We start from the raw sequence: 44,101 nt of genomic DNA, 5'->3' as shown, positions 1-44,101 counted from the left end.
CAAGTAAAAAAGTTTATGTGTCAGCTACAGAAATCGAAAAATATATTGCTTGGCTTTTTTAAAGATAAGAATTTGGAGTACATAGCAGATGCCGCTTAATGTTGGCTAAGCTATGTACTCCTTAGTAGCATCAGCATGACTACCTGAAATCATAGCATGCGCATCACAACGAGAAGAGGGCCTAGGATCGCCAGAACGTGCCATGTATCTGGCTAAACGACTAGAAGAATGTACTTCATTTTGAAGTTCTCCTGGTGTCATATTTTTGGCTTTAGCCCTGTATTTATCTAGATAATCTCCAACTTGAGCACGAACACGAAAAGCCATGAAATCAGCAATGGTCGGTTTCTTAATGTTGGAAAATTCAACAAGCAATCGTTCTATGTGAGTAAAAGGAGGCTTGATATTTGGAAACATAAATCGGGTAAACCCCTTTGTCTGAATAATTTTCAGGTGTTAAGAAGCATATTCTAACGAAAAACCTTATTTATAAAGTGATTTCAAGTGCACACTGATGAAAAATAAACGTCAACTTTTGCAAAGAAGTGGCGCAATATGATTTTTTGACACCCCTTTGCAAATTGACAGGGCAGGTGGCACTGCAAAAAAACATTGAAAATATAAAGGGGTTAGCAAGAGGGTTTAATCGAGAGTATTCAAATTTCTATGCCATGTCTTTCATAAACTGGTTGCAACCAGAGGAGATGACACATACCCAAATCAGACCTTCCCTTCGATCTTGAAGAGGCGATTGCCCATATCAAAGCCGGAAAGCCTTTCATTTGGGAAAAAACGTATAGGCGACGTATCGTCGCCGGGTATTTAGGTGTATTTATTCGGATTCCGACCATTGCGGTCTACACAGGCTTACTCACCTGATACAACAATTCTTCCTTGCCTTTCTTCACATGAAAGACTGCAATAAATGCAGACAACGATGTTAAACACCAAGTCATCAACTTCAAAGGTGGAAAGAGATACCAAATAATAAGGCTGTTCACACCCACATTCCTTAACAAAGCTTCTAGGAAAGATAGCGAGTTAACGGTAATAGAAACCAAGTAAACCAAAATGATAAAATACTCAATGCCTGTTAACCGGTAGGTTTGCTCAGCACTGTTTGCTAATTGGCTTAACCAGCGGGTATAAAATCGGCTCTTAAATCCAGGGCTAGACAGAAAAGCACACAGAGATTGCCGAAAAAAGATCAACAGAATGATCAACACATCAAACAGACTGATTAATAAGTAATACAGTATTCCTTGCTCCCGCATCCACGGTGTCGCGAGCATACCCAGCCACTGAACTAATGCCAGGGAGCCTAACAACCAACGAACATTGGTATGCCGAATACACAACCCAACACACACAACTGAAAAAGAGACATACAACCAGCTCAGATAAACATTGAACTCATTCCAGAATTGGTGGTAATCAACAACTGACATTTAATGCACCCTATTATTTTGGCAAAGGCTGAGACGTGCCACCTGTACCACCGTTGGGTACCACTACCGGCGGGCATTCCGGTTCACTGGTGTGAGCTCCGCTTCCCACCGGTGTCATGCCAACTTGAAGTAAAAACCATAAAGTGAGTTCAGTCATCTTGATCATCTCTTTGTTGTGTGGATGGATTAAGCGTATTCGCCAATAGTTTTACAAACGCATTCATACCAATTGCGGCAATTAAATGTAAAAAATGGCTGAATTTCGGGGAGGCACTGTTAGTCGGGTCTTCCCAATTATAAATCGTCTTAACGGATTTCACCTGCATGAAATCAGCAAAATCCGTTGGTGACATTCTCAAATAGTGCCGACACCGTTTCGTGGCTTCCGCCGCTTGCTCATCAATCAACTTAATATCAATATCGGAAAAAGAAGAATCAGACATCTCTTCCTGTTTCATTTTCCTTGTTTCCGTAGAATTTAATTCTTGGCTATCGAACTGCACATTATCGATCCTTTGGCCATCAATTTTCTCCGATAAAAATATCGTAATCGGTGTTCATTCGGGACGGCATGATACGTTAAATACCGCAATAAAGCCTAGGGTTTCTGTGAAAAAAGACGAATAAAAATAGATTTATAAGAGAGGGTTTTTGGTAAGAAATTATCAAATCAATAGCTTCATGCTAACAAACCAAAAAAAATCAAAGAGAAGCTCTTGTACAATGCGAATATTACTGCCAGTTTTGAGGAATTGCGTGACAAACGAGTGACGAAAAGTGTGTGCAGTGATTGACACTTCCAAAAACAATGAGGTTAATCATGAGGTGCGTTAAAAATATCACCATCGACTCTAACAAAGCCGATGGCGACAACTTTTAATACTTCACACTACACCCATAAGGCTTAGATGCCGCCACAGCAACCGGCTGGCCTTTTTTCAAGCTGTCTACGGCGGCCACTACATAATTATCCGCTTTTGGGATATCCCCTTTATCGGCACTGGCGATACTGTCGATAGCACCCATGTATTCCACCTTCCCTGACTTAATCACCACCATTTGTGGGGTGTTGGTGGCGTTATACAATTTACCTACACTGCCATCAGAATCGATCAATACAGCATGAGGTAACGCAGAACGGGAGTTGGTAATTTCTTTTGCTTTAGCCACACTAATATGGCCTTGCTTACCCGGTGCAGAGGAAACAATCGACAACCACACTACATCGTCTTGATATTTTTTTTGCAGGGCTTGCATATTACCGCTGTCGTAGTGCTTTTTCACAAAAGGACATTGATGATTCGTCCATTCTAACACCACAATTTTATCGGAAAAATCACTGAGCTTTGCATCCCGCCCTAAAGTACTGGGGAGGGTAAAATCTGGCGCTGGTGCACCTACTTTGATGGCGGCCATACTGGGCATCGCCATAAGCGCGAGCATCAATATTCCCCACTCTTTTATTCTACTCAGAAAACGGCGTCGAAAGATGACCGGGACAACACTGCCCACCGTTTTCTGAACTGGACGTTGATTGGATAAAAAATTTGATAACAAAATGAATGACATAACAACACCCTCTTTTGTGAACAGAATGACTTTATGAATCAAACGATTATTAGTGACGACTCATTGAAATTAAAAAGCCATCAATGAACTCGCCTTTTTTATTTTGATAACGCAGTACGCCGCTTAAAACACTAGGTATATTTTCTTTATTAACATAGGGGCTCAATGACTGAGTAATTACTATCCTTTCGCCATTGAACTCTATGCTTTGAGGTGATGCATGATGAACTAAATCTGCCATTTCAGGAAAAAACACGATCGCCATTGTGTTTTTTGCAATAGCACTTGAGTCAACACCGTCAGGAAGCGCAAAAGAAAAGTGAATATTTTCATCTAGAACTGAATAAGTTCCTTTTGATTCATTTGAAGCACGAGGAAGTAATCGAGTGGCCTCTTTCAACTGCGTTGACATCAATGTTAAATGCGATGGAAGAATTTGACTTGATGAAGGTGCATTTTTTACAGCAGGCACAGAGACACTCAAAGTGGTTTTTTCAGTGACGCAAACGTCTGCACAGACAGCCCATGCCAACTCCACACTGATATCCAAATCCTTTTCTGATGAAATTTCCGATCTCGTGTTTCGCTTTCCCTTTTGGGGAGTCAGCTGCACCAATAAAATATGCTCTTCTTCATAACCATAAGACATCATATTATCGGCGGCAATGGCTGTCGGAACCGGCCATTGTAATGAAGAGATTTCATACCCCGTTGGTATATTCCAACGGGCCCGCAACGGCATGCCGCTATCGCCGGGGTTTTTCCAGTAGGTGTGCCAATGTAATTCCGGCTTAACACGAATACCTAACTGCAAAGCGGAGTTTTCCTTCAAAACAGAAGACAATAACTCCAACTCAATGTGCTTTCCCTGAAAAGCCTTTGACATAACCTGTGTTGGAAAAAAAATGACGCAGAAGGACAATAGGCAAAAATAGCTATGCCCACCAAGGAAACGTCGAACTTTATTCATGCTGTCTCCAACTGTTCAGACGCATACACTTCTAACGCCTCTATTAACCTTTCAATATCACTCATGTGGTTGTAGTGGGAAAAGCTCACGCGCAGTACCGCACCCTCGGATGGAAGCCCCAAGGCTTGCAAGCAATCCCAGGCATAAAAACTACCGAAGCTAACGCCAATATTGTGTTCCGCCAGTTGGGCCACTAACACCTTGCCATTCCACCGCTCGGGCAATCGAAACGAGAACGTCGGTGAACGGCGAGACGAATCCGTAATGGACAAACCAATTAACCGCAAGCCCATTGAATTGAGTGTTGAGTCTTTAATATACGCGAGAAACTTCTTAGACAGTTCTGTCTCATATCGTTCAATCAATGTAAAAACACGCTCTACCCGATGACGAAACGCCTCACTGGATAATTCACTCAATGGTATTGCAACCTCTTGAGGAAAATGGTGTTGATACAACAATAAAAAATATTCGCACATACCGAGCATACTGGCCGCCAATTCAGGGTTCGTCATACCGGGGTTCAGTGCAATACGCAGATAATTTGGCGCGCAAGTCATTGCATTATTTTGTTGCTGGCCACCTTGAGGCGCACAACCATAAGCGGACGGCAATGGGGTTAGGTTTTGATTTTCCAGTAAATTGTGTAAGGATTCCTTCACATACAATAACCCAAGGTGGGTGCTGAATATTTTATACAAACTCAATACATAGAAATCCACACCAAGGGCTTGCACATCTACACAATGATGGGGTGCATAAGATACGCCATCCACCAAAATCCAACCGCCCACAGCATGTACCTTTTCTGCGATGGTTTTGATTGGGTTAACCGTTCCCACAATATTGGAACTGTGGGTGACACAGCACAATTTTGTTTTCTCGCTTAAACACTGTTCGCTAAATACCTCCAAAGATAACTGCCCACTCTCACCATCAATAGGCCAAGTCACGACTTTAGCTCCGGTTTCTTCTGCTAAGCGCTGCCAAAAGGTGACGTTAGATTGATGCTCTTGCTCTGTGAGAATAATTTCATCGCCTTCATGGAAATGGGGGCGCAATGATTGAGCAAGCATTGATAAGTTCATTGTGGTGGAGTTGCCCAACACCACCTCTGAGTGTTTGGCATTAATGAAGTCAGCCATACGACCAATGGCCCCCTCCAGCCTGGTCGTAGCCCCTTGAGAAGCATCGTTACTGGAGTAAGGTTGAACTTTGTACAGCGATAGAAATTCCGAGGTCGCCTCAATCACCTGCTGAGGCACGAAAGTCCCCCCCGCATTATCAAAAAAAGCCAGCGGAGTATCTTGATGAGAAAAGATTGGAAACTGCTGACGAACAAAGTCAACATTCAACTCCGTCTGTTCTTGATCTGAACGAGTGTGGTGACCCCTAACTGATGATTCTGATATTGATGGACCCGATACACGCATTGTTTTATCCCCATAAAAAGAACCCAAAAGACGCTTACTTTCGAACAACCTCATTATGACCACCAAACCCGGTTTATCGCGATAACAGCCCCATCATCAAAGTGCCAAAAAAAATGACAAAAATGCCATAAAATCTCTTTCGAAAAAAATTAAAGGCCATGTACAATCCGCCCAATCAGGAGGCACCCTCCTTGTAAACACATTACTCATAAAAACGTGGCTTACCAAAAGTGAGCTGATCATAAAAACGGGTTCACAACCATCGTTGCCCGAACCATACTTTTTGTGCAGAGGATATTGGTCTTATGGTTTCTTCAACCAATCGTACGCCCACATCACACTCAGCCGAACACTCCACCGCTTCGCTGAATTCCCTTTACCGAATCATGGCCGATGCCATTTATCTGGATGAAACGGAAGCCGTTAAACATCTATTGGATTATCCGCATATTCAACCGCACCTTCGCCAACAAGCGTTACAACTGGCCGAAACCTGGACACTAGAGTGCCGGGAAGACGCACACAACAAAGCGGATTTTGACGATTTATTGCAAGAATTCAGCCTCGAAACCGAAGAAGGCTTGAGCCTAATGTGCTTGGCCGAATCGTTATTGCGTATTCCCGACAGCGCCACTGCCGATAAATTAATTACCGAGCGCCTTACCAGCGTCGATTGGTTAGACCGTGAATCCGAATCCGCCTCACGTTGGATTACCGCCTCACGTTGGGGGTTGGCCTTCAGTGGTAATGCATTACTAGAAAGCCAAAACGGCCAAGGCTTAAGCCATTGGTTTGGTCAGTTACAACGCAAACTCAGCAAACCGGTTATACGGGTCGCCGTCCGTAAAGCCATTGGTATTATGGCCAAGCATTATGTCGTCGCTGAAGATATTGATACGGCCCTCAATAAACTCAAAAACCACTGTTTCTCGTTTGACATGTTGGGCGAAGGCGCACGTAGCGACGACCAGGCGGAACGTTTTTTTCACGCCTATGAAAATGCCATTATTGCGGTAGGAAAATACGGCGCTTCCCACCCCAATACGCGCGATCATTCGGTATCCATTAAACTCTCTGCCTTACACCCTCGATACGAAGCAACCCACCCTGAGTTAATGCTCAAAGAGTTACTGCCCAAACTGCGTTCACTGGCCATGACGGCACATAAAGCCAATGTGGATTTAACCTTGGATGCCGAAGAAGCCCATCGTTTGAACTTAAGCTTAGCGCTGTTTGAAGGCATTGCTCGTACCCCAGAACTGGCTGGCTGGAAAGGATTAGGATTAGCCGTACAGGCTTATCAAAAACGTGCGCCCTATGTAATTGATTGGTTGGTCGCGCTTGCCAAAGAGACCGGTAATCGATTCAACGTTCGCTTGGTAAAAGGCGCGTATTGGGATACTGAAATTCAGCTAGCACAGCACGAAGGCCAGATAGATTATCCCGTCTATACCCGTAAAGTTCACAGTGATTTGGCCTATCTTGTTTGCGCCGATAAATTACTGGCGAATACCGATGCCCTCTTCCCGCAATTTGCCAGCCACAATGCTCACAGCATTGCCACCATCAGTTTATTGGCAAAAGAGCGCGCTACCCCACACGACGCCTTTGAATTCCAGCGCTTACACGGGATGGGCGAGCAATTATTTGAACATGTCGCCAAAGCCACACAAATGACACAAACCGTGCGAGTGTATGCCCCCATTGGCAGCCATAAAGATTTATTGCCGTATTTGGTTCGTCGACTTCTCGAAAACGGCGCCAACAGCTCTTTTGTGTATCACTTCCTAGATGAAAATGTACCTATTCAGGAATTAATACAAGACCCTTGGCAGCAGGTACAACGAGCAGGAGGCGAATATCGGCATTCACAATTAGCCACCCCCAATGCCATGTATGAACGCAGTAGCGAACCACGCAAAAACTCAGCAGGGTTGGACTTCAGCCACCCCCAAACCCAAACGAATTTATCCAACTTGTTAGCTCAAGATCCGACCTTCAACCGAGCCGCTCCCATGGTCAGCGGGCAAACCTTCAACACCGACGCTACCCATTTATCGGACAAGCACGCCAAAGGGGTTACCTGCCCAGCAAACACGTTGAAATCCATTGGCACGGTTGTCAACGCCAGTCCAGAAGAAGTGGATGCGGCCATAACTGCAGCAAAAAAAGCAGAACATGCATGGCGTAATACCAGTGCAGAGCAACGGGCAAGCATTTTGGAAGACTGCGCCAACGCCATCGAAGCGAAGCGAGATACCTTTATGCAACTGATCGTGCATGAAGCTGGCCGTACTATTTCCGACACCCTTTATGAAATTCGTGAAGCGGTGGATTTTTTACGCTACTACGCCACCCTCGCCCGACAACAGTTTGGTGAAGCCCAATCACTCACGAGCCCCGCTGGAGAATCTAATCATTACCGCTGGATGGGCCGAGGGACCTTTGCTTGCATTAGCCCTTGGAATTTCCCTTTAGCCATTTTCGTTGGTCAAATCAGTGCAGCACTGGCTGCAGGAAATTGCGTGGTGGCTAAGCCCGCAGAACAAACGCCCCTTACAGCCGCCTGTGCCGTGCAAACCATGATTGCCGCCGGTATTCCTGCTGAAGTATTGCATTTATTACCCGGTGCGGGTGATGTAGGCGAAGCCATGGTGAATCATCCACACATCAGCGGCGTCGCCTTTACTGGCTCCTGTGCCACCGCCAAACGAATTCATCAGCAATTAAGCGCGCGTCCTGGCCCAATTCTCCCGTTAATTGCCGAAACCGGCGGGTTAAACACCATGCTGGTGGATTCTTCGGCCTTGCCCGAGCAAGTGGTGGATGACGTCGTTGCCTCAGCCTTCCATTCAGCCGGACAGCGCTGTTCATCACTGCGTGTACTGTACTTACAAAATGATACCGCTGAAGAAATTATCGAGTTAATTAAAGGCGCCATGGCACGACTGACCGTTGGCCACCCTCAATACCTGAGTACGGACATCGGCCCGGTCATCGACTCCATCGCCTTACAGCGATTAGAATCCCACAAAAATTGGCTCAAAAACGAATCGACGTTATTGGCCACAACACCTATTTCAAATTCTTTACCCCAAGGGCATTACTTCGCCCCGATGATGGTAGAAATTCAGCAACTCAATCAACTGTCTGAAGAAATTTTTGGGCCGATACTCCATGTTATTCGCTACAACTCGGAAGATTTACCAAAGATTATTGACGACATTAACAACAGCGGTTACGGCCTTACCTTAGGGATTCACAGTCGCCTAGATCAATTTATTAACACCATTGTGACCAGCACCCATGTAGGCAATACCTACATTAATCGCAATATGATTGGTGCAACGGTAGGCGTGAATCCATTCGGAGGATGCGGCCTTTCCGGCACCGGCCCGAAAGCAGGTAGCCCCGGTTACTTAAGAGCCTTTGGCCGAGAGCACACCCGTACTGAAAACATCGCCGCACGAGGGGGCAATATCGAACTGTTTAATGCGATGAATCGAGGAGATGTGTAAACTGAACGGAAAGCAGTCGTAACGCGCTCGTTCATAGTGCTCTCATGCGAAGTACGTTCATTCGAAGTACATTCATTCGAAGTACGTTCATTGGGAGTGCATTTATTTGACGTACATTTATTCGAAGCGTATTTATTTGAAATACACTCGTTGCAAACAAAAGCGATGCATTCAAGGCATCGCTTTTTATTTACAGGCTTTCTATGAGCAACCACCCTTTACTGTATAACATTCGTGCCGCCTTCAAAGAAAATTTGATTCCTGCTATTTTCTTGCAGTTTCTCGCTTTGTTTGTGTGCATCAGCTACTTTTATTGGCCTGCCGCCAAACCTGTTTTTTTATTTTTCGCTGCATTAAAAGAAACCTACGGTGCAGTATATGCCATCCTTTCTACTTCACTTTTTGGCGGTGCCATTCCTTTTGCTTATTTATGGTTATCGAAAAAAATACAACATAACCTCCCCGGTCAGTTTGTGTTCTATTTACTCATGTGGGCCATGATGGGAGCGTTTGTCGATGCACTTTATAACTTTCAAGCGCAACTGTTCGGCAGTGATGCCAGCCTAGCTACCATCGTTAAAAAAGTGCTGTTCGATCAATGCCTCTTTACGGCGCTTTTTAGCTGCCCTTTGCTTACCGTCATGTATTTATGGAAAGACCAAGGATTTTCATGGCAACGAACCAAAACACATCTAACCAAAGAGCTATTTACACTAAAAATCCCGACCGTCATTTTAACCAATTGGGTTATCTGGTTTCCAGCGGTGTCCGTGGTTTACGCCATGCCAACACCACTCCAAATCCCACTATTCAACTTGGTGTTGTGCTTTTTTGTTTTGTTGTTATCGATGCTTTCCAAGAGGTCTGCCGATACCACAGCAGATGGAAAACTGGCCCCTGTTTGAGTTATCTTTAATACCTTAAAAATCTATATCCTACTCTTTAACAGATATTACAAATTAACAGATATTACAAATTAACAGATATTACAAAACTTATCGTATGAAAATGAAAAATAACGTCGTATGGCATCCAATATCATAGTGCCGTAACAGTCGGCGTCGTATACTTCTTGGGATAGGGAAATTAAAAGTAAGAGCCCCTCTAATATAACAAAGTCTACCTTCCTATGAATACCAGAACCTTTCCCATGAATATCAGAGTCCTTTCCATGAATAAATGTATTTTCGCTTGTCTGGTCACTCTTTTTTGTCTGACAAGTAACATCACCGTGGCCAATAACTTACCCACAGAATCCCAAGTGGATGGACTATTAAAACTCTGCTCCATGGGAAAGGTCGTCTCCATCGAAGGCGCCGCGAAGGGCAAAATCAGTATGTGGAAAAAGATGGTGGAAGGACAAGGAAAAGGCTCTCTGAGTGACCTTGGTGGGTTACTGGCTGTAATACCACCGGGAAAACTCAGCCCAGAGATTCAAAGCAATTACAACCATTGTATTATGGAGGCAATGAAAGTATTTGTTGGCGGTGATACGGTTGAAAGTGTTTCTAATACACAAACCGCCAACCAATCTCAGCAAGTGCAAATTGTGTTGCAACAAGTAGTTTCAGATTTGCCACCGGAAAAACAAGCATTTGCAGAAGGTGTTGTGGAATCCATCGGCGAGGTACTGGAAGCACAAGGAGAGTCTGAAATCACAAAGGCCGCAAAAGCGTTTCGCACACGCATGGCAGAGGCAAAATTACTTTCTTACGACATTCACACATCCCCGTTTCCTCTTCCCACAAAGAAAGCCGTTATGTTATGTAATGGCGAACATTCCATTTCTTTTACACGAAGTCTCTCTAATGGAAGTCAGCAATTTTTACTGAATGGACGTAATATCGCAGGCATTCCTGGCAGCGTCTGGACGAAAGGCATTGGTAAAAAACGCTTACAACTGCGCTACATGGAATTTTTAAAAGAGGAATCAACACCGATTCTGAGCTTTATTTGTGGTACTGGAAATGGATAACCTAAATGAGCAAATTAGGAAGCATTATGTTTCATTAATGGCGCTCTTTTCCTCCTTTCATCCAATTCTCACATTCTGGTAACAAACCAGTCACCACATGAACCTATAAGTATTCTTGTTGTTCTCTAACAACCCGCTTAATTGTTAGCCTCTCCCTTGAGGGGCGCAACTTCAGTATGTTCATTCATACTAATTTAGGTTCTCAATAAACTTGACAACAAGGATACTGACATGGGATTAAAATCATTCCTTCGGCCTATTTTAATTGGCCTATTAGCAGGTGCCTCATTTCATGCAAGCGCAGCATCTGTAACCGTTTCAATTTCATCCGGTGGAAACGTGAATTCTAAAGGTGTAGTAGAGGCTTGGTGCTTGAATTCCGGAAAATCATGCAAGGTAGTGGGTAACCGGCCTCATCACCCTGGCCCACGCTCTTGCTCAATGACTTGCCAAACCGATGAAATTTTTGTTTGGAGCTGTGAACCGAACAACGACGACCGCTGGATTGATGACATTCCATCCAGCTTAGAAGGCGAGACCAGTGTGGTCTCTAACGGAAATAGAATGGTGTATTCCAAAATTTTAACTGGCTCTATACACGCTGGCTGTTCTTTTACCGACTAATTCCCTAGATTTAGTGGCAAGCATTTAAAGCTGATTTATTTGAATGCACCTTAGGAGCTCTAATTTAGGGCTCCCTCTGAAATAAGGTATTCACATTGCATTTCGTCGGCAACGGCTTGCAAATTCTTGCAACAACATAGACGTTTCTTCAACCAATAGTTTCGCCGCACCAATTAACGCATCAATATCGTTTACCTCTTTTGCCTTTGCCGCCGCCTCCAGCGCTTTTAAGTAGGCCTGCAATCGTAAGCAGGATAAATTGCCAGCCACCCCTTTCACTTCGTGGGCTACGTTTTGTAATTGCTCATAGTTTTTCTCATTGTATGCTTCTTGCAGTCTTGCCAAGCGCTCTGGCGCGCTCTGTAAAAACATATCCACCAAAATCAATGCTCGATCTTCCCTGCCTCTTAGGCGTTTTATACAGATCTCACTGTCCCACAGTTGGAAATCCTCCCCTTCATACAATGATGCCGACGTCGCCATGTCACCCTCCTCATTTACACTCAGAATTTTTTCCTCATAGGTTGTTTGGTCTGTATTCACTTCCTTATTAAATCGTTGATTCGGGGATGATGTTTCTTCTTTTTTTGCCGACATTTTAATTCCTCGCCTGAAGCTCTCCGTCGCATCTAGCCATTGAGTTACTTTTTCTTCTAATTCATCTGGGTCTATGGGTTTTGAAATGTAATCATTCATTCCCACCTCTAAACAATGCTCGCGGGCACCACTCATCACATTTGCCGTCATGGCCACAATAGGAATATCTTGATAAACGTGACCGGCATCTCCGTTACGAATAAATCGAGTCGCTTCATAGCCATCCAGAACCGGCATTTGACAATCCATTAATACCAAGTGATAAGGTGACTTGTCACTTTCTCCCATGGCGGACGTAAATAATGCTTCCACTGCGGCACGACCATGCCGATAAGTGGTCACGCTCAAGCCCATGTCTTCCAACATGCAAGAGCCTACAGCAAGATTCACCTCATTATCATCCACCAGCATCACATGCATACCTTCATTTTTATACGCTCTTTCATCGTTGCTGTATTGATTTTCATCGCGATGAGAGATAACCGGAAGCGTCTCCATGAACTCCCCAACATCAAGAACACTGCTAAGAGAAGCCCATAATTCACTGGGGGTTACCGGCTTAATAATGGGTAAATGATGCAAAGCGTGTTCATACTCTGAGTCATCATTCACGCCATTAGGGTTCATTCCCACAATAATTGAAGCGTGCTGCTTGACTAATGCAATATCCAATGTGGTTAAAATTGCCTGGTCAATTAACATGACATCGAATGTTTCTCCATGGCTTAATACACTTTGCAATGTGGTAGCATCACCCACAGCCGTCGCATCCATATGCGCACATTTTGCCAAACGACACACGGCAGACAACGCCGCCGCATTTTTTTCTGCGATAATAATTCGAACATCACTGTATTCTGGCCGTATTACAGGAGGAGATGTCGCATACTCTTTTTTCAAGATAACATCAAATCGAAAAGTACTGCCTCTCCCTCGCTCACTTTCTACATCAATGGTGCCTTCCATTAATTCACACAATTGTTTAGAAATCGCTAAGCCCAATCCTGTACCACCAAAGCGCTTATGAGTACCGGAAGATTCTTGAGTATAGGAGGTAAACAGTGAAGGTAAGATCTCTTCACGAATGCCTATTCCAGAATCAATAACACGGCATTCAAACCGTAACGTTTCTTCATCGATCTGAGTGGTATTGGCGGTAACGACAATTTCACCTGTTTCTGTAAATTTTAAGGCATTACCGATTAAATTAACCAAAATTTGACGTAGACGATTACCATCACCCAACACATTGATGTATTCAACATTTGCCACATCCAAAACCAATTCCAAATTTTTATCGTGGGCTTTAACGGCCATGGCATTTGACAAATCACTTAGCAATTCCAACAAATCAAAGGCTTCTGTGTCTAGTTCTATTCGCCCTGCTTCTATTTTAGAAAAATCTAAAATTTCATTAATGAGTGTAATTAATGCCTGTGCACTGTCCTCCGCCAATTTAATATATCGGCGCTGCTCAGAGGTGACGGTATCTCTCCCTAATAAATTTAACATACCCAATACACCGTTCATGGGTGTTCGTATTTCATGACTTACACGAGCAATAAAATCTCCTTTGGTTTGACTAGCCGCTAATGCTTCGTCTCGCTCCTGGGTCAATTGTCTTGTTTTTAAGGCCACTTCTTCAGCAACCACATCATCCACTCGTGCTAGCGCATTTACCCCGTTGCGAAGATCTGTCACATCCTCCATCAATATTGTCACACCAGAGGCATTAACCTCCGAAGTTATCGAGGGTATTAACCCTAACCGCCACATTTTTGCTTCGTCGTGTGAATTAACGTGGGTAACGTTTATTGTTACGGCTTCCCGAGTTAATGCCACAGATTCAATCATCTCTGGGGAAAACGCTGTTACCTGCATTTTCTCGGGCTCTCTTAACTTAGACTTATCTATGGGGGGCTTATTGGTTTTACTAACCGCTTCATTAAACGAAATGACATCAAAAATCGATTGCCCCTTTGCGTAACGTACTTCATCACCCAAGAACGGAATGGCGGCTTCATTCCAACTTTTTATAATTCCACTTTGATCAACCCAAATGAGTCCATTAGAGGTAGAGCGAGAAACTGCTTTATATTCCTCTTGTATTTGCTTTAAGGTTTGCTGACGCTGAATTAATACACACCCAAAATACACCGCAAACCCTATTCCAATATTAATAAGAATGAGCAGTACAATCGGAGTGGTTAATCGATCAGCAACCGCCTTCTCTACAGCGTGCTGAGGCAACAGAAAATAAAAGTGCAACTGATGGTGAGCTGAGGTGGCGTTTAATACAATTGTGCTGTATTCCCCCCATAATACCTGACCTGTATCAGTACTTTCATATCGAACCAAATGATGCTCATCACCAACATTAAGTGGGCGCGATATAAAATGTTGTGACCATGTTTTTCTCTGTAACCCGTCGTTTTTCTCATCTTTGTCAAAGTTGAAAGCCATATCCTCACGAGGGTGCACGATAAACCCACCCTTGCCATTAACAACATACAGTTCAATCGGCGCCACGAGAGAAGCAGACAAGGCTTGCAATAATCTAGAAGCATCCCACTCCACAACAATCAGAGGTTTACTTTGGTTTTCGGTATCCGATAAAGCGATGGCGGTGTAAAAGATGGGTTGATGCGGCACAATCACATTAGAGCCGTTGCGCTGTAACACAGGCGATGATAGGTAAATGTCATCGACACTCAAGTCTGCCCACTGAGCCAAATCAACCGCTTCCAGTGACAGAGCATACGAATCCGGCGGGACAGACTTTATCTCACCCAAAGTACGACTTACCCCAGCAAGGGATTTCTCTGTGTGGGCATTGACTAGGTGCACCGATAAAACGTCTGGGTGACTGGTCAGAAAATCACGCAATGGTGACTCAATATTTTGAGGCAACATCCAATTGGATACTACACGAGACAAATATCGGATAGCTTCTCGGTTTTGAGCAAAACCACTTTCAACCCACTCCACCCTCAAATGTTCTTTGCTCAACATTTGACGATACTGACGTTCAATACCTTCGCGCACCTGCTGTTCAAAAAATAACAATAAACAACCGGATAACAAAGCAACCGCCACGGTAACAAAAAGAAAGAATCGGGGAATTACGAATCGGGGGGAATCTGTCGTACTCATGTACACGCCATAAACCTATATATTACCTATATATAAAAACGACCCGAGTCCAACGATTTAATCATGAAACCCAAACCCATCGTGACCCATTATTAACACTGCCTTTTCATTCGTCACTGCTATCAACAAAATAAATGACCAACAGGTTCTACCCGACACAAAAGAACTGAACTCAGTAAATACAATCCGTAAATACAAGAAGAGTATAGGCAGTTATAAAGAAGATCAGCGTATTTCAGGTAGCTTTCAAAACGTTTTCGCCTGGACGTAGATGAACTTGGTATTAGGCAAACTTGGCAATATCGATTAGTGGTTTAACTATTGATAATTAAAATAGAGGCTGTATAGGATGAAAAGTAACCTCCCTGTAAGAACACGATACCGTAGCCTCTTATTTTATAATTCCTCATTAAAATTTATTTTCTATGACTAATGCTTGCCGATATAGGCAATGATGCGGCAACATTCAGATATGACATGACGGTTTGGTAGCAACACAAGATATATTTTGCGTGCGGCATCCTATACTCGAATAGACTCTCTTTATTAGTATGATTTTTTGGAATAAATAATAAAGAACCTTTTATGCCTAATACGCCTACCAAGACCAAGGTACACAGACACATATCTTCCCATATGCTTTACCAAACTCTTTACTGCACGCTGTTATCTTGTCTTTTCTCCCCAACCATAGGTAGCGTCTTAGCTTATAATGGCCGTTTACTGGCTACTTCTCGGGCCACCACTGTCGTTGTCGTGAGATTTTCTTTGACTCTGCTGATGTCATGCTTGCTGACACATGCATCACATGCGTTGAGTACCGACATGCCTGAAAAAGTCAGACTTGATCTCATCATGAATGACAATGACAGTAACATTGGTGAGATACTGGCCTTTCAACAAGACTCGTTTGGGTTTATGTGGATTGGAGGCCGCAACGGTTTAGCGCGTTACGATGGTTACGACTACAAAATTTACCATCATGACGCCGAAGTACCCCACTCCATCAGCGCCAACACCGTGTACGACATTACGGTCAACCAACAAGGGGAGCTGTGGCTGGCCACTGAGGGCGGGTTAAACCGCTACGATTATCGCACCGAACAGTTTATTCGATATGAGCATAACCCTACGGATATCAATACCGTTGCTCACAACTCTATTTTTCGTCTGCATGTGGATAGCCAAAACCAACTGTGGTTAGGAACGCAACAAGGGCTGAACCGCTATATCCCAGAAACGGACACTATTCTTCGCTACCCACGTAACCCCGCCGAAAGTGACCTTTACACCCAATACATGCTGGATATTACCGATGATGGCAACGGCACCTACTACTTAGCCACCGGGTATGGCTTAAAAGTGTGGCACAGCCATACAGGGGAGATTGAAACACTCAAACCTCATCAAGGTGCCAGTCAAAGTAATGTGTGCCGTACGATCCTTTATGACGACAAAGGACGTATCTGGGTTGGTACCGATGCAGGATTGCTTCAGTATTTACCCGAAACCAGACGCTTCCAGTTTATCCGCAACGAAATTGATCCACCCGATGCCCAATTCAGCCCACCGGTATGGGATGTTCACCAAGATGCAGCCGGCGTGGTATGGGTTGCCTACGACGGCCAGGGCGTCGCGTACTTTGATGAAACCTCCGGTCAACTCAAATCTTTATACGCCAACGAAAAAGACCCCTATGCGCTTTCCAGTAATATTATTCGTCGAATCTACGATGACAAAGCGGGGGATGTCTGGATAGGTGCATTTCCATCCGGTGTGAATATTTTCTCACGCTTAACCGCCGACTTTACCATTCACACTGATTCAACGGACGATGATCGCTCCATCAGCTACCAACAAATCCGAACGTTTCATGAAGACGACAACGGCGACCTATGGATTGGGACAGACGGCGGCGGTATCAACATTCGGGATGCCGAGACCGGACGCTACCGCGTGATGACCACCGACCCTGACGGAGGCAAATCCCGTTTAGGGGCCAATGAAGTACTGACCATTATGCAAGATGACCAGGGTCGTTACTGGATCGGCAGTTGGAGTGCTGGAGTCACCGTTTACGACCCGAAAAATGATACCACTCGGCATTACACCAAAGACGATGAGGGTGAGCACGCCCTGGCAGTTAATCATGTGTGGGATATCTTTCAGGCTTCCAATGGAGACATCTGGGTCGCCACCATCAGTGGCGGGGTCAGTCGTTACGAGCCTGAGCTGGATGGCTTTATCACCTACCATCACCACCGAAACCGTGTCGACTCCATTGGCGATGAGCGCTCTTGGGTGATAGAGGAAGACAGCTGGGGGGATTTATGGTTCGGCACACAAACCGGCCTAAGCCGCTACCACTATGAAACCGACAGCTTCACAACCTACACAACCGACGTCAACAACCCCGACAGTATTGCCGCAAATCGCATATTGGCCGTAGTAGAAGACTCGCAAAAGCGGCTGTGGGTAGGTACGCAAGGAGGAGGATTAAATTTATATCACCGAGAACGCGATGCATTCACTGCTATCCGTCAACAAGATGGATTTCTCAGTGATGTGGTGGTGGCCATTGTCGAAGACAACAACGGCATGATTTGGATCAGCTCCGACAAAGGCATTTCCAGTTATGATCCAGACACCCAAGTGATCAATAATTACACCAGTGCACATGGTGTTCAACCGGGAGAGTTTGCCATTGGAGCCGCCCTCAAAAGTCGCAATGGCGATTTATTGTTTGGGGGAATAGAAGGTTATACACGGTTTAACCCTGAACACATTCAACCCGACCATTACATTCCTCAAATGGTCTTTACCACACTGTCAATTATTGATGAACCCGTCACCCAGGCATCCGAAGACAGCCCGCTGGACATCAGTTTTTTGCTGGCCGATCACCTCACTTTTAATTACGAACAAAACATTTTTTCTTTTAACTACGCTGGCATTAGTTTTCGTAACACAAACAACATTGTGTACGACTATCAACTAGAAGGGTTCGACAGCGATTGGCGCCATGCAGGCCATGAACGCAAAGCCACCTACACCAATTTGGATGGCGGAAACTATGTGTTTAAAGTTCGTGCCTTAACAGATACCGGCATAAAGAGTGACATCATCAGTAAACGCATTACCGTTCTTCCTCCACCCTGGAAAACCTGGTGGGCTTACTGCGGTTACGCTGGTGTCATTTTATTGTTGGTGAGTTGGTACATGCATACCCAACGAAAAATCATCGAAAACGAGCGACGTGTGGTTAGCGAACTGAAAAAAGTCGATCGCCTAAAAGATGAATTTCTCGCTAATACCTCGCACGAATTACGCACTCCTCTTTTTGGTATGATGGGGTTGGCAGAAGCGATTCTCGACAGTGATTCTGGACGACTCAGCAATATGGATACCGACAATTTATCCATGATTATCGCCAGTGGAAAACGACTATCGGCAATTATTGATGACGTCTTGGATTTTTCGAAAATTCGAAATAATTCACTCACCTTACGTCGAAAACCCACCGACATTAATGCCGCCTCCGTCATGGTAGTAGCACTGTCTCGCACATTAATTACGAACCGCAATCTCACTATTGAAAATAACATCAGTACAACACTTCCATCGGTGTATGCTGATGAGGATCGCGTACAGCAAATTTTTCATAACCTCATTGGTAATGCCATTAAATTTACAGAGTCTGGCACGATTACCCTAAGCGCCAAAGAGCATAACGGTACGTTAGTGGTTTCCATTCAAGACACTGGCGTCGGCATTCCCGAAGACCAATTTGAAGCCCTATTCGAATCCTTTAAACAATTAGAAGCGTCCGAAACACGGGCTCACGAAGGCACGGGGCTCGGGCTGGCCATCACGAAAAATTTAGTGCATTTACACGGTGGGGAAATTTGGCTTAGCTCAATCGTAGGAAAAGGCACCACCTTTTATTTTTCTCTGCCGGTTTACACAGGGGAAGAGCAACCCTCCAATATTGCTTTATCAGATAAAATCGTCAAACGTATCCAAGCGGTTAGCGACACCCCCGATAACAAAGCGCATCCACAAATACTCAATCCTTCAAAAGACGAAGACAAGAAAGCGGTTTCAGACACGCTGGCATCTCATTCCAACGCTTCTTATGCCGAAGAATCGCAAGTCATTTCAACGACAGATTCAACAACATATTCAGCAACAATTTCCACAACCACTTCGACAACGACGGCAACCCCGATCAGCACTCACGTCAAACACAGCAAAATTTTAGTGGTTGATGACGAACCAGTGAACCGTCGTGTTTTACGCAATCATTTAACAACCCACCAATTTAATGTTGTCGAAGCAGAAAGTGGTACTCAAGCGTTAGCTTTATTTGAACAAGGCGAACATTTTGACCTGGTCCTGCTGGATGTCATGATGCCGCACCTCTCTGGATACGATGTCTGTCGAAGAATACGTGAAGAGCATGGCCGCCATTCACTGCCCATTGTTTTCCTTACGGCAAAATATCAACTGCACGACATCATTACCGGATTTGAATGCGGGGGAAATGACTTTTTATCTAAACCCATTAGCCGCCCTGAACTGCTCGTACGGGTAGATTTACATCTTCAATTATTAGAGTCCAGCCGTAATTTAGAAGCTAAAATTGAAGAGCGCACACACGAGCTCAAAAAAGCGTACAAACAACTCGAACAAGTGAGCCTAAGCGATCCTTTAACTGGCTTGGCTAATCGACGCTTCTTTGAGAAATTTATTGAAGCCGATGCCGCTGAAACACTTCGGAAATATCAAGATTGGCTAGCTGAGAGTACTCACTCTAAAAATACACCACCTCCCAAAGAAGAGGATCTTATTTTTATGCTAGTTGATATTGATCACTTTAAAAGCGTTAATGACAACTACGGCCATGCAGCCGGAGACGCCGTTCTAATTAAAATGGCCGAAATATTGAGGGAGTGCTGCCGCCAATCCGATTATGTGGTTCGCTGGGGTGGGGAAGAATTTATGATTCTAGGGCGATTCCTTTCCAGAGACAGCGCTAATACCTTTGCCAAACGCATCCGCAAAACGGTTGAAAACACTTCTTTTGACATTGGTGAGCATCACATTCACATTACGTGCTCTATTGGCTATGCCGCATTCCCACTATGCTATCAGCACCCTGAGCATTATCGTTGGGAAGACACGATGCGAATCGCCGACTTGGCCCTGTATGCGGCCAAAAACTCTGGCCGCAATGCGTGGATTGGCGCCCTTGCAATGAAAAATAACCGTTATGACGTGAGCGAATTCGCTGAAGCGATCGCCAATAAAGATATCAATATCGTCACCTCCATCGCAGATAAAAAAACAATCTCATGGTGAATATTTTATATGACATCCTAACGACGCCCAAATTAAAAGGACTTTCTCAAATTAAAGGGGCCTCCTCAAATTAAAAGGACATTCTTCTTCCCTCATTTTTCTTGACACTCATTTGACATTTAGGTTTTTCATTCTGTCACAAGGTCACAAACCGTTTTGGTTGCTCTGAAGATGCCGACCGCATATACCGATACATTTCATTACAGCCCTTGTAACCGCCATGTTTCTTTATCCGCTTCTTACAATTCACTACAAACACGTTGTCTGTATTTTCTTCAATATAATTTCGGTCTTCCGGCCCATACAAGCCCAGAGCATTATCAAATTCAGCAACCCGATAGGCTCGTGCAAGAACGCTATCGCGTTTAGAATGAAAAACAAATAACCCAGTAACTTTATGAGTGGTATTTGAAAACTCTTCATCATCTTCAAATACTTCATCATCAACAGCGGGCGCGGTACAGTAATAATGATTGAGCAACGGCTTTTTTCTGGATTGCTTAAGCGCCTTTAAAACCACTCTAGCCCCCAAGCTGTGAGACATCACATCAATGGCAACCGCTTTCTCACCAATCATTTCCAATAAAAATCGAAACTGTCTGGCAACGGAATTCGCTCGACTTTTAGCCGCCCACCAATCTAATCGATTATCGCCACCCGGCCAACTGTAACCAATAATGGCATCGTAAGTGGTCGATAAATGCTTCGATATTTTTCGCTCTATAATTGAATAAGCGTCATAGACTTCATCTTGCTCATTATTATAACCATGCACCAGTATCAATACCTTCTTACCAGAAAGCTCTGAAATCAATTTTTTTTCTGATTCAATAGTACGAATTTCTTTATCGTTAGAAAGATCAATTTCTTTTATCTTGTGAGCTGCCCCTAAAACATCGGCATTATCAAACGATTTTCTTGCACTGATGATGATCATTTTCTTCTCCTTTTAACATTCAGTGACTGCCATATCAGAATCTTCCACTACAAAGAAGCACCCTGTAATACTTTGTCTATTAACAAGGTATACTGAAAAAGGCGCCCAACTGAGGCAAGAAAAGTACAGAAAAACGATGAATAAAGAGGAGTGTTAAAGACAGATGGAAAAACTCCTTTTACCGTACTTCGTCCTTTAAAATTATTGGTTTAATTTTAGGCAGCGGCAGCCGCAAATGCTATCTGGCCTTCAGACTGATTTTGCATTGCCATACTCTCTTAAAAGAGCGTTTTGACTTTCTACCAATAACTTATGCATAAGAATACGCTTTGTTCATACCCTGCAATACTGTCATACAATGCACGCTATGCTAGAAAATACAACGGGATAGCCACAACTAAAATTGAATCAAAAATCCAACCGCTATCCATTCAACAAGCATAAATTCAATTAACAAGAATAGGGTGTTAACCACGATGACCGACAAGCCTATAACGGCTCCTATTTCAGTCTCCTCTATTTTCCTCACCTTTCTTACATTAGGTTGTCTTTCTTTTGGTGGGCCGGCGGCACACTTAGGTTATTTTCGAGAAGAGTTTGTGGCAAAAAAACGATGGATCAGTGATGAAATCTATGCTGAATGGGTAGCGTTATGCCAGCTTTTACCCGGCCCAGCCAGTAGCCAAGTCGGTTTTTTAATGGGGTGGCACCAAGGGGGCTTAAGAGGGGCTTTTGCTGCATGGCTTGGATTTACTTTACCCTCTGCACTGATCATGCTCGGATTTGCACTCAGCCTAAGTTGGATCCCCACACTCTCAGAATTCGGGCTTTTCCATGGGCTAAAATTGGTGGCGGTGGTGGTGGTAGCCCATGCTGTATGGTCAATGGGAGAAAAATTCTGCCATTCCCGTTCCACCTCAACAGTGATGGCCGCTAGCTGCGCCGGTGTCTTTCTTTTACCTTCAGCGGTTTCTCATATTGTCATTATCTTAGTCTCTTCCGTCATTGGTATGATGGCGTGTCACCCTTCCCAAACTCAATCGGCTACAACCAATACTCGTCCCGTCACTTTTTGGTCTGCCAATCTATGTTTGATGGTCTTTTGGGGGTTATTAATCGGATTGCCTTTTTTTGCATTACAAAATGAATTGACACAGTTGTTTTCGAATATTTATCAAGCCGGTGCGCTGGTGTTTGGTGGCGGCCATGTGGTATTGCCGCTGCTACAGCATTCTTTAGTCGATGGAAACATCGTGAAAGAAGATATATTTTACGCAGGCTACAGTGCGGCACAAACCCTACCTGGGCCGCTGTTTACTTTTGCCGTCTTTCTCGGTGCCAGCACAGCATTAATCATTCATCCGGTTGTCGGTGCCGTTATTGGGTTAATCGCTATTTTCATGCCTGGCTTTTTGCTGCTAATGGGCGTATTGCCCTATTGGGGGAAATTAAAACAGAACCAACGTATTCTTGGCGCACTGGCTGGGGTGAATGCTGCGGTGGTAGGCATACTATTGGCCGCCTTGTTTAGCCCGCTATGGATCAGTACCGTACACAACGGGGTTGATTTTGCGATCGTCATTACCCTTTTGGTTGCAGCAATGCGTTGGCACATACCGCCATGGGGAATTGTCCTCAGTGGCGCCGGACTGGGGATGCTCACCACTTGGGTAAATTAATGCCAGAGGCTTTACTCCAAATACAATCCATCCGGCACAGGTTGAATAGAGCCCACCAACTGACGCTCAAGTTCGGTTATTTCTCTCTGAGGCGTCATTTTAGTGGCCACTCTAAGCACACCCTCCAGACGAGTCACTACCTTACCAACAGCCGACCCCGGACTCATCGCCAAACCATATCGACGCGATTCGATTAACCCCATGGTTTGGTCATTCGGGCTCAAGACTTTTAGTATTCCGGTGTAATCGGCCAGATATAAAGGCTTTTGTTGAGTTCTGACCAAATCAACATCCGTTGCAGAGAAAAACTTGTGCTGGTGCTCATGATCACCATGAGTGTGCCAAAAAGACGTTAAATCACACCCTTTGGGAATGCCGATTTTGACTGTAATTTCGTCTCTTCCAGGAACACCCGCCGCCGCACTGTAAAAGTAGCCGCCACCACATCGAAGAATGGCACCCATAAACTCTTGATCGTGTCGAATAGAATACGGGTTATACACATTGGCCGCCGCCACAACGGCGTCCACTTCCGATTCGAATCGCTCTTGCCATTGAATAGTGGCAACGGGCACTGCCTCTCTATCGTGGCTGTGACTTATTTTTTCATCACTCTTTATGTTTGCCTGGGAACATCCCATCAAGAAAGCGGACAAAGTAACCGCACCTATGATTGAGCTGCACTTTATGACTGTATGCTTGATTGTTGCCATCATGATTTTGCGCCTCCATGTTTGAAGCACTCACTGTGGCAAAGCGGACAAAAATTAACCTTTGCAGCATAAAATGAAGGCAGAATTTATACTTGGGAAGCGTATGGAAAAACTTCGGAAAGGCTTCGGGAGAAAAAACTATTTGAATATCATATGGTTAACGCTATATTCCCAACCAACTATTCACAAAATAGTCACTCGAAAAGCAAAATAAGGCGCCAAACACAGGTACCCAAACCTTTTCCGAAGTATTCGCCCACCTTGATGTAAACCATTGCTCGGTGATAGGCGACTAATTTTGCTGATTGATCGGGGCAACCCAATCACCAGTAAGACATAACAGCACAAAGACAAGTACAGCACGAAGACACGTAGTACGGTTTTCACATGCTGTGACGGTATCAAACCATCCTAATCCAACGTTACTCAAAGGTATTAGCAACCTTGGACAAGCAGCCCACGATAAACACGGAACACCATTCTTCCCCACCAGTAAAGGACGAAGCATGGTTAAACAATGGATTTACGCTGCATGAGTGGCTCATTGAACCCTTGAAAGGCAAATTCACCACCTCTGGCCACAGTGTACATATCGAGCCCAAGGTGATGGATGTATTGCTGTGCTTGGCAAAACGCCCCAATGAAGTCCTCAGCCGAGAGGAAATTCTCAATACTGTTTGGGCAAAAGTCGTAGTTAGTGAAGAAGTACTTACTCGCTGTATATCTGAACTGCGCAGCGCCCTAAACGACACCAGTCGAGAACGACGCTTTGTTCGCACCCTGCCAAAACGGGGTTACAGTTTGATTGTGGAGCCTTTACCTCCGGTAAGCACTACAACAAACACCACTGCAAATACAATTACGAACACCACTACGAACACCACAACCACTGGGCTGACGCGGAACGCATCCGCAGAGACGGCATCACAGGCTACTGAAATAGTCGGTGACACCCCTACATCATCACCCTCATCGTCCAATAAAAAAGACGCTCCACCAAACGACGACATTCTGATAGACCAACCTCTTCACTCTTCCCCACATGAAACTCACCATGGCAGCAAAAGCATTACATTAACCATTAATCTTATTGCTTTATTACGCACCTTAATTGTGACGCTGGGCCGGGTATTCAGTATTGCCATTGCCGGTGGTATTGCCGCCCTAGTGATATTTTTCATCATTGGGGTTATGTTTGATAATCGCTCCAGTGGCGAGCTCTTCAATCAATTAGCCAGCGTGAACAGTTTGGACGATATTGGCCAACTGTTTATCGAACCCGCCGTAGAAAAAACAACGACGGAAGACATCAATATCGCTGTATTGCCTTTCCTTAATTTATCCGGCAACGAAAAAACAGATTACCTCAGTGCGGGGCTCACGGAAGACATACGTAATACGTTAATTCGCAATGGTGGCATTCGCGTCGCTGCACGCACTTCTTCCCAAGCCATGGTGGATCAAGCCATTGGTATTCGGGAAATAGCACGAAAATTAAACGCACAACACATTGTTGAAGGGACGTTAAGAGTCATCAACAACTCTCTTCGTATTACCGTTCAAGTGAGCGACGCCATCAGCGGATACCCCACTTGGGCAGAAACCTACAGCGGCGAGTTAAATCACCTGTTCGATTTACAAGACAATATTGCCAGCGATTTAATTCGGGCATTAAACCCATCGACCATCACCACCACCAACGTCAATACACGCTTCACGGCAGGCACTGATAATATCGCCGCCTACGACCACTATTTATTGGGTCGCCATCATTGGAACCTCCGTACAAAAGAGTCCATTGAAACCGCCATAGGCTACTTCCAACGCGCCATAGACCAAGATGAAAATTTCGCTTTAGCCTACTCTGGCTTAGCAGATTGCTATTTACTCACCCACCTTTACGGTGAGGAAGCACTGGACAGCGCCATCGACAAAGCATCACCACTCATTGAAAAATCCCTCGCCCTCAACCCCAACAGTGCAGAAGCCTACGCCTCCTGGGGTTTGCTAGAAAGTTTTCTGGAACACCAAGAAAATGCGAGACGCTATTACCAAAAAGCCGTCGAACTTAACCCCAATTACTCCATGGCACGCATGTGGCTCGGCTCGGTATTATTGGACTTAGGCGATGTTTTCAGTGCACATGAACAATATCAGGTCGCCATTCGACTCGACCCTCTGCACCCAGCAGTACAAGCCAATTATTTACAATCGCTCTTATCCATGGGCCGATACCAAGACGTTATCTCCCATGTGCCACAGTTTTATGACACCTCACAATCCGACGCCATTATCATGATGGAAATGATGGCCTATTTAGGTCTCGGTGATTACGCCCGTGTTTTGGAAACCGCCGAGCGCTACACCCTTTCAGGAAAATACGAAATGGCCCAAGCACAAATTGTGCATCAAGCCTTCCTGGCAATGAACATGATGGACCGCGCTCTAGAACAACTGGAATACGTAAAGCAGCTCAACAATGGCCACAAGGGCAAACGCATTGCGGCATCACTGGCTGCCCATGCGATTGCCAACGAAGAATTACCGTTGTTGCAAACCGCCATAAACACCTTAAATGAATACGCCAACACCAGCACTGAAAAAGCCTACAGCTCTCAGTGTTACCTAGAATACATTGCATTATATTCAGGCATACAGAGCTGGTTTCAGTCGGATTACACAGAAGCCGCCTCCCTTTTCCAAGAAAGCATTCGCCTGAATGAAGTACACAGCTGTTATCATCAAGCCGATATCACGTTGACCTCTTATGCGTATCTTATTAAAAGTTTACGAGAATTAGGTGAAGAAAATAAATCACACCAAACTTTTATTGCCGCCACCGAACATTTGCGATCACTGCGACAAAAAGGGCAATCTGGCACCTTATTAGCGATTGCAGAAGCGGCATTATTCGCCGCCGCCGATGACACCGACAAATTGTTTCAATCTCTGATGGAGTGGCAAGACAAAGGCGTACAGCTTTATGGATTTTTAAACAGCAGCCCTATTTTTAAAGACGCCCAACAATCACTATTAACGCACCCAGAAATACAATCCGCCGCACGAGCACTAGAAGAAATGACTCAGCGATGTCGCCAAATCGTATTACCTACGATTTGATATGGCCATTGAATATAAGATCTGCCTAGATGCCAGCAAATCCAAACGCCGTGCTTCCGTGCTTTGGGCATAATATTATTTTTCGGCCAAAGTCCTTTATACAGTATTTCAAACAGCATTCCTTTTAGAGGTGCTTTTGTCAAACGTTTATGATTTGAGCCAACCTGCCTTAACCTTATTTTTCCAATCAGCCTTTATCAATCTCTAAAAATAGCGTGCCGTGTGGTAATCGAATCATATAATACCTTTTTCTTGTTATCGTCACTCCCATCACGAAATTTAAGGTAATTTTGTCTTAAGCCTTCAATGTCTTTCTTAATAAATTTTGTGGGAGGAAAAAAATCAATGGTTGCCTCTGGGGTAACATTATTTTTTCGTTTAAGATCCTCCAGCCCTTTGTAAATACGGAATTTCGGTGTAACTCGGGTTTTAACTCTAGCATCGGCTTCTAAAGTAACAAAATTCGAACCATCTCTTGCAACCACAGTTATCCAGTGATAACCCCCTCTAGGATAATTTATCATAAATTTATATCCTGGCCGATATTCAAAATCTGTTACATTTTCATGAGGATTCGCAACAATTGAAATAGCTTTTTTATTTTTATAAGGACTGTACATTTTTTTTGCAATTTTTTTGAGTCTAGATTTCACACGACTTGTAGTACTTGGAAGAGTAAAATTACCAAGGAAAGGTATTGATTCTTCATTTTCATTTTCATTTTCATTTTCATTTTCATTTTCATTTTCATTTTCATTTTCACTCACATATCTGTTTTTACTATAATATGCAATCAAATTAGAAAGATAACCTGAAAATATTCCACAATCATTTTTTCCATAAATTGCCAAAGCGGAATCACCACTATTTATAAAACCGTTAAGAATCTTGATTTCTTTTTCGAGGAAAGCTGCATTAATATTTACTACTGCTGGTATATCTTCAAAGCTAGCAAATCTTACGGATGGTATCCATTGATATAATTTAGTCTCAGTATCAGTCCCATCATCGAAAGCGACCTCTTGACATTTATAAAGTTGCGAGGGCGCTGGCGGATCCGCATCGATAGTGCTGAACAAGGATAAACCTTTAGATTGATCATCATTCAGGATAAAATATTTTTTTGTTTCTGTACCATACAAATGATCGTAATTAAGTGTAGGTTCCCCAAATTCATCTTCAACTCTTTGAATCGGTGAATGAACAGCACTAGGTATTACTGCAGAGTGTTTTAATAGACAATTTCCCATACCTTTATGTAAACTACCACCAGCTGAGTAAGTGCTTAAGGCTCTCTCACCCATCACATCCGCCTCCCTCTCCAGTCCCGCATCATCATTCACAGATGTTTTTCCTTTTAACTGCACGGTCGGCTTCACTCTCCCTTGCTTCTGCTGTACCACATGCCAAGCCTCATGCGGTAAATGCTTCTCCTGCCCAGGCCCCAAATGAATATCCGTACCTTGCGCATACGCATGGGCCTGCAACTGAGCAGGTTTGCGAGAGTTATAATGCACCTTCACATCATCCATTGAATAACCGGAAAGACTTTCAATGCCATTTTTTAATCGATCGGACAGCCCCGTATTATTCGCTTTTTTTTGTACCGGCGCAGTCATGGACGGTGACGATATTCCTGCCCCCCGCTTAAATTGCATCGGTAAGGATGACTGACCCGGTAAGCCAGACTGCGCACTGCCAGACAGTTGCGCACTCGATGGCTGATGAATGACAGCGGATTGAGCATCTACATGGTCATTCTTTTGTGTGGGTAATCGGTTTTTTTCTTCATGGGTTTGCATAAAAATTCCCTGTCGATAGCTGTGCGTTATTGACGTAAGTGGATATCCACTAATTATTTAAAGACGTGAATCCGCCCTGACCATCAGGTATTTTCGGTTCAAAATTCACAACCGGTGGTTCAGGTAATGTGGGTTCAACGAGAGGCGGTGTATCGGAAACTTCCCGTTTACCCAATCGCAATTTCTGCTCCCAAGTAATCGACCAGAGTGCCAGTTTACTAATAGGATCGTTGCCGCCATACAAATCCGCCGCACGAGCTAACACCGCCGTGCCTAAACGCCAGTCTTTGGTGTGGGCAACAAAGTTGTTGGTCAGACCATGCACGTCGGCACTTTCAATGGCCGTTGCCGGGTGGGCTTCGGCCATATCCCAGCGTTGGGCGGTATTACTCATATGCACGAGTAAACCGGTTAATAGTTCTTGTGCGATGCGCTCACGCTCTACCGCATTGCGAATTCCGTCGGCGTCACCAGGTTGATCCACCACCAGTAAATACATCGCCATTTGCAACGTAATATCACTCTCCCCGGTTTCCACGTGGGTGATTTCGCCGTTGCCCACATGGGTAACAAATACACCCGGTGTATTCTGGTGGACTTCCAATAACTCGGTGGTTTCCATAAAACCCGGCAACACCACACAAGTTTTCAGTTCTGGAAAATTTCTTTTGAGGTTGTTAACAATGCTATCTAAAAATGTTTGTATTGTGGCCATAATTTTTCACTTCCAAATGAGATTACCAATCGGACACTAAATTTTCATTTAGGGTTTTTTCCGTTTTAAAGAATTCCTGTTCAACCGCTTCGCGCAGCAATCCCATGGTAATGGGCTGTTCACTTTCTGCCGCCATGAACGCCGCCTGCAACATCACATTGCGAATGGCACCGCCCGACAGACTGATGCGTGCTAATTTTTCAAAGTCGATATCTTTTGTGGGCGTTTTTTCGGGTAAGGAACGTCGCCAGATTTCCATGCGCTCTTCCTTACCCGGAAAGGAAAATTGCACAATGAAGCCTAAGCGACGGGTAAAGGCGGGATCGATTGCAGCGCGCAGGTTAGTGGTAAGAATGGACAGGCCATTGTAAGATTCCAAACGTTGTAACAAATAACTTACACTCATATTGGCGTAGCGGTCTTTGGAATCTTGCACTTGGGTGCGCTTACCGAAAAGTGCGTCGGCTTCGTCAAAGAGCAGCACCGCGCCGCTGTTTTCCGCCGCCCGAAATATTTTATCGAGTTTCTTTTCGGTTTCACCAATATATTTATCGGCAATACTGCTCAGATCCACCTGATATAAATCCAAATGCAAACAACTGGCAATGGTACGTGCCGCCAGGGTTTTACCGGTACCACTGCTCCCGGCAAATAGTGCTGCCATGCCTAAACCATAGGAAAGGTGTTCGGCAAAACCCCATTGGCGACAGACTTTGTGCCGCTGCTGCGCCTGGGCGACAATAGCTTGCAGATTTTGTTTTTCCTGCTTGGGTAATACAAGATTGTCCCAGCCTACATAGGAGGGGGAATAAACATGGGCCAAGCCCTGTAAATCCTGGCGTAATTGTTCTCGGCTGTATTGCCATAAACGGGTTTTGGTTTCGCTTGAAGAAGAGGCAAGCGACGCTTGTGAAGCAATATCGCGTATCTGCCGCGATGTGAGTTTAAATTGCTCCGGCAATACTGAAGCCACCTCTTGTGGTGTTTCGAGCAGGGTATCTTGCAAATGATATTGCCAAACCTGTTGCTGTTCTTCTACGTTAAGTTCATCTATTTCATGGTGTTGTACAGGCAGTTGCAATAGCTCTAACGGCTTACTGGCATACATCAGACAAGAGCCGGGAAGCTCGCTGAATAATCGTTCCAGCCAGTGCTTTACAGAAAATTCATCGAATCGATTTTTTTCGTCATCCATGTAAGATTGACAATCAATAAGCATAAGACATTGGCGAGCAATAATTTCTCTTTCCAATACCTGTAAGTAAGCATTTTGTTCTTCGGTGTTCGTTGGTAGGTGATGTAAATTCCATACATAAATATCGCGCTGCTGGTGTGCGGCGAACAAAGCCGCCACTTGATAGGCACGCTCATCGCTGCAAGCAATTAATTGAAGCGCGCGCTCACCATAGGGCGTATCTCTCCTTGTTTCGCTCAGTTTGAGTGCGACAATGTCATCACCGGAAAGACGAGGCGCCTCTGCATAAATTGGCTGTATTACCTTCATCAATTGCTGATCAATAACAGGCTCTCCTGTTATATAAAATAAAGTCCATTGACTTAAACTAAGACTGCGCTGTAAAAGGCTATAATGGGAAGAGTTAATCTCTAACAATTTAAAATACACAAGCGGTTGTTCGTGAGAGAGTGCTGCGCAATGCCCAGAAAAACAACGCAAAGCCAATGCTAAATTGGGCAATGATTGGCCGATTAACTGCTCACACAACGACGAAATTTCTGGGTCAAGCTCCGCCCCAATGCACAGTAATAAAAGTTGTCGGTCAAATTGGCTAAGCTCGAATAAAGTACATAGCCGATTGAGCATTACAGAACCCGTCTCTAACGCTAGTTTTGAAGTGTTCTCTGATACCGTTTCTTGAACTAAAGCAAGGTCAGGGCGCTGATTTTGTTCTGTCACTTGCAGGTCAGGATTTTTACCTTGAATGCAATCCTGGGCAGGCGCCACCATGGCGGTTAAGCGAGTTAATTGACTATTGCACGCTTGCTGGCTCACCTCGTCAGTTAGCACATTGGCACCTGCCAGATGACGGCGCAACATTGGTTTTATTTCCGCTATTTCCGCTAAAAGTGCTTGATAATTATTCTGTTTATGCTGCTGATGCATTGCCATAAAGAATGATCCTTTTAAATATTTAATCCGTTGGCGACCGGTTCAACATACGCCTGTATTTGACTCTGAAACCCTCCTTGACTGAAGCTATGGGTCACACGCTCCACAATGTAAGTGCCATTAGCACCACTGCGCAGGCCATCCACTAGAATTTTTCCTTCAGCAGTAATATGTGGGTTACCCAATACCGTTAACTGTATCTTTTCATTATCACGATTCACTTCTTTAAACTTTGCTTCAGCGGCGGCTTCGGCCTCGGCTTGATTGTTGTAAATAATTGAATCACGCAAAATCATTTCATTTTTTTGGGGCTTTTGTGGCGGCATGTAAACTTCCTGTTCAATACCGGATTGAAAGTCAGACCATCGAGCTCCCACCTTGGTAAAGTCGTGCTGCTCAGACAATGTTTTACTCCAGCTCAATACATCTTGTGCTGGAATTACTACCGGCAACATAGGCAAACCGGATGCGGAACTTCCTTCTCCTCGGGTCATAAAGAGTAGGTTGCCCGCCATAGGTTTTACAAAAGCATTAAAACGCTGGGCTAGGCGTGTTAGAAATGCAGAATCCGATTCATTACATTGATGAACCACCGGTAGCTTCCTATTGGCCAGCTTGGCACTGACCTTGGCGATTAAATCGTATTTTTTTGCAATATCGGAAACAATCGTACTAAGACTTTCGTCTCCCCAAGTCAACATCGACTCACCGCTTAATAAAGTGGGCGTCGCCGTCACTGATAACGTTCGTCCGCCACCGGAGCCACTGGCATGAACCTGATTCACAATAAAATCCCCCATTTCAGACGTTAAGGCCTGATACCCGAGGGAAACGGATAAATTCACACCTTGTGAGGGAATAGCTATATCGCGCCCCCAGAAAGTTTCTCTATCATCAAATACCAAGCTAAGTTGATCACTTACTTCACCATTATTGAGTACCACATTAATTGACACTAAACGATCTATAAATGCCGGGCTGGCTGGCAGACCGTTAACACGAATGGAAAACGCGGGAGCAGTGAGACGACTAAGGCGCGCGGGTATATTTAAAGGAACGACCATAACAATTTACCTTAATCCCATAGTTTAACGAACTGATCTTGCTGTGTTTCCGGCGTTAAATCCGGTAACACAATATTCACTCCAGCGGGTAAATTGGGGGGATAATTTGCCAAAATAGGATTCGCCTTTAGAACGGCCTCTACCTGTAGGTTTGTTTGATCCTCTAATTGCCCACCCTGCAAAATACCACCTTCCAACAAAGATTTATTTTCCGCCAGCTGCGGGTCAACCGCCATGGCCGCCGAACCAAAATTGACTTGTTGGGTATAATATTTCCAACAAATCCAGTCGAGAGTATCGCCAGCGGTGGTGCGATAATAATGTGCCATCGTTGTATTCCTATTTTTTTAATGCTGCTGCTTTATAAAGCCTAAAAAAGCATTAAGTCTTCGTGGTATTTTTTTAAGCTCAAACTAAATTCAATTTTGCGAGGGGCACCATTGGAAAACAGCACACTTCGAGTTTCCTGAATGGATTCAATAATCCAACGGCCATGAGGAAAACCATTACCGTCAATGAGTGGCAAGGCTTTACCCAAACTAGCCGTTAAGCGCATAAGTGACATCTGCAAAGGCCCACCTTTATATTGTGGGTACATCACCCCGTTGAGGGTGATGGTGTCGTCCCCAGGGCCAATAAATTGGTGAGCTGGCCCACCTATTCCCGTGTGTTTTAACACCGGATGACCCAGGCGATTCTGACTGGCCCACTGGTACTGCGTACTGCGCTGCAGTTGATCAAAGGCAGATGTCTCTACGGAAAAGAGAATTGATCCTAATAGCATCATCATAAGGGTTACTCACTAAATATTAATATTTCCCATAAACGCTTGGGGGTTTAGGCATATTAAAGCGATGGCCTTTTTGCTGGTGACTTAATAAAGTTTTTATCTCTTGCATTCCCTGTTGAAGATTCTGAATGGATTGAGATTGCCCAGCACTCACTTCCTGTATCTTTTGTGTTATTTGATTCATTTGCGTTTCTACCCTTTGAAGTTTAGCCGAATCACTTTTTGCCAAATTTTGTATCACCTGCTCAACCACACGAATTCCCGACACACCTACAAGATCATCACTCTTTTGTGTAAAAGCACTTTTATTCGTAAAAGGGTCTTTTTGTATAGACTCGTCTTGTTTTATAGAATCGTTTTTTGAGATAAAAGAAGACGATGTTAAAAATTCGAAGCCTGCATTATTGGCATATTGTTCACCCTCGCCATACGAATTTTCGGAATCGCTTAATGAACCCACAACTGGATATGAATAATTATCCGCCGCACCATCTTTGTATGACTTATTCTTAAAAAAATAATCCTGAGGAGACGAGTTTCGATAAAAAAGAGGCTTTACACTATTTCTACCTTCCGCTCTTCTCTCAGCGCCATTAGCAAGAAAGTCAATCACTCGCATAGGACGACCTTTGCCCACCGAGTTAAATACGCTCATAAAGGCACAGCTGAAAATTTTAGTGCCGCCATTAACACTATTAAAGCAGACATTCTTTTTAACAACCCGAGTCTTTGAGGCATCACTATTTACAGTCACTTGACGACTATTATTCGACGAATAGTCATACTGATTCACAAGAAAATTCGACCTCAATATGCTTGTGCCTTCACTTGTTAATCGACTGCCGATTAATTTCTTTACAGACCTCCCCTTCTTTACTGATTTTTCTTTTTTCAATCCCAAAAGCAAGGCGTAAGGAATCGCATAATCAGAGAATGAATACTGCAAGCTGAATTCAGACAGAGGTATTATTTTAAACACCCCCTCTTTTCTTTCGAATAAGTGACTCGCCAGAATACAGGCTTTCACCACACCAAAAATTGCTTTTCTATTTTTTAATCGCTCTGATTTTTCCATTATTGCCCTTCCCTAATCCTCAAGATTCCTCAGCCTTTTCCCGCACTTTCTTTGCCGTATCTAACCACATTAACAAGTCTTCTTCGTCTAGGTTTAGCAATTCCTGTAAACCCCAACCACTGCGCTGCCCTAATACAAATACGGCCTCACGCAATTGATTGGGTTCTAGGATAAAAAATCGGCTAGCCTCTCCTGAAGCGTTTGGTAATCGGACAGATCAAGCAGTTCGATATGTTGAGGAGCCATATCACACAAGTTGGCAATCAAACGAATTTCTTTTTCAATTTCACTGCCATTGGCTTTTTCGGCAATAAGCCGATCTCTCACTAAAGGCCGACGCATAGTCAAAGTCTCGATTATCATTCCATCAGCCGTTAAGGGGAACTTCAAAATAATCACTTGTGCACCCATAGGGGCTTCCGGTTTATTTTTAGGATTAACTTGGGTAAATTCATGAGCTTGCATATCTATCTCCTAGGGGTTTCAGTAAAACATCACTTTTTATTCTTAATTAAATCCAGACATACTCCATCCTTGGATATACACTGGATTGCATTAGGCAATTTGATTAACGCCAGCAATATTGCGAATTCGATTATTCACATCAATCTCAATCAAAATTTCAGAATTTATTTGCAAGCGGTAGTAGCGTAACGCGAGTCGAAACTTTAAAGGCGCATTTTGTCCCGCCGCCCACTGACCTAAATCCAACTCAATCACGTTACCTTCAAGAAAAACAACAACAGGTAACACTTTTACGCCACTTACACCCGCATCTTCCACTTGCAAACCGCCGCGCAAAACAAAAGGAATTTGTCCGGCACTATCACCACTAAAGGCGCTCACCAACATATCCGCCGGGGTGCCGCGAAAGGAAAGCGGAATAGGGTTGTTGTCTTTAATCCCGAACTGCTTTATGACAAAAGGGTCGTATTCACTTAAAGTCATATCACATTCGAGCTTTTCCATTCCCATATCCACTTGCACTGGGGCATCTAAGCCACCCATGCGAAATTCCTCTGTACGATTGACCAATCTGGGCAGCGTTATATTTTCGACACGCCCAGCGTAGCCTTGACCATCAACAAATAAATTAAAGTTTTTGAGCACCTTGGGCAGCATGATAGTTTCCTTTAGAGTCCGATGGCTGTGCGCATTTCTGCCAATTGATCAACACCATCAATGACTCGCACCATATTGACTACATCTACTTCAACCAAATCTTCTGTACCAATGGTGAGTTTGTAATAGCGCAGCGTCACATTGGCATTTAACGGGGCTTTTTCACCGGGCTTCCAACTGCCCATGTCTAGGTCTTTCCAAGCACCAGTGAGTTTTACAATCACTGGTACCACACCATTCTCCGCATCCAAACCGCCACGCATAGTGAGCGAGACCTGGGCACCGTTACGCAAACCAAATTGTTTAATGATGTCAGCATTGTATTCAGAGAGCGAAAAACTGCACTCCAATTTATCCATGCCCATTTCCAAATCAATGGGTGCATCCATACCACCGTTGTAAATGTCAGACATTTTCAATGAAAGCTTGGGCAAGGTGACCTGCTCAACTAAACCGGCGAAGCCATTACCATCAACAAACAAATTAAAGTTTTTAAGAACCTTAGGTATAATCATGCGAAAATCTCCTCTAGATAATCATTAGTCAAGCGGCTACGAAAAGTAATGTGCTCAGCCGGAAATGGCGGTGTAAAATCAAAATCAAAAAATACTTTCCCCTGAGCAATTTGATCCGGAGTATTTAGATCCGGGTCGGCCCAGCATTCACCATTAATAATTGCACCTACGGCTTTTAATTGGCGAAGAAAATTATTCACGCTTTCGGTGACTTCTTCCACATAGGTTTTGGTAATATTTCTATCCACGGCTCGAAGATGTGCGCGCAACAACGAGTCATTAATAATATCGGCGGTTCTGCGTACACTAATAAACGCAAATTTTGGATCACTTGAGCAAGAGCGGTTGCCCCAAAGTCGATAACCATTTTGATGAACAATAGTGGCAACTTCATTTTCATTAAGCAGATTTGCTCGCGCCAATTTATCACCAAGGGTAAAATCGATGGCACGAGAAGTTCCCGTAATGCCCAGCATAGGACGGTTAGAAGGGCTCCACCAAAAACCACGCTCGTTATCCGACTTCGCAATAATGCCAGCTACACGGCTGGACGCCGGTTGCAACACCTCACTATTGGAAACGCTATCGAACACTACCACTTTTGGATCAACAAGAAATAAACGTGCGCTGTCGAACTTTTCACGATATTCGATGGATTGACTGTCATCAGAATCCGGACCATCCGCCACCACAATGGCACGCAAGCGTTCTGCTACACTTATCAATTTATTAACGACAGTCTCATCATCTGTAAAGCCGGGGGCAATCAAGATTCTTGGTGTTACCTTCAATTTGCTTTCAGAACCCACTAAAGAAAGGATACCTCCGTCTGCATTATCGACACTAAGCAATGCGGTTTTGTCAGCAAGCTTTTCACTAGCAACGGAATACGCTATAGACAATGTTTCTGTATCGGTGATTCTGCTATTAGCAGTGATCGTTAATAGGTCAAGACCATTTGGACCAGCTTTACTGGCAATGATGTAATCGATATTTTCTTGATAGACAACTTCCTCAGCATTAACTGTCAATTCAGTCGCCGTTATATCACCAGCAGTATCAACGATACCTGCATCAGTACTGTCTACTTCAGTATCAACACCAGCCAAACTATCATTTGTAGACGTATTAGCTCCTATTTGTTTTTTACTTTTTACAACCAAATCGGAAGTATAAAAATGACCCAGTTCAACCGCACCCTTTTCAAGAGTAAAATCCTTGGCCACTTTTCTATCCTTTGGCTGGACATTGACCACCACCACCATCGCACCGGCCTGATCGAAAATTGCGTTTAGCGCATCCGGTATTGTACTGACGCCATCGGGTGTACCGAATTGATCTATTGCTTCTTTACGTGAACCACTAATTAATATGGGCTTATTAGTTGGGCCCTTTTTAGCTGTACCGACCAATCCAATTACAGATGAGGTAACACTACTAACTGGACGCGCACCACCATTAAGCTCTACCACTTCTACGCCATGTAAAAAAGACATAGCTTTTCTCCTTTGTTGAAAAATAAAAAAACACTCAAAATAATCGACAAAAAATATTTTTATCAATCATTATTCGCTATCCCATGCTAACTAAACTCTTATTAATAAAAAGAACATCCACAGTCCAACTTTCGTTATCACTATAACTTTTTATATCACAATAAATCCTCCAAGTTTTAGCAATGGAGTGCGGACGCACATAACAATAAAAGCCAACAGAGTCGTCATCAATATTCGTTCTCCCTGCGCTAAACCCCACGACGGCAGCAACGTATTTTTCTGTACTCATGTTCGTATTTTTACTAGAACCTCCAGACACACTAAATCTTTTATAAACAAATGGCTTTTCTCCATTTACATTAAATCCGGAATTCGTATTGATTGACTCGGCATTAATCGATCCATTTACATCTAATTTAGATTCAGGGTTTTCTGTTCCTATCCCTACATCACCATTAACACCTTTAATAATGACATTGGTGGATTCAGAGTCCCTCGCACCTTTTAAGAAGTGTATGTCTGTAGAATCCTGCCCACCTCTTATACTCACTCGTGCTGCTTGGTTACCTGCATTATCTTCAGTAGTAAGCTCTATAGCCTTCGTATCCGAAAACAGATTTTGGGTTATACCAACCGAACCAAAGTCATCACCTCCCGAAATCATAAAAGGTTCACTTAGCTCTTTATTATGAAGACCAACGCCAACACCTATAGAACTATTGACTTGAATGTTGTCATTGACTTTTACGGACTCGGTATTAATTGTGTTGCTGCTAGTAAGACCAGACTCAAAAGTAGCCTGATTTTTAAATTTAGCGCTTTGGTTAAATGTGATTCTGCCATGAACATTCACCTCCGAGTTAAAATCGACTGAACTCCCTTCATCAAAACGTGTTGATTTGGCCACTAACAATTCACCGTTTAAATCATTGACAACACTATTTTCACAATCGACGGCTTTGCCACCCGCTAGCAACCGAATCTCAGAATTTTTACACCCTTTAATAACATCTTCGCCTCGACCTTTATTTACATGAAGGTATTTCGCCTCAATTCGCTGAACGCGATCAAGGCCGCCAATGGCTGGACCCTCTTTTGCTGCTTTATGATTAATAATCATGCAGTTCAAGACACAATCCTCAACACCGCTGAGCTTCATTGCTCCACCATCAAAAGGTGTCGATATGTCGCCGCCAAATCCTTCAAGGCCACCTCGCCCATCAAAACTCCAGCCAGAAAATTTGACACCCCTGATGCGCTGACTTCCAGGAGAGTCTAAGGAAAATCGTGCTTCACTATGTGCTTTCACGACGATAGTATCGTGAAGATTAAACCCAATAATAGTGACATTACTTTTTATGAAAACTGGATTTTTTAGGATATAAGCAGGACGACCATTAAACGTATTTTGAGGTTCATCGCCCATTCCACCCCAAGCACCATTAGATAAATCACCTTCCGTTGTCTGTTGAATAGGACTTAAAACAATTGTTAGATTTGCCGGAATAACGGTGTCACTACCTTGGTTAAAAATATTATCGAATTCTAATTGAGTATGAATTTTTACGGTATTTTCACCCATTAATAAATTATCACGGGCAATAGGCATTTCTAAGTTTGCGCTTCCGTCAACAACGACTTCTTTTGCCTCATCGCCGGTTAGAGTTAAGTCAAAAGCCAGCACAAAATCAGTACCCGCGATTTTTTCGGCAAGTTTCTCTTTGGTAGAGGAATAGACCGCAAAAAGTTCTCCCGTCTCTAGAAAAAAGCCAATTTCAAAAATAGGATAAACTTCTGGTACTTCAATGCCTCGATCTTGAATAGTGGCGGCAAGATGCAATTGATTTTGCAGGTTACCAATTAATTCGCCACCCGCAACAGCAACTCGCTGAATTTCATTTTTTAACGCTATCATTTCCTTATTTGCTTCATAGGGCCCACTACCATTTCCCTGATCACCATCTCCCACGGCCACATGAGAAATTTTAGCTTTTACACCAGGCCCACTTTCATTCATTAATGCCTGTATACCGGCATCGGTAATAATTGGTCTAAGAGATGTGCTCATATTTTCTTCCTAAAATTTTTACTATTAATCAAAATTTCCGTTGTTAATTTTTCTCGACCACCGCCGCCATATTAAATCGCTTATAGCTTACGGCTTCACCTACCGCGCTTAAGGTCACATTTGCTTGCTGTACGGTGCTAATCGTAAATGTGTAGTGACTTCTTGCCGGCTTGACTGAATCAATGGCTTGTCTGAGTTTTTTATTGAGTTCTGCACTACCAATACCCGAAGCATTGCTGTTCACGAGCAAATCGAGATTAAAGGTGTGAGGAACCCCTCGCGGAGATTGCTCCCACCATTCCGTGAGTGTGATACTCACATCTGACAAAGCATCCAATGCCTGCCGTATCGCAGCACGAGTACCTTTGTATTTTTGAACCACCGCATTTTTTCGAATTAAATCTCGACGGCGTTTCTCTTCTTCAATTGGGTCATCTTTATTGTCATGCCAAATATCCACCGAGGTAGTCCAAGCTAACCAGGGTAACAAAGTGGCCGGACAACGACTTGGGTCCCACAGGGTGTCCAGCTTCACGGGCAAGTGATTAATTCGCTCCGTGGTCGCAGCCAAACTCTGCTCCAATGCACTGCTACTTGGGGGTAAAAGGTGTTCGTTATTAACGAGAGAGCGGCTCGCATAAAGGTACTCTTTGTCATTTACGTCGAAAACACTCACCAATAAATACGACGCCCCTAACGGGATTATGTCCCCTACAAATTCGTGTAAAAGCGGCTGACTAGCATAATAGTGAGGCTGACTTTCCCAACCACCATTGGTAAAGCTAAATTCAGCAATCAGGCTCCCCTCAGAAATCTTTTGTCGATGAGTACTGCCCCAGTGCAATTGGTAAATTTTGTAGTCTTTACGTTCCCTGTCATGCCCAATCGTTAATTGCCCTTTCAATTGACCTTTAAGGGTAGACTGGTTAATGAATTGAATGGCCTCTAAAGTAAAATTCTGGCGATTATTCTGCATTACCATTCACCTTATATTTCCACGCTTTGTCCATAGAGCATTTCACCAAACTCATTCTTAGTGAAAACCAGAAAATGAGTGGCGCCGGTTGGAACATTAATTCGCGTAGAAAAATCATGCTCCAACGAGCTAAGCGATTTAGATAATTCTGCAATGGCTGGAAGATCATAAGAAACTCTTACCGCTTTACCTTCCAGTGATTTATTGAATACGTTAATTTGTTGACCATCCATCTCGTAGTCATCCCCTTCAACATAAAAGGTTTTTCCATCCAAGCTCACCATGACAATATTTATCGCACCGCTGTGATCAAGGGTTAGCTGTTCATTAACAACGGTATAAAGTTTTGCGCCCAACGGAAGTTTCTCCGCATTGTTCCCCCCCCAATAAAGGGCGTAATGAGTAATGTCTGTTTCATCAAGCGCCGGCTCTATAGTGACAACGCCTTTTAATTTACCTGCCGCTGTACTTTGATTCGTAAAACTGACCCCTTCCGCCAAATCTGTTGGCGCAGCCGTCGCATTCGCCGAAGAATCAATAGATAAAATACTGCCACTGGGCGCCTGATGCCTTTTGATAAGAATGTCGGTTGTTGGTTGGTGCAGTTGCACATTTTTCACACCGGGCTGATGTAAAATCGAAAATAAGGCCGCACGAGTAATATCAAAACCCAATTTATGGCTTTTTTCGATGTACGCCTTAGTGGCTGCCCGAGCTAACTCAAGTACCTCTTGAGCGCCCACCCCTTCTGCAAGAACTAATGTCGCATTGATCGTATAAGGTACGATGTCTGCCGAATTTACGCTCACCAAATCGGTGATGGGGCGTACGTTATCATCATTTAAAGCATCGGATACCTTGGTTAATAATTCTGGTGATGCTTTACCATCCTCTTCTGTGCTTAATATTCGTACCTCAACTTCACCAGGAAAATCGGAATAAACCACCACGTCTTTGACCTGAGCAGAAGCCGACAAGGCATGAAATACATAAGCTCCTACAGGCCCAGCAGTGGAAAAACCTTCGAAGGCGAGCTGTGTGCGCTCCCTCAAACGCTCATCACTTTCAAACACAGGTTCGATACCTGCGCTAGGTTCACCGGGCTCTAGTATTAAGCGCTGTATGTTCAGCAGCGCGGCCAAGTTATCTAAATTTGCTCCTGTCGCTTTCGCTAGCATGACACCTTGCGCAGACTCATTGATGCGATGAAGCAAATGCATTTCTCTGTAGGCCATTATTTCCAATAATTTTGTTATTGGATCGCTGGGCAACAAAGCATCCACATCTATATCGGGTGCAATAGCTTTTAGCTCAGTTTTGGTTGCCGCCAATATAGTGTCATAATCTAAGGCTTCTAGAATATTGGGCGGTGGCAATTCTGATAAATCAATTTGAGTAAACGCACTCATAAGTTAACCTTTTCAATAAAATTTAATTAATCTGTAGTGAGTAGTGTCTGGCTCGGATTCGCTCGTATTTTGTGACCGTGTTTTGTTGTCACCTCATCCCCCTCAACTAAAACACTTTCCTGGGAATCGCTCAGCTGTGTTTTTCCAGGCATCAATCTCGCAGTTTCTTTTTCCACCTCAATAGGGCTAGGAGGATTACCCACCGTTCCGCCCACATAAGTCCATTCCATAGCGGCTTTTACTAATACCATTTTTCCATTTACCGAAATTCTTTTTCCTTTTTCTTCTTTCAGCACTCCCTGAATCCAACTTCCAGTTGCATTTTTATCCTCCACATGTTTTGCGCTTGAAGTAATAATTTCTACATCACCTTCTATGGCTACTTTTTTACTCATCCCTTTTTCTCACTTACTGATTGATAACTGTAAAAAATTATTCGACGTTGAGTGTGCCTTTTACCGTTACGTCTCCTTCGATGGTAATCGCTGAATCCTTTGCTGCGATGGTAATATTTCCGTCTTTTTTCAATCGAATCTGTGTTTTACCCGCGCTCAATAGCACTTCATCTTTGGCTGTTAACGACATTAAAATACCGTCTTGATCTTCATCCTCCGGTTTGGTTTTTGCGGACAAAATAAATTGGTGTTTTTCACGATCATAAATGACACTCGAACCATCTTTATAAACCCGCTTATGAATATTACCTGTGGGTTTTACACGCTGAGGCAATGGCTCTTGTGGTTTTACTTTTCCATCGTTATCACTTTCAAAAGTTAATGCGCCACGAAACAAAGATCCGACAATCACGCCTAACGCGAGATTACCCGAAGGCGCAACCACGATTACTTGCTCATCCTTTTCTGGCACCCACCACTCGCCGTCATAGCCCGCTCGTGCTGAAGACCACGGCATCCATGTACGAATGAATGAGCCCTGGGTTTTTCCACCGATATGAACCAATACTCGTGGAATATCATCCGGCGCCTTAGGATCTTTTGAGCCCTCACTCACTACCGTTCCAATACGCACCATTCCACCTAACATAGCTTCGTGGTGATCCAGTTTTGCTAGAATTTTTACATCACCATCTTCTTCATTGGTAAAAAAATCCAGCTCATCTTCCTGTTCATTAATAGACATAAAATTTTCTACCGTTGAATCGTAAGGTTTTCTAATTTAATGATGCGATTATCGGGTACGAAAAAACCGTCGATATCTAAACTGATGACTCCAGGCTTCAAACTACGAACTTGTACTCGAGAAATTTTTAACCGAGGTTCAAAGTTTGTTAATGCTTCTATAATTGCTCCTTGCATAGTGGCAATTAGCAAGGCATTTACAGGCTGGTCAATTAAATACATTAATCGCGACCCATAGCTGCGCCGCATAATTCTGCTACCTATTGGCGTTAACAAGATATCGCGGATGGATTGTTTTAGATGTTCAATATCTGTAATGGCTTTACCTGATTTGGCATTCATACCTGACATTATGCTTCCCTCGTTATGCAATGCTTCCTATATGAAATACTGAAAATTCCATCATTCAGTAGCAAAATAATTATTTTTATTTTTATTTTTATAAATTTGGCGTACAAAAACACATTCAAACCGAATTAATCCGGCCTTATCGAAAGACACTCTCTTAAAAGAGGAGGGAACCTCTATAAATTCGTTTTTTTAGCGCGATAATTTTCTAATTTTTTCTACCGGAACACTTACCGAAAATAATTATCATTACGCATTTATTTACAAAAATATTGGATAAAAATTCGTTCTTTTGATGATTTTTTCTCCCTATTTGTATATTCCAGACGCACGTTGGCCGCATAGCGTGACAAATCG

The 44,101-nt window shown here is 43.8% G+C and carries 34 protein-coding genes; 7 read left to right on the top strand and 27 right to left on the bottom strand.

Annotated elements, in window-relative coordinates:
• Positions 1-105 precede the first annotated feature (105 nt).
• The 7 genes from LU351_RS17515 to LU351_RS17485 all read right to left on the bottom strand — a co-directional run bounded on the left by LU351_RS17515 (position 106) and on the right by LU351_RS17485 (position 5,474).
• Entirely contained in the window at positions 106-417 is a 312-nt protein-coding gene (locus LU351_RS17515; protein WP_232595393.1) for a hypothetical protein, read from the bottom strand.
• A gap of 440 nt (positions 418-857) precedes the next feature.
• Positions 858-1,448 carry a hypothetical protein gene (locus tag LU351_RS17510; RefSeq protein WP_232595392.1) on the bottom strand — a complete coding sequence of 197 codons (591 nt, stop codon included), beginning with the start codon at positions 1,446-1,448 and terminating at the stop codon, positions 858-860.
• A gap of 13 nt (positions 1,449-1,461) precedes the next feature.
• A complete protein-coding gene (locus LU351_RS17505) occupies positions 1,462-1,605 on the bottom strand; it encodes a hypothetical protein (protein WP_232595391.1) in 144 nt (47 codons plus the stop codon).
• Positions 1,598-1,906, bottom strand: coding sequence for a hypothetical protein (locus tag LU351_RS17500; protein WP_232595390.1), 309 nt, complete (start codon positions 1,904-1,906; stop codon positions 1,598-1,600). The genes LU351_RS17505 and LU351_RS17500 overlap by 8 nt, the downstream gene beginning before the upstream one ends.
• Before the next feature lie 418 nt (positions 1,907-2,324).
• Positions 2,325-3,017, bottom strand: coding sequence for a redoxin domain-containing protein (locus tag LU351_RS17495; protein WP_232595389.1), 693 nt, complete (start codon positions 3,015-3,017; stop codon positions 2,325-2,327).
• 49 nt (positions 3,018-3,066) lie between these two features.
• On the bottom strand, positions 3,067-3,987 hold the full coding sequence (locus tag LU351_RS17490; protein WP_232595388.1) for a protein-disulfide reductase DsbD domain-containing protein: 921 nt from the start codon (positions 3,985-3,987) through the stop codon (positions 3,067-3,069).
• Positions 3,984-5,474 (bottom strand): aminotransferase class V-fold PLP-dependent enzyme, encoded by a 1,491-nt coding sequence (locus tag LU351_RS17485; protein ID WP_232595387.1) that lies wholly within the window; start codon positions 5,472-5,474, stop codon positions 3,984-3,986. The genes LU351_RS17490 and LU351_RS17485 overlap by 4 nt, the downstream gene beginning before the upstream one ends.
• A 251-nt stretch (positions 5,475-5,725) precedes the next feature.
• Here LU351_RS17485 and putA point away from each other — a divergent pair, with 251 nt between their 5' ends.
• The 4 genes from putA (at position 5,726) to LU351_RS17465 (ending at position 11,537) form a co-directional block, all read left to right on the top strand.
• Positions 5,726-8,938, top strand: coding sequence for a bifunctional proline dehydrogenase/L-glutamate gamma-semialdehyde dehydrogenase PutA (putA, locus tag LU351_RS17480; RefSeq protein ID WP_232595386.1), 3,213 nt, complete (start codon positions 5,726-5,728; stop codon positions 8,936-8,938).
• A 203-nt stretch (positions 8,939-9,141) separates the two neighbouring features.
• The gene (locus tag LU351_RS17475; RefSeq protein WP_232595385.1) at positions 9,142-9,843 is read left to right on the top strand and encodes a hypothetical protein; all 702 of its coding nucleotides are present in this window, start codon (positions 9,142-9,144) and stop codon (positions 9,841-9,843) included.
• A 266-nt stretch (positions 9,844-10,109) separates the two neighbouring features.
• Positions 10,110-10,913 (top strand): hypothetical protein, encoded by an 804-nt coding sequence (locus LU351_RS17470; protein ID WP_232595384.1) that lies wholly within the window; start codon positions 10,110-10,112, stop codon positions 10,911-10,913.
• A gap of 231 nt (positions 10,914-11,144) precedes the next feature.
• Positions 11,145-11,537: a hypothetical protein gene (locus LU351_RS17465; protein WP_232595383.1), complete on the top strand. Its 393-nt coding sequence runs from the start codon at positions 11,145-11,147 to the stop codon at positions 11,535-11,537.
• A 90-nt stretch (positions 11,538-11,627) separates the two neighbouring features.
• Here the strand turns inward: LU351_RS17465 and LU351_RS17460 are convergent, their stop codons facing one another.
• Positions 11,628-15,287, bottom strand: a complete 3,660-nt coding sequence (locus LU351_RS17460; protein ID WP_232595382.1) for an ATP-binding protein — start codon at positions 15,285-15,287, stop codon at positions 11,628-11,630.
• 825 nt (positions 15,288-16,112) lie between these two features.
• On the opposite strand from LU351_RS17460, the gene LU351_RS17455 reads away from it, so the two are divergent.
• On the top strand, positions 16,113-20,648 hold the full coding sequence (locus tag LU351_RS17455) for a two-component regulator propeller domain-containing protein (protein WP_232595381.1): 4,536 nt from the start codon (positions 16,113-16,115) through the stop codon (positions 20,646-20,648).
• A 136-nt stretch (positions 20,649-20,784) separates the two neighbouring features.
• Here the strand turns inward: LU351_RS17455 and LU351_RS17450 are convergent, their stop codons facing one another.
• Positions 20,785-21,585 (bottom strand): alpha/beta hydrolase, encoded by an 801-nt coding sequence (locus LU351_RS17450; protein ID WP_232595380.1) that lies wholly within the window; start codon positions 21,583-21,585, stop codon positions 20,785-20,787.
• A gap of 476 nt (positions 21,586-22,061) precedes the next feature.
• On the opposite strand from LU351_RS17450, the gene chrA reads away from it, so the two are divergent.
• Positions 22,062-23,264 (top strand): chromate efflux transporter, encoded by a 1,203-nt coding sequence (gene chrA / locus LU351_RS17445; protein WP_232595379.1) that lies wholly within the window; start codon positions 22,062-22,064, stop codon positions 23,262-23,264.
• A gap of 11 nt (positions 23,265-23,275) precedes the next feature.
• Here chrA and LU351_RS17440 read toward each other — a convergent pair whose 3' ends face one another.
• A complete protein-coding gene (locus tag LU351_RS17440) occupies positions 23,276-23,980 on the bottom strand; it encodes a DUF4329 domain-containing protein (RefSeq protein ID WP_232595378.1) in 705 nt (234 codons plus the stop codon).
• A 441-nt stretch (positions 23,981-24,421) separates the two neighbouring features.
• On the opposite strand from LU351_RS17440, the gene LU351_RS17435 reads away from it, so the two are divergent.
• Entirely contained in the window at positions 24,422-27,097 is a 2,676-nt protein-coding gene (locus tag LU351_RS17435) for a winged helix-turn-helix domain-containing tetratricopeptide repeat protein (RefSeq protein WP_232595377.1), read from the top strand.
• Between the two features lie 197 nt (positions 27,098-27,294).
• On the opposite strand, the gene LU351_RS17430 is transcribed toward LU351_RS17435, so the two are convergent.
• The 17 genes from LU351_RS17430 to LU351_RS17350 all read right to left on the bottom strand — a co-directional run bounded on the left by LU351_RS17430 (position 27,295) and on the right by LU351_RS17350 (position 43,747).
• The gene (locus tag LU351_RS17430) at positions 27,295-28,899 is read right to left on the bottom strand and encodes an eCIS core domain-containing protein (RefSeq protein ID WP_232595376.1); all 1,605 of its coding nucleotides are present in this window, start codon (positions 28,897-28,899) and stop codon (positions 27,295-27,297) included.
• A gap of 49 nt (positions 28,900-28,948) precedes the next feature.
• Positions 28,949-29,614 (bottom strand): hypothetical protein, encoded by a 666-nt coding sequence (locus LU351_RS17425; protein WP_232595375.1) that lies wholly within the window; start codon positions 29,612-29,614, stop codon positions 28,949-28,951.
• Between the two features lie 22 nt (positions 29,615-29,636).
• Complete coding sequence (locus LU351_RS17420) at positions 29,637-31,742, bottom strand: ATP-binding protein (protein ID WP_232595374.1); 2,106 nt, start codon at positions 31,740-31,742, stop codon at positions 29,637-29,639.
• Between the two features lie 14 nt (positions 31,743-31,756).
• Entirely contained in the window at positions 31,757-32,806 is a 1,050-nt protein-coding gene (locus LU351_RS17415) for a phage late control D family protein (RefSeq protein WP_232595373.1), read from the bottom strand.
• Positions 32,807-32,817: 11 nt separating this feature from the next.
• Complete coding sequence (locus LU351_RS17410) at positions 32,818-33,135, bottom strand: tail protein X (RefSeq protein ID WP_232595372.1); 318 nt, start codon at positions 33,133-33,135, stop codon at positions 32,818-32,820.
• Between the two features lie 41 nt (positions 33,136-33,176).
• The gene (locus LU351_RS17405; RefSeq protein WP_232595371.1) at positions 33,177-33,596 is read right to left on the bottom strand and encodes a phage tail protein; all 420 of its coding nucleotides are present in this window, start codon (positions 33,594-33,596) and stop codon (positions 33,177-33,179) included.
• 19 nt (positions 33,597-33,615) lie between these two features.
• Positions 33,616-34,671 (bottom strand): hypothetical protein, encoded by a 1,056-nt coding sequence (locus LU351_RS17400; protein ID WP_232595370.1) that lies wholly within the window; start codon positions 34,669-34,671, stop codon positions 33,616-33,618.
• A 165-nt stretch (positions 34,672-34,836) separates the two neighbouring features.
• Complete coding sequence (locus tag LU351_RS17395) at positions 34,837-35,136, bottom strand: phage tail assembly protein (RefSeq protein WP_232595369.1); 300 nt, start codon at positions 35,134-35,136, stop codon at positions 34,837-34,839.
• 90 nt (positions 35,137-35,226) lie between these two features.
• A complete protein-coding gene (locus LU351_RS17390) occupies positions 35,227-35,793 on the bottom strand; it encodes a phage major tail tube protein (RefSeq protein WP_232595368.1) in 567 nt (188 codons plus the stop codon).
• 11 nt (positions 35,794-35,804) lie between these two features.
• Positions 35,805-36,308 (bottom strand): phage major tail tube protein, encoded by a 504-nt coding sequence (locus LU351_RS17385; RefSeq protein ID WP_232595367.1) that lies wholly within the window; start codon positions 36,306-36,308, stop codon positions 35,805-35,807.
• Positions 36,305-37,804, bottom strand: coding sequence for a phage tail sheath C-terminal domain-containing protein (locus LU351_RS17380; protein WP_232595366.1), 1,500 nt, complete (start codon positions 37,802-37,804; stop codon positions 36,305-36,307). The genes LU351_RS17385 and LU351_RS17380 overlap by 4 nt, the downstream gene beginning before the upstream one ends.
• A gap of 76 nt (positions 37,805-37,880) precedes the next feature.
• Positions 37,881-39,872, bottom strand: a complete 1,992-nt coding sequence (locus tag LU351_RS17375; RefSeq protein WP_232595365.1) for a phage tail-collar fiber domain-containing protein — start codon at positions 39,870-39,872, stop codon at positions 37,881-37,883.
• Positions 39,873-39,915: 43 nt separating this feature from the next.
• Complete coding sequence (locus LU351_RS17370) at positions 39,916-40,848, bottom strand: phage tail protein I (RefSeq protein WP_232595364.1); 933 nt, start codon at positions 40,846-40,848, stop codon at positions 39,916-39,918.
• A gap of 11 nt (positions 40,849-40,859) precedes the next feature.
• The gene (locus LU351_RS17365; protein ID WP_232595363.1) at positions 40,860-42,257 is read right to left on the bottom strand and encodes a baseplate assembly protein; all 1,398 of its coding nucleotides are present in this window, start codon (positions 42,255-42,257) and stop codon (positions 40,860-40,862) included.
• 26 nt (positions 42,258-42,283) lie between these two features.
• Positions 42,284-42,652, bottom strand: coding sequence for a hypothetical protein (locus tag LU351_RS17360; RefSeq protein ID WP_232595362.1), 369 nt, complete (start codon positions 42,650-42,652; stop codon positions 42,284-42,286).
• Between the two features lie 37 nt (positions 42,653-42,689).
• Entirely contained in the window at positions 42,690-43,397 is a 708-nt protein-coding gene (locus tag LU351_RS17355) for a phage baseplate assembly protein V (RefSeq protein ID WP_232595361.1), read from the bottom strand.
• A gap of 8 nt (positions 43,398-43,405) precedes the next feature.
• A complete protein-coding gene (locus LU351_RS17350) occupies positions 43,406-43,747 on the bottom strand; it encodes a GPW/gp25 family protein (RefSeq protein WP_232595360.1) in 342 nt (113 codons plus the stop codon).
• Positions 43,748-44,101: the final 354 nt, after the last annotated feature.

Source organism: Marinibactrum halimedae (assembly GCF_021234875.1).
Classification (GTDB): Bacteria; Pseudomonadota; Gammaproteobacteria; order Pseudomonadales; family Cellvibrionaceae; genus Marinibactrum; species Marinibactrum halimedae.
The sequence above is the reverse complement of the archived record's forward strand: the minus strand, read 5'-3'. Positions and strand labels throughout refer to the sequence as shown.

What these genes read in the sequence shown, in the direction of transcription:
- LU351_RS17460 (WP_232595382.1), bottom strand. Translation starts at nt 15,287, where the DNA reads ATGAGTACGACAGATTCCCCCCGATTCGTAATTCCCCGATTCTTTCTT.
- LU351_RS17415 (WP_232595373.1), bottom strand. Translation starts at nt 32,806, where the DNA reads ATGGTCGTTCCTTTAAATATACCCGCGCGCCTTAGTCGTCTCACTGCT.
- LU351_RS17490 (WP_232595388.1), bottom strand. Translation starts at nt 3,987, where the DNA reads ATGAATAAAGTTCGACGTTTCCTTGGTGGGCATAGCTATTTTTGCCTA.
- LU351_RS17350 (WP_232595360.1), bottom strand. Translation starts at nt 43,747, where the DNA reads ATGTCAGGTATGAATGCCAAATCAGGTAAAGCCATTACAGATATTGAA.
- LU351_RS17510 (WP_232595392.1), bottom strand. Translation starts at nt 1,448, where the DNA reads ATGTCAGTTGTTGATTACCACCAATTCTGGAATGAGTTCAATGTTTAT.
- LU351_RS17355 (WP_232595361.1), bottom strand. Translation starts at nt 43,397, where the DNA reads ATGTCTATTAATGAACAGGAAGATGAGCTGGATTTTTTTACCAATGAA.
- LU351_RS17485 (WP_232595387.1), bottom strand. Translation starts at nt 5,474, where the DNA reads ATGAGGTTGTTCGAAAGTAAGCGTCTTTTGGGTTCTTTTTATGGGGAT.
- LU351_RS17385 (WP_232595367.1), bottom strand. Translation starts at nt 36,308, where the DNA reads ATGATTATACCTAAGGTTCTTAAAAACTTTAATTTGTTTGTTGATGGT.
- LU351_RS17390 (WP_232595368.1), bottom strand. Translation starts at nt 35,793, where the DNA reads ATGCTGCCCAAGGTGCTCAAAAACTTTAATTTATTTGTTGATGGTCAA.
- LU351_RS17420 (WP_232595374.1), bottom strand. Translation starts at nt 31,742, where the DNA reads ATGGCAATGCATCAGCAGCATAAACAGAATAATTATCAAGCACTTTTA.
- putA (WP_232595386.1), top strand. Translation starts at nt 5,726, where the DNA reads ATGGTTTCTTCAACCAATCGTACGCCCACATCACACTCAGCCGAACAC.
- LU351_RS17430 (WP_232595376.1), bottom strand. Translation starts at nt 28,899, where the DNA reads ATGCAAACCCATGAAGAAAAAAACCGATTACCCACACAAAAGAATGAC.
- LU351_RS17470 (WP_232595384.1), top strand. Translation starts at nt 10,110, where the DNA reads ATGAATAAATGTATTTTCGCTTGTCTGGTCACTCTTTTTTGTCTGACA.
- LU351_RS17380 (WP_232595366.1), bottom strand. Translation starts at nt 37,804, where the DNA reads ATGTCTTTTTTACATGGCGTAGAAGTGGTAGAGCTTAATGGTGGTGCG.
- chrA (WP_232595379.1), top strand. Translation starts at nt 22,062, where the DNA reads ATGACCGACAAGCCTATAACGGCTCCTATTTCAGTCTCCTCTATTTTC.
- LU351_RS17455 (WP_232595381.1), top strand. Translation starts at nt 16,113, where the DNA reads ATGCCTGAAAAAGTCAGACTTGATCTCATCATGAATGACAATGACAGT.
- LU351_RS17400 (WP_232595370.1), bottom strand. Translation starts at nt 34,671, where the DNA reads ATGGAAAAATCAGAGCGATTAAAAAATAGAAAAGCAATTTTTGGTGTG.
- LU351_RS17475 (WP_232595385.1), top strand. Translation starts at nt 9,142, where the DNA reads ATGAGCAACCACCCTTTACTGTATAACATTCGTGCCGCCTTCAAAGAA.
- LU351_RS17425 (WP_232595375.1), bottom strand. Translation starts at nt 29,614, where the DNA reads ATGGCCACAATACAAACATTTTTAGATAGCATTGTTAACAACCTCAAA.
- LU351_RS17405 (WP_232595371.1), bottom strand. Translation starts at nt 33,596, where the DNA reads ATGATGATGCTATTAGGATCAATTCTCTTTTCCGTAGAGACATCTGCC.
- LU351_RS17500 (WP_232595390.1), bottom strand. Translation starts at nt 1,906, where the DNA reads ATGAAACAGGAAGAGATGTCTGATTCTTCTTTTTCCGATATTGATATT.
- LU351_RS17495 (WP_232595389.1), bottom strand. Translation starts at nt 3,017, where the DNA reads ATGTCATTCATTTTGTTATCAAATTTTTTATCCAATCAACGTCCAGTT.
- LU351_RS17515 (WP_232595393.1), bottom strand. Translation starts at nt 417, where the DNA reads ATGTTTCCAAATATCAAGCCTCCTTTTACTCACATAGAACGATTGCTT.
- LU351_RS17505 (WP_232595391.1), bottom strand. Translation starts at nt 1,605, where the DNA reads ATGACTGAACTCACTTTATGGTTTTTACTTCAAGTTGGCATGACACCG.
- LU351_RS17375 (WP_232595365.1), bottom strand. Translation starts at nt 39,872, where the DNA reads ATGAGCACATCTCTTAGACCAATTATTACCGATGCCGGTATACAGGCA.
- LU351_RS17360 (WP_232595362.1), bottom strand. Translation starts at nt 42,652, where the DNA reads ATGAGTAAAAAAGTAGCCATAGAAGGTGATGTAGAAATTATTACTTCA.
- LU351_RS17465 (WP_232595383.1), top strand. Translation starts at nt 11,145, where the DNA reads ATGGGATTAAAATCATTCCTTCGGCCTATTTTAATTGGCCTATTAGCA.
- LU351_RS17440 (WP_232595378.1), bottom strand. Translation starts at nt 23,980, where the DNA reads ATGATGGCAACAATCAAGCATACAGTCATAAAGTGCAGCTCAATCATA.
- LU351_RS17365 (WP_232595363.1), bottom strand. Translation starts at nt 42,257, where the DNA reads ATGAGTGCGTTTACTCAAATTGATTTATCAGAATTGCCACCGCCCAAT.
- LU351_RS17370 (WP_232595364.1), bottom strand. Translation starts at nt 40,848, where the DNA reads ATGCAGAATAATCGCCAGAATTTTACTTTAGAGGCCATTCAATTCATT.
- LU351_RS17410 (WP_232595372.1), bottom strand. Translation starts at nt 33,135, where the DNA reads ATGGCACATTATTATCGCACCACCGCTGGCGATACTCTCGACTGGATT.
- LU351_RS17395 (WP_232595369.1), bottom strand. Translation starts at nt 35,136, where the DNA reads ATGCAAGCTCATGAATTTACCCAAGTTAATCCTAAAAATAAACCGGAA.
- LU351_RS17450 (WP_232595380.1), bottom strand. Translation starts at nt 21,585, where the DNA reads ATGATCATCATCAGTGCAAGAAAATCGTTTGATAATGCCGATGTTTTA.